Source organism: Bacillus sp. EB600 (genome assembly GCF_024494385.1).
In the GTDB taxonomy this organism is placed as follows: Bacteria; Bacillota; Bacilli; order Bacillales; family Cytobacillaceae; genus JAEVLT01.
On record NZ_JAEVLT010000011.1, the window covers coordinates 57,672 to 115,342 of the forward strand.

The 57,671-nt window shown below is 39.5% G+C and carries 51 protein-coding genes, 1 pseudogene and 3 riboswitches (2 of these 55 cut by a window edge); of the genes and pseudogenes, 31 read left to right on the plus strand and 21 right to left on the minus strand.

Features of this window, described 5'->3' with window-relative positions:
• Window positions 1–144, minus strand: partial view of a TetR/AcrR family transcriptional regulator gene (locus JN080_RS13560; protein ID WP_256236550.1) — the 5' portion only. 111 nt of this gene lie to the left of the window's left edge; the window shows 144 of its 255 coding nt (coding positions 1–144); the start codon lies at window positions 142–144; its stop codon lies off the left edge, out of view.
• Window positions 145–353: 209 nt separating this feature from the next.
• Between JN080_RS13560 and JN080_RS13565 the strand changes: the two genes are divergently transcribed.
• Window positions 354–2,351, plus strand: coding sequence for an oxidoreductase (locus JN080_RS13565; protein ID WP_256236551.1), 1,998 nt, complete (start codon window positions 354–356; stop codon window positions 2,349–2,351).
• Window positions 2,352–2,653: 302 nt separating this feature from the next.
• Here JN080_RS13565 and JN080_RS13570 read toward each other — a convergent pair whose 3' ends face one another.
• Entirely contained in the window at window positions 2,654–3,118 is a 465-nt protein-coding gene (locus JN080_RS13570) for a phage tail protein (protein ID WP_256236552.1), read from the minus strand.
• 22 nt (window positions 3,119–3,140) lie between these two features.
• The gene (locus tag JN080_RS13575; protein WP_256236553.1) at window positions 3,141–3,623 is read right to left on the minus strand and encodes a GyrI-like domain-containing protein; all 483 of its coding nucleotides are present in this window, start codon (window positions 3,621–3,623) and stop codon (window positions 3,141–3,143) included.
• Window positions 3,624–3,733: 110 nt separating this feature from the next.
• Here JN080_RS13575 and JN080_RS13580 point away from each other — a divergent pair, with 110 nt between their 5' ends.
• Both JN080_RS13580 and JN080_RS13585 read left to right on the plus strand, forming a co-directional pair.
• The gene (locus JN080_RS13580) at window positions 3,734–4,696 is read left to right on the plus strand and encodes a helix-turn-helix transcriptional regulator (protein WP_256236554.1); all 963 of its coding nucleotides are present in this window, start codon (window positions 3,734–3,736) and stop codon (window positions 4,694–4,696) included.
• Window positions 4,697–4,952: 256 nt separating this feature from the next.
• Window positions 4,953–7,040: a GAF domain-containing protein gene (locus JN080_RS13585; RefSeq protein ID WP_256236555.1), complete on the plus strand. Its 2,088-nt coding sequence runs from the start codon at window positions 4,953–4,955 to the stop codon at window positions 7,038–7,040.
• A gap of 80 nt (window positions 7,041–7,120) precedes the next feature.
• Here JN080_RS13585 and JN080_RS13590 read toward each other — a convergent pair whose 3' ends face one another.
• From JN080_RS13590 to JN080_RS13605, 4 genes are all read right to left on the minus strand, one after another.
• Window positions 7,121–7,279, minus strand: a complete 159-nt coding sequence (locus tag JN080_RS13590; protein ID WP_309144678.1) for a TetR-like C-terminal domain-containing protein — start codon at window positions 7,277–7,279, stop codon at window positions 7,121–7,123.
• Window positions 7,280–7,499: 220 nt separating this feature from the next.
• The gene (locus JN080_RS13595; protein ID WP_256236556.1) at window positions 7,500–8,297 is read right to left on the minus strand and encodes an AIM24 family protein; all 798 of its coding nucleotides are present in this window, start codon (window positions 8,295–8,297) and stop codon (window positions 7,500–7,502) included.
• Between the two features lie 165 nt (window positions 8,298–8,462).
• Entirely contained in the window at window positions 8,463–8,774 is a 312-nt protein-coding gene (locus JN080_RS13600; RefSeq protein ID WP_256236557.1) for a M20/M25/M40 family metallo-hydrolase, read from the minus strand.
• Entirely contained in the window at window positions 8,767–9,165 is a 399-nt protein-coding gene (locus JN080_RS13605) for an ATP-binding cassette domain-containing protein (RefSeq protein ID WP_256236558.1), read from the minus strand. The genes JN080_RS13600 and JN080_RS13605 overlap by 8 nt, the downstream gene beginning before the upstream one ends.
• A 326-nt stretch (window positions 9,166–9,491) precedes the next feature.
• Window positions 9,492–9,594, plus strand: a riboswitch (glycine riboswitch).
• A 4-nt stretch (window positions 9,595–9,598) separates the two neighbouring features.
• Window positions 9,599–9,679, plus strand: a riboswitch (glycine riboswitch).
• A gap of 123 nt (window positions 9,680–9,802) precedes the next feature.
• Between JN080_RS13605 and JN080_RS13610 the strand changes: the two genes are divergently transcribed.
• Window positions 9,803–11,203 carry an MFS transporter gene (locus tag JN080_RS13610; RefSeq protein WP_256236559.1) on the plus strand — a complete coding sequence of 467 codons (1,401 nt, stop codon included), beginning with the start codon at window positions 9,803–9,805 and terminating at the stop codon, window positions 11,201–11,203.
• 195 nt (window positions 11,204–11,398) lie between these two features.
• Here JN080_RS13610 and JN080_RS13615 read toward each other — a convergent pair whose 3' ends face one another.
• The gene (locus JN080_RS13615; protein ID WP_256236560.1) at window positions 11,399–12,406 is read right to left on the minus strand and encodes a DUF3231 family protein; all 1,008 of its coding nucleotides are present in this window, start codon (window positions 12,404–12,406) and stop codon (window positions 11,399–11,401) included.
• Window positions 12,407–12,640: 234 nt separating this feature from the next.
• Complete coding sequence (locus JN080_RS13620; protein ID WP_256236561.1) at window positions 12,641–14,095, minus strand: L,D-transpeptidase family protein; 1,455 nt, start codon at window positions 14,093–14,095, stop codon at window positions 12,641–12,643.
• Between the two features lie 345 nt (window positions 14,096–14,440).
• On the opposite strand from JN080_RS13620, the gene JN080_RS13625 reads away from it, so the two are divergent.
• Entirely contained in the window at window positions 14,441–15,640 is a 1,200-nt protein-coding gene (locus JN080_RS13625; protein ID WP_256236562.1) for a class I SAM-dependent rRNA methyltransferase, read from the plus strand.
• 191 nt (window positions 15,641–15,831) lie between these two features.
• Here JN080_RS13625 and JN080_RS13630 read toward each other — a convergent pair whose 3' ends face one another.
• Window positions 15,832–16,464: a TetR/AcrR family transcriptional regulator gene (locus tag JN080_RS13630; RefSeq protein WP_256236563.1), complete on the minus strand. Its 633-nt coding sequence runs from the start codon at window positions 16,462–16,464 to the stop codon at window positions 15,832–15,834.
• Window positions 16,465–16,572: 108 nt separating this feature from the next.
• Between JN080_RS13630 and JN080_RS13635 the strand changes: the two genes are divergently transcribed.
• The 6 genes from JN080_RS13635 to JN080_RS13660 all read left to right on the plus strand — a co-directional run bounded on the left by JN080_RS13635 (window position 16,573) and on the right by JN080_RS13660 (window position 22,684).
• The gene (locus JN080_RS13635; protein WP_256236564.1) at window positions 16,573–18,801 is read left to right on the plus strand and encodes an MMPL family transporter; all 2,229 of its coding nucleotides are present in this window, start codon (window positions 16,573–16,575) and stop codon (window positions 18,799–18,801) included.
• A gap of 180 nt (window positions 18,802–18,981) precedes the next feature.
• Complete coding sequence (locus JN080_RS13640) at window positions 18,982–19,434, plus strand: DUF2975 domain-containing protein (RefSeq protein WP_256236565.1); 453 nt, start codon at window positions 18,982–18,984, stop codon at window positions 19,432–19,434.
• 9 nt (window positions 19,435–19,443) lie between these two features.
• Window positions 19,444–19,653, plus strand: a complete 210-nt coding sequence (locus JN080_RS13645; RefSeq protein WP_256236566.1) for a helix-turn-helix domain-containing protein — start codon at window positions 19,444–19,446, stop codon at window positions 19,651–19,653.
• A gap of 30 nt (window positions 19,654–19,683) precedes the next feature.
• Entirely contained in the window at window positions 19,684–20,247 is a 564-nt protein-coding gene (locus tag JN080_RS13650; protein ID WP_256236567.1) for a hypothetical protein, read from the plus strand.
• Window positions 20,248–20,474: 227 nt separating this feature from the next.
• Window positions 20,475–21,023, plus strand: a complete 549-nt coding sequence (locus JN080_RS13655) for a CcdC protein domain-containing protein (RefSeq protein WP_256236568.1) — start codon at window positions 20,475–20,477, stop codon at window positions 21,021–21,023.
• A gap of 227 nt (window positions 21,024–21,250) precedes the next feature.
• Window positions 21,251–21,330: riboswitch (ZMP/ZTP riboswitch) on the plus strand.
• 154 nt (window positions 21,331–21,484) lie between these two features.
• Window positions 21,485–22,684, plus strand: coding sequence for a phosphoglycerate dehydrogenase (locus JN080_RS13660; RefSeq protein WP_256236569.1), 1,200 nt, complete (start codon window positions 21,485–21,487; stop codon window positions 22,682–22,684).
• Between the two features lie 147 nt (window positions 22,685–22,831).
• Here the strand turns inward: JN080_RS13660 and JN080_RS13665 are convergent, their stop codons facing one another.
• Window positions 22,832–23,431: an NADPH-dependent FMN reductase gene (locus tag JN080_RS13665; protein ID WP_256236570.1), complete on the minus strand. Its 600-nt coding sequence runs from the start codon at window positions 23,429–23,431 to the stop codon at window positions 22,832–22,834.
• Between the two features lie 284 nt (window positions 23,432–23,715).
• Between JN080_RS13665 and JN080_RS13670 the strand changes: the two genes are divergently transcribed.
• From JN080_RS13670 to JN080_RS13680, 3 genes are all read left to right on the plus strand, one after another.
• Window positions 23,716–23,946, plus strand: a complete 231-nt coding sequence (locus tag JN080_RS13670; protein WP_256236571.1) for a helix-turn-helix domain-containing protein — start codon at window positions 23,716–23,718, stop codon at window positions 23,944–23,946.
• A 920-nt stretch (window positions 23,947–24,866) separates the two neighbouring features.
• On the plus strand, window positions 24,867–26,054 hold the full coding sequence (locus JN080_RS13675; RefSeq protein ID WP_375141656.1) for an Alp7A family actin-like protein: 1,188 nt from the start codon (window positions 24,867–24,869) through the stop codon (window positions 26,052–26,054).
• A gap of 13 nt (window positions 26,055–26,067) precedes the next feature.
• A complete protein-coding gene (locus tag JN080_RS13680; protein ID WP_256236573.1) occupies window positions 26,068–26,670 on the plus strand; it encodes a hypothetical protein in 603 nt (200 codons plus the stop codon).
• 67 nt (window positions 26,671–26,737) lie between these two features.
• Here the strand turns inward: JN080_RS13680 and JN080_RS13685 are convergent, their stop codons facing one another.
• The 3 genes from JN080_RS13685 to pepT form a co-directional block, all read right to left on the minus strand.
• Window positions 26,738–27,238, minus strand: a complete 501-nt coding sequence (locus tag JN080_RS13685; RefSeq protein ID WP_256236574.1) for a hypothetical protein — start codon at window positions 27,236–27,238, stop codon at window positions 26,738–26,740.
• 119 nt (window positions 27,239–27,357) lie between these two features.
• The gene (locus JN080_RS13690; protein WP_256236575.1) at window positions 27,358–31,356 is read right to left on the minus strand and encodes a fibronectin type III domain-containing protein; all 3,999 of its coding nucleotides are present in this window, start codon (window positions 31,354–31,356) and stop codon (window positions 27,358–27,360) included.
• 444 nt (window positions 31,357–31,800) lie between these two features.
• Window positions 31,801–33,033: a peptidase T gene (gene pepT, locus JN080_RS13695; protein ID WP_256236576.1), complete on the minus strand. Its 1,233-nt coding sequence runs from the start codon at window positions 33,031–33,033 to the stop codon at window positions 31,801–31,803.
• 173 nt (window positions 33,034–33,206) lie between these two features.
• On the opposite strand from pepT, the gene JN080_RS13700 reads away from it, so the two are divergent.
• From JN080_RS13700 to JN080_RS13730, 7 genes are all read left to right on the plus strand, one after another.
• A complete protein-coding gene (locus JN080_RS13700) occupies window positions 33,207–34,091 on the plus strand; it encodes an ABC transporter ATP-binding protein (protein ID WP_256236577.1) in 885 nt (294 codons plus the stop codon).
• Between the two features lie 3 nt (window positions 34,092–34,094).
• Window positions 34,095–34,892 carry an ABC transporter permease subunit gene (locus JN080_RS13705; RefSeq protein ID WP_256236578.1) on the plus strand — a complete coding sequence of 266 codons (798 nt, stop codon included), beginning with the start codon at window positions 34,095–34,097 and terminating at the stop codon, window positions 34,890–34,892.
• 12 nt (window positions 34,893–34,904) lie between these two features.
• Complete coding sequence (locus JN080_RS13710) at window positions 34,905–35,702, plus strand: ABC transporter permease subunit (RefSeq protein WP_256236579.1); 798 nt, start codon at window positions 34,905–34,907, stop codon at window positions 35,700–35,702.
• 262 nt (window positions 35,703–35,964) lie between these two features.
• Entirely contained in the window at window positions 35,965–36,315 is a 351-nt protein-coding gene (locus JN080_RS13715; protein ID WP_256236580.1) for an ASCH domain-containing protein, read from the plus strand.
• A gap of 12 nt (window positions 36,316–36,327) precedes the next feature.
• Window positions 36,328–36,768 (plus strand): DUF2269 family protein, encoded by a 441-nt coding sequence (locus JN080_RS13720; protein WP_256236581.1) that lies wholly within the window; start codon window positions 36,328–36,330, stop codon window positions 36,766–36,768.
• Window positions 36,769–36,975: 207 nt separating this feature from the next.
• Window positions 36,976–38,703, plus strand: coding sequence for an ABC transporter ATP-binding protein (locus JN080_RS13725; RefSeq protein WP_256236582.1), 1,728 nt, complete (start codon window positions 36,976–36,978; stop codon window positions 38,701–38,703).
• 1 nt (window position 38,704) lies between these two features.
• Entirely contained in the window at window positions 38,705–40,588 is a 1,884-nt protein-coding gene (locus JN080_RS13730) for an ABC transporter ATP-binding protein (protein ID WP_256236583.1), read from the plus strand.
• A gap of 127 nt (window positions 40,589–40,715) precedes the next feature.
• Here JN080_RS13730 and JN080_RS13735 read toward each other — a convergent pair whose 3' ends face one another.
• The 3 genes from JN080_RS13735 to JN080_RS13745 all read right to left on the minus strand — a co-directional run bounded on the left by JN080_RS13735 (window position 40,716) and on the right by JN080_RS13745 (window position 44,656).
• Complete coding sequence (locus tag JN080_RS13735; protein ID WP_256236584.1) at window positions 40,716–42,500, minus strand: DUF4153 domain-containing protein; 1,785 nt, start codon at window positions 42,498–42,500, stop codon at window positions 40,716–40,718.
• A gap of 269 nt (window positions 42,501–42,769) precedes the next feature.
• On the minus strand, window positions 42,770–44,296 hold the full coding sequence (locus tag JN080_RS13740; protein WP_256236585.1) for a solute symporter family protein: 1,527 nt from the start codon (window positions 44,294–44,296) through the stop codon (window positions 42,770–42,772).
• A 3-nt stretch (window positions 44,297–44,299) separates the two neighbouring features.
• Complete coding sequence (locus JN080_RS13745) at window positions 44,300–44,656, minus strand: DUF485 domain-containing protein (protein ID WP_256236586.1); 357 nt, start codon at window positions 44,654–44,656, stop codon at window positions 44,300–44,302.
• A gap of 348 nt (window positions 44,657–45,004) precedes the next feature.
• Here JN080_RS13745 and JN080_RS13750 point away from each other — a divergent pair, with 348 nt between their 5' ends.
• From JN080_RS13750 to JN080_RS13780, 7 genes are all read left to right on the plus strand, one after another.
• The gene (locus JN080_RS13750; protein ID WP_256236622.1) at window positions 45,005–46,210 is read left to right on the plus strand and encodes an MFS transporter; all 1,206 of its coding nucleotides are present in this window, start codon (window positions 45,005–45,007) and stop codon (window positions 46,208–46,210) included.
• Window positions 46,211–46,494: 284 nt separating this feature from the next.
• A complete protein-coding gene (locus tag JN080_RS13755) occupies window positions 46,495–47,667 on the plus strand; it encodes an ABC transporter substrate-binding protein (RefSeq protein WP_256236587.1) in 1,173 nt (390 codons plus the stop codon).
• Window positions 47,668–47,773: 106 nt separating this feature from the next.
• Entirely contained in the window at window positions 47,774–48,652 is an 879-nt protein-coding gene (locus JN080_RS13760) for a branched-chain amino acid ABC transporter permease (protein ID WP_256236588.1), read from the plus strand.
• A gap of 14 nt (window positions 48,653–48,666) precedes the next feature.
• Window positions 48,667–49,617 (plus strand): branched-chain amino acid ABC transporter permease, encoded by a 951-nt coding sequence (locus JN080_RS13765; protein ID WP_256236589.1) that lies wholly within the window; start codon window positions 48,667–48,669, stop codon window positions 49,615–49,617.
• The gene (locus JN080_RS13770; RefSeq protein WP_256236590.1) at window positions 49,617–50,396 is read left to right on the plus strand and encodes an ABC transporter ATP-binding protein; all 780 of its coding nucleotides are present in this window, start codon (window positions 49,617–49,619) and stop codon (window positions 50,394–50,396) included. Before JN080_RS13765 ends, JN080_RS13770 begins: the two co-directional genes overlap by 1 nt.
• Window positions 50,397–51,101 (plus strand): ABC transporter ATP-binding protein, encoded by a 705-nt coding sequence (locus JN080_RS13775; protein WP_256236591.1) that lies wholly within the window; start codon window positions 50,397–50,399, stop codon window positions 51,099–51,101.
• A 7-nt stretch (window positions 51,102–51,108) separates the two neighbouring features.
• Complete coding sequence (locus tag JN080_RS13780; protein WP_256236592.1) at window positions 51,109–51,372, plus strand: hypothetical protein; 264 nt, start codon at window positions 51,109–51,111, stop codon at window positions 51,370–51,372.
• A 23-nt stretch (window positions 51,373–51,395) separates the two neighbouring features.
• Here the strand turns inward: JN080_RS13780 and JN080_RS13785 are convergent, their stop codons facing one another.
• Window positions 51,396–53,198 (minus strand): TIGR04190 family B12-binding domain/radical SAM domain protein, encoded by a 1,803-nt coding sequence (locus JN080_RS13785; protein ID WP_256236593.1) that lies wholly within the window; start codon window positions 53,196–53,198, stop codon window positions 51,396–51,398.
• 233 nt (window positions 53,199–53,431) lie between these two features.
• On the opposite strand from JN080_RS13785, the gene ybaK reads away from it, so the two are divergent.
• Window positions 53,432–53,914, plus strand: coding sequence for a Cys-tRNA(Pro) deacylase (ybaK, locus tag JN080_RS13790; protein WP_256236623.1), 483 nt, complete (start codon window positions 53,432–53,434; stop codon window positions 53,912–53,914).
• Window positions 53,915–54,001: 87 nt separating this feature from the next.
• The gene (locus tag JN080_RS13795) at window positions 54,002–55,108 is read left to right on the plus strand and encodes a PRK06851 family protein (protein WP_256236594.1); all 1,107 of its coding nucleotides are present in this window, start codon (window positions 54,002–54,004) and stop codon (window positions 55,106–55,108) included.
• 346 nt (window positions 55,109–55,454) lie between these two features.
• Here the strand turns inward: JN080_RS13795 and JN080_RS13800 are convergent, their stop codons facing one another.
• Window positions 55,455–55,610, minus strand: a complete 156-nt coding sequence (locus JN080_RS13800) for a hypothetical protein (protein ID WP_256236595.1) — start codon at window positions 55,608–55,610, stop codon at window positions 55,455–55,457.
• Window positions 55,611–55,689: 79 nt separating this feature from the next.
• Between JN080_RS13800 and JN080_RS13805 the strand changes: the two genes are divergently transcribed.
• Window positions 55,690–56,358 carry a DNA alkylation repair protein gene (locus JN080_RS13805; protein WP_256236596.1) on the plus strand — a complete coding sequence of 223 codons (669 nt, stop codon included), beginning with the start codon at window positions 55,690–55,692 and terminating at the stop codon, window positions 56,356–56,358.
• Between the two features lie 274 nt (window positions 56,359–56,632).
• Here JN080_RS13805 and JN080_RS13810 read toward each other — a convergent pair whose 3' ends face one another.
• Window positions 56,633–57,289, minus strand: coding sequence for a TetR/AcrR family transcriptional regulator (locus JN080_RS13810; protein WP_256236597.1), 657 nt, complete (start codon window positions 57,287–57,289; stop codon window positions 56,633–56,635).
• A 101-nt stretch (window positions 57,290–57,390) separates the two neighbouring features.
• Window positions 57,391–57,671, minus strand: a pseudogene (locus JN080_RS13815) (ABC transporter permease); it runs 828 nt beyond the window's last position.

Consider the following 57,671-nt stretch of genomic DNA (forward strand, 5'->3'; position numbering starts at 1 on the left):
AACTCCCGCATTTCCGCAAGTCTCCTCGATTGTAATATTCTGAAAGTCCTTTTCTTTTAACAATTCAATTGCTTTTTCGTATATTTCGCTTTTTTTATGAATGGCTTGCAATTGCCGTTTTGTTAACACTTTTTCCTTCGTCAAAGACTCTCCAGACTATTTGATAAATTTATTTAAATTATTAGGCAAAAAAATACCCATGTCAAATTAGCATAAAGAGTTCATAAAATGATTAAAGTTAGTGAAATAATTCACAAATTATCCACTGATTTTTAGTTTAGACGAGAATATAATGAACTCATTCACCGAATCCATTCAGTGAGATTTTTGATAAAAATTTGGAGGAATGGGTAATGAACGAAAAATACAAAGTTCTTTTTGAACCAATGAAAATAGGAAAATTAGAAATTAAAAATCGCTTTGTTATGGCGCCGATGGGGCCAGCAGGCTTTGTTCATGAAGACGGAACCTTTAATGAACGCGGAATAGAGTATTATGTTGAACGGGCTAAAGGCGGGACTGGACTTATAATGACTGGAGTTACCATGGTAGAAAATGAAATTGAAAAATGTGCTCTGCCTTCCATGCCTTGTCCGACATTAAATCCGTACCATTTTATTAGTACAGGAAAAATTATGACAGAACGAATTCATGCTTATGGGGCAAAAATTTTCTTGCAGCTATCTGCGGGGTTTGGCCGTGTCAGTATTCCATCAATCGTCGGAAAAACAGCGGTAGCTCCATCACCAATTCCCCATCGTTGGCTGCCGGATGTCATATGCCGTGAATTAACAGTTGAAGAAATTAAAACATACGTAAGGAAATTTGCAGAATCCGCAGCGATTGCCAAAAAGGCAGGCTTTGATGGTATTGAAATTCATGCCGTTCATGAAGGATATTTACTCGACCAATTTGCCATTTCATTTTTCAATCACCGGGCTGATGAATATGGCGGCAGCTTAAGAAATAGATTGCGATTTGCCTGTGAAATAGTTCAGGCTATAAAAGCCGAGTGTGGTGAGGATTATCCAGTATCCCTTCGCTACAGCATTAAGAGCTTCATCAAGGATTGGAAAGTCGGCGGGCTGCCTGGTGAAGAATTTGAGGAAAAAGGCCGTGACATTGAAGAAGGTATGGAAGCTGCTTTGATTTTGGAAGAAGCAGGCTACGATGCCTTTAATGGTGATGTTGGCTCCTATGATTCTTGGTATTGGGCACATCCGCCAATGTACCAAGAAAAAGGCTTGTATTTGCCATATAATAAAATTTTAAAAGGCATCTTAAAGGTTCCGGTTATTACGGCAGGAAGAATGGATGACCCAGACCGTGCCAGCGATGCCATCATTAACGGCCAAACGGATTTTGTTGCCTTGGGCAGACCATTACTGGCAGATGCGTTTATTCCAAACAAAATTCAAGCAAGCCAAATTGAAAAAATCCGTCCTTGTCTATCCTGTCAGGAAGGTTGTATGGGACGACTTCAGGACTTCGCTTCGGTTTCCTGTGCGGTTAACCCGGCAGCAGGGCGTGAATTGGATTATAGTCTAGCGCCATCCTCCGTTAAGAAAAAGATCTTTATTATTGGCGGCGGTGTTGCCGGTTGTGAGGCTGCAAGGGTTTCGGCGTTAAGAGGACACCATGTAATTCTCCATGAGAAAAAGGCTAGATTAGGAGGAAATGTTATTCCTGGCGGGACTCCGGACTTTAAAGAGGATGACCACCTATTGGCAAAATGGTATGAAACCGAGCTTGCAGATTTGAATATTGAACTTCATTTAAATAGTCAAGTGACCAAAGAAATGGTTATAGAATCTGGCGCCGATGTAGTGATTGTTGCTACTGGTTCGACACCGAAAGTATTTACGATTGCAGATGCTGATAATGTTTATACTGCTGAGGAAGTGCTTGAGGGTAAAAAGGATACAGGGGAATCTACCGTGATTATCGGCGGTGGACTGGTAGGATGTGAAACAGCCCTCTGGCTTGCAGATCAAGGTAAACACGTAACACTGGTAGAAATGCAAAGTGATATTCTAAAAGTCGGCGGTCCATTGTGCCATGCCAATACAGATATGCTGAAGGCTCTTGTTCCATTTAAAGGTATTGATCTTCGAATTAATACCGTTGTAACCGGAGCAGCCGAAGATGGCTTCATTTTGAAATCCGGCGACCGTGAAGAAATAGTTAAGTCTGATTCTGCTATCCTTGCAGTAGGCTATAACTCTCAAAAGGATTTATACGAAGAAATTAGATTTGATCTTCCAGAAGTACATCTTCTAGGCGATGCAAGACAAGTACAAAATATCATGTATGCTATTTGGGATGCATATGAGGTAGCAAGAAATATTTAATAGATAGATTTTATTAAAAATGAGGATGCCCGCAGCAAGAGGACATCCTCTTTCAATCTTTAAGTGAACCGTACCACAAGTAAATGAGATTTTTGCGAAAAAGGTAACAGCACCCTCTAATTTATGGAAAGGTGCTGTTTAGTTATTTGAATGCCTAGATGAACTTTTGTTGCATGAATGCTTGTTTTTGCTCTTGCATTAAATTTAATTTTTTTGTTCAATCAGGATTTTCATATCCAAATGAAAAAAATGACCAAATACAAAAAATGGCTGGATTCCTCCACTTGCGCTTTTGTCTTACTCTAATATTCTCCTTTAATGACAAAATACGAGCCCCGAATTGTTCCAGCTAGTTTAGACTTCTGTCTAGCAAACTTAAACTTCCCTTCTAACTCCTTTGGTACCTCCATCCCCTCAGAAAGCTTAAAACCAACGGCCCTCTTCTTAGTGTCATCAACCGTATACATGACGTTGACCGAAAGACCATCCTCATAAAAGACGTAGGCTATTTTGATATTTTCCACTTGAAAACGCGACGTTTCTAAAGGTTTGGCCGCAAACTCAATATCACGTTCTTCCTTCAAAATTCGGTTCACATAATCAAGGGTCTCACAGGACTCACTAGCCGGTACAACCGTAAACTCATGCTTGTATTTGTTCATAAAGTAACGGGCTTCATTCGCACGTAAACCAGCAAGCGCTTCTACTACAGGTGAAGACTCTAACCCAACCGTAGACACATTTTTAAAATCAACGATATAGGACATTTCCGTCCCTCCTTTTATCTCTTTATTTCTTAGCAACAGGAATCCACATTTCACCAAAAACTAAGCCGTTTCGCTGCCCCATCTCAACCGCTGCATTTGGTCCGCCAACATAGGAATAATTCTTTGCTTCCGGCAAGACTTGGCCAAAGGCAATGCCAGTAAGCTTATTATTTAATTCTTCAGCCGTATTCCCTTCCCCTTTAACAATCAGGTATTCCCCCTTAGGAAATTGGATCACTCTGGCTTCTTCTGGTGCCGCCGATTCCTCTGCCATGACACCAGCATAATGCATCATCTTGTTATTCACCGCTTCGTTCACGGCAAAAATATATTCATTTACGGCCATGGCTTTTAAAGTGTCAAGCCTTCCATCCTGGCTGACAGCCTGCCAAAAATCCGACTTTTCCTTGTTTAAGCCAGTAAAGTCTGTGTAATGGCTTTTAAGCTCAGTTCCCAAACCTATAACGATAAAGCTGTCTTTTTCTTCTAGTGTATACTCTGCCATATTCAAAACCATCCTCTTTTTTATAGTAATCAAATGACTTGTCTTCTTCACTTGATGGGTATATCATAGCCTTAAATCATGTCAAAAAATGATACTGTTTAGGAGTCCCGATGAAAAAAGTTGAGCGGATTAATATCATCATGCGGTATATCAACAACCGCGCCCACTTTACAATTTCTGAAATCATGCGAGAATTTAACATCTCTCGTTCGACGGCTATTAGAGATATCAGCGAAATTGAGGCCATGGGGATGCCTCTTGTCGCTGAAGTTGGAAGGGATGGGGGTTATTTTGTAATGCCCAACTCTGTCCTTCCCGTTGTTCGCTTTACCGATAATGAGGTCAAAGCTCTTTTTATTGCCTTTATGGCCACAAGAAATCAACAACTCCCCTATCTAAAGAGTCGTCAGTCTTTAGCTGAAAAATTACTAGGCCTCATCTCAGAGAACCAGCAGGATGACATTGTTCTTTTAAATCAAATCTTGCTTTTTGAAGGGACCAACCCCAAAAATCCCGACCTGCTTGATCTTTCAGACCTCCCCCATCCCATGTTAGAAAAACTCATCCAAATCCTTCTTTTGGATCGCTATTTATTGATTACCATCGAAGAAAAGAAGGTAATAAAGTCTTATCCAATTTATCTCTTGCACCTTTATCATGAAAAAAGCCTTTGGCTGATTGAAGGCTTTGACTTAAAGGAAGAAAGGAAGAGGATTCTTCCTGTTGACCATCTTATCAATGTCAAACCCTTCCCGACGAAAAAAAGAGTAAGTAGGAAAGAGATTTTAGAAAAACTAAATAAGCAGGAAGAAGTAATCAACCTTGTCCTTGAACTCGGTCCAAAAGCGATTGCCCAGTTCAAAAAATACCATCCTTTAAAAGTATCAATTTCCTATACGAATCCTTACCAAACCATAGCCATTCTAAAGACTTTTATCAATGTTAATAATCTCGAAGAATTGACCGAAATAACAAATTGGCTGCTTTTCTTAGGTGGGGATATCAAGGTCAGGGAAATGCCAGATGAAGTTTTAGAAGGTTTACAAGAGAGATTACGCTTATACTGCCCCTAAGTAGTGCAAGTTAAAACCCAAAAAAATTTTGAGCTTGCCCAAAAGGATAGAAGTTTTTGTTCAAGTAATTTAAGAAAATTATATTTTTAAAAGTCTGTATCTTCACAAAATTGTTTGTTCTTCATATTAAATTCAATGCAATCTGTGTAAAATAAGAAGTAGAAAAGAATACTTGAATGAAGTGAAAGTATGGAGTACTTGATTTTTAACTGACAACTATATCGATTTATTATGCATATGATTGGAGACCGTATGAATGTTTAGAGAACAGATAAGATATTCTCGGCTTGCGGATATAACAAAAATAATAAATACAAAGTTAGAACTGCGTGAATTATTGCAGCATGTAACAAGAGCAATCTCCGAAGAAATAGTTCAATGTGATGCTGTTGGTATTCTTTTACCCAATGAAGATGGAACTTTCAGAGGTTTTGCGGGGAAACCGGAAATTATGAGTGGTATGACGATCGAAACACAGGTAATTGATCCTAAAGAAGACATGCTGGCCAGGGAAGTTATTGCAACAAAAAAGACCATCTACATCCCCGATACCTCTAAGGATAATCGACCGTATCCGCAATCAGTTGAAGCCTTTAAAATTAAATCCATATTAGGACTGCCCATATCATTTGAGCAAGAGCTATTTGGTCTAGTTTTTTTATTTGATCATGGAACTCCAATGAACTTAACAGAGCCAGAAATTCAAAGTGTTGAAGCTTACGTAAATATGGCAGCAGTCGCAATCCAAAACGCAAATAATTTAAAAAACAAGGAAAACCTTATTGCCGAGAAGCAGTTGTTACTTGATGTTACACGTGAACTATCTCTGTGTTCCTCACTAGAGGAAAGTCTCGATAAATGTTTTCTCTACTTAGGAAAGGTCTTGGATAACAATAATATTGGCGTCCGCTTACTTGATCCTTTAAACGATAATAGATTTAAAAGCGCAAAGGTAAGTAAGGAAAGTGACTGGGCAGAAGAGGACTGGATGGAGACACATAAAAAGATAAAAATTGACCAAAGTAATGACGTCCTGATTCAAGAAGTTAGCAAAACAAAAAAAGCGATCCTTATCACAGATGTATTTGCAGACGAAAGACTAAACCATGATGTTTGTCGCAATTTTGGTATTAAAGGTCTATTTATGATTCCAATCGTTTCAATGGGCGAGGTTTTAGGAGTAATATCTGTTGTCAATTTGAAAGAAAAATTCCTTATAAACTCGGAATCGCAAATTCAGCTGGCACAATCTATAGTTGATGCCACGGCCTCTACGTTATCAACCTTGCTATATATGAACCAACTTGAAAAAATGGTGGCAGAGCGGACAAGGGAACTAGCTTCTGCTAATGATAAAGCTACTAGTGTTATTGAAAGTATTACGGATGGATTCTTTGCTTTAAACAAAGAATGGGAGTTTGATTACGTAAATCAACATCAATATTTACCTCAAAAGAAAACAGCAAAAGATGTGTTAGGCAAGAATATATGGGACATCTTCCCGAAAGCAGTTGATACAGCCATGTATAAAGAGTTTCATCGGTCGATGATAGAGCGAATTCCCGTCCATTTCGAAACCTACTCAGCCTATGGCGATTATTGGCACGAAGTAGTTGCTTACCCGTATGATGAGGGTATCTGTTGTCTTTTTAAGAATATATCAGAAAAAAAGAAATATGAGAAGGAATTGAATAGGTTATCAAGCCTAGATTTAATAGGGCAAATGGCTGCAGGTATCAGTCATGAAATAAGAAACCCATTGACAACAGTACGGGGATTTTTGCAATTATTAAACGAAAAGGATGAACTTGCGAAATACAGACATTACATAAATTTAATGGTCGAAGAACTTGACCGTGCGAATTCTATTATTACGGAATTTCTCTCAATGGGTAATACAAGGACATCCGATTTACAGATGTTAGATTTAAATTCAATTATTCGTGATATTACACCTTTAATTACGATTGATGCAACTAATCAAAATAAACTTATTCAAGTTGATACTAAGACGATCCCAAAATTACTTTTAAATCGTAATGAGATACGGCAATTGTTAATAAACCTATACCGTAACGGCTTAGAAGCGATGAACCAAGAGAAGGTCCTAACGATAAGAACCTACAAAGATGATGATTGTGTGGTTCTTGCAGTGCGTGATCAGGGAAAAGGGATTAAGCCTGAGGTATTAGAAAAATTAGGTACTCCATTCTTTACAACCAAAGATAATGGTACTGGCTTGGGATTAGGTGTATGTTATGCAATCGCTGCCCGTCATAATGCAAAAATTGAAATTCAAACAGGACCAAAAGGCACTACTTTTTTTGTTAAATTTAATTTTTAAAACAAGGAAGTGAGCAAATTTATTCATCTCTAAATAATTATCAGTTGAATAGTTTTTGTGTTACATTATTTTCCAACAAACTAAAGCGTGTATATATGGGTTCTCGTTAAATCAATTACTTCATGGATAAATTCCTCTTGAGATTCTTTGAGGTCATTTGTAATCCAATTCAGAAGTAGTCCGTAAAACTCATAGGCAGTATAACGTTTAAAATAATCCGTGTTGGCTTTGATTATTATTAATTCCTTTCAAGGAACTACTGGAGTTGAAAAAGTAAATATAGGAAAATATATCCTTAAAGGGTCGAGGGTCTATGTCAATATTGAAGACTTAGGGAATGAAATCCTTCTTACCTTCAAGAAGCTTGAAACATGTGCCTAGTCACTCCCCGTATTTTGTCAAATCCATCGACATTATTCGGGAGTGACAAAGGCACTGTTATTTTCAAGCTACATCAATTTATTTTGATGATTGTGCAGGATTAAAAGCAAGGCTCAACTTTTCATAAACTGGTAATGTCGGTGCAATAATAACTTTTCCTGTACCTCTAAATGTTTGAAGCAGGCCTTCGCCGGATGCAACAGAACCGAAAATGCTTTTTGTTGATTTTTCAACGGTAAAATCAATGTTACCAAGTCGGAAAAGAGTGAAATTCCCGTCTACTTGTACCATTTCATTTTGAAGCTCAAACTCCACAAGTTCATCCTCTGGAACGGGAATTTCAAATACGCAAAATCCGCTTCCGGATACTTTTGTTTGAAATAATCCTTCACCGCCAACAATGGCCGAGGAAACATTTTTCATTGCCTGTGCAGAAACAGAAACGCTGGATTCACAGCAATAAAATAGACCCTTATCTGCAATGATTTCTTCGTTGGTAAGTTCTACTATCATAAAGTGTTTAAAACTTGGTTCAAGGTAAATAATCCCACTGCCTTGGTATTGTGGTTTAATTGCGGATTCATTAGTTAAAACACTGGAGGCTAATCCTTTTAAAAAACCTTTTGCACCAGTTCCTCCTAAACCTTTTAGCGTAATACTCCCTTTCATAAACTGCAGTGCACCAGATTCGGCAGTAAGGGAGCCGTTTTTAAGTGTAATCCTAACTTGTCTCAATTTAATATTTGACTTTTGCGCGAAAAATAGCTTTTCAGCAACGGAAAAATTATCATTCCCGCCTAAATTTTGATATTCTAAAACCTCAATTTTGATATGTTGATTTTCAACGAAACTAACTACTTGATATGCCTCAGACATGGCAATTTCCCCTTTTTATTTTATTTTGAGTAATTTTAGCTGAGTTTTCAAGACAAAAAAGGCCGTTAGCTTCTTTTTGACTTTTCATGGACCTTTCAGTTCTCTTGGACAAAGTGTCTGCGTCATGTTACTGCAATAATTGAAAGGCAGATTGGACCATCCATTTTACACCGACCTTGATGGCTTCTTCGTCGACCATAAATTCTGGATGATGCCTTTTTCTTCATTTCTTGAACCTAGCCATACGTAGCATCCGGGTATTTCTTTTTGATAGTAGGAAAAATCCTCACCGCCCATGGTTGAATCAGTCAGAAGGGTATTTTCCTCCCCAACTACTGTTACAGCTACGGAGCGAACAATTTCTGTAACTCTCGCATCATTTACGACGGCTGGAATTAAAAATTGATAATCAATTTCAATTTCCCCGCCGAGTGCTGTTACCGTATTGGTAACAATCTTTTTAAATACTTTACTCATTTGCCTTTTCTTCAAGTCCTACTTTTTTAAGAAGCTCTGAACCTTTTTTCTTTGCCTGATCTTTGGTCATTTTTTTTAGTAAAACTGGTGCTTCGATAATATTTTCGATCACTGTCATATGAGGAAATAAATTGAATTGCTGAAAAACCATGCCGATTTCCTGACGAAGTTTATTTAATGAAGACTCTTTCGACTCTACTACTTTACCATTAATAGTGATTGTTTCGAAATCAGCCGCATCTAAATAATTCATGCAGCGAAGAAACGTACTTTTCCCTGAGCCGCTTGGTCCAATAATGACAACGACCTCACTGGGAGCAATGTCTAAATCTATGCCTTTTAAAACTTCTAGGTTATTAAATTTCTTTGTTATACTTATACATGAAATCATTCGTATACACCTACTTTTTTCTCAATTCTCCCTACAATATAAGACATAATGGTTGTTAAGAGTAAGTAGATATAACTTTAGTACTTTATTTATTTAGTATGATAAAGTATTCTGATAGAATTTATTTTATTGAAATAATTGGGAAAATGCAAGGTGATTTTATTATATTACTAGTTTCCTAACTATTGGAAAATATTATTCCTATATACATAGTTGAAATTAATTTACACTAGTGAGTATGAATAATAAATTTTGAAAGCGCTTAAATTTTTGATTGACAGGGATAACATTTGAGATTATTCTTAAAAATATAAAAATATATGTGAGTGAAGGTTGCAGGAGAGTGTTTATTTATAAGCCGCCGAAGGAGCAAACTCCAATAAGACCCTTGGAGCGAATCTCTCAGGTAGAAGAAACTGCAACTGGACACAACCTCTGGAGAGAGCGTATGAATACCTACGTCACCAAAGGGGAATGGCTCCATTGAGCTAAACTCTCAGGTAAAAGGACAGAGAAGGGCAGAGAAAAACACACTTTTTTCACTGTCTTTTTTGCTGTGCCTGCAATTCATGAGAGTATCATCTAAGAAAACACATAGTTAGTTTAATGGATCGTTAACCAAAAGGGGAGGTTTACCATGGAAACAAGCTATAAAGGTAATAACAGAATGATAACAGGGATTGTATTAGGGGTTCTTACTTATTGGCTATTCGCACAGTCACTAATAAATGTAATACCGGAAGTTCAAAAAGATATGGGAATTTCATTAGGGCTTTTGAATACAGCAATTAGTTTAACTGGTTTATTTTGTGGCATGTTTGTTGTAGCAGCTGGAGGAATATCTGATCGAATTGGGCGCAAAAAAATTACGAATATTGGTTTACTATTAAATATCATTGGTTCACTTTGTCTCATCTTTGCACATGATACGGCTCTCTTAATTATTGGGCGTGTGATTCAAGGCCTCTCGGCAGCATGTATTATGCCTGCGACGCTTGCTTTGGTGAAAACCTATTTTGACGGTGCTGATCGCCAAAGAGCCTTAAGCTTCTGGTCTTTTGGATCTTGGGGTGGCGGGGGGATTTGTTCGTTTGCCGGGGGTTTAATTGCTACATATTTGGGATGGCGTTGGATCTTCATTTTTTCCATCATTTTCACTTTGTTATCTTGGTTCTTGATTAAAGAAATACCAGAGAGCAAAGCAAAACAAATCAAGTCATCAAAATTTGATTATGCTGGCTTAGTTGTCTTTGCCCTTGTGATGCTTGCCTTAGAAACTGTTATTACACGTGGAGGGGACTTCGGTTGGACAAGTCCTATTTCGTTAACGTTAATGGCTGTTGCGGTCATTGGCGGTGGGGTATTTTTTAAAATTGTAACGGGAAAATCTAACGGATTTATCGATCTTTCTTTATTTAAAAATAATTATTTTACTGGCGCTGCTGTGTCAAACTTTTTACTAAATGCTGTAGCTGGAGCACTCATTGTTGCGAATACGTATGTCCAAGTAGCAAGAGGATTCAGTTCTTTTCAATCTGGGTTATTATCGCTTGGCTATTTAGTTTGCGTATTATCGATGATTCGTGTTGGTGAAAAATTATTACAAAGACATGGTCCAAGAAAGCCGATGATCATAGCTTGCATTTTGGTAATATCCGGGATTTCATTAATGACCTTAACATTCTTACCAAATCTAATGTATTCGATTGTTGTTGTTATTGGTTTTACAGTGTATGGAATTGGACTAGGTCTTTATGCGACACCATCTACAGATACAGCAATAGATAATGTTCCGGCAGCGAAGGCAGGAGAGGCAGCAGGTATTTATAAAATGACTAGTACACTTGGCGGCTCTTTTGGTTTGGCAATATCTGTTGCTGTTTATAGTGTAGTTGAAAAGATCGGAAGTATGGAAGTGGCTGCAAGTACTGGGTTGGTGGTAAATATTATTTTTGCCGGCCTGGCTTTACTGGCTATAGTAACGGCGATTCCAAAATCACGTGTCCCGGAATCGATAAACGAGAGGAAGGCAAGTTAATAACCTGCTCTGTGGCATTAAAATCAATAAAGCTTTAACTTAGTCAATCTAAAAAAGGTATAATACCTCATAAATTGAGGGAATTATACCTTTTTTTCTGTAAAATTGGAATGAATGGGGACGGTTCTTACGTCACTAAGGAAAAATGCAAGAGAAGAACCGTCCACTTGATCTTACCCTTAATCTCATCGCTAACTACACTTTTCTATCTACTGCTTGAGGAGGTTGTTCAAACCATTTTTCTTTTATTGCTAAAAGTAAACCTAATCCATAATACTTCTTCATATCGTCTGAAATATTACCTAATTTAAAAACGATATCGGTTCTTAAACTGGAAGTCATAGCCTGGCCTACCATGGCAAAACAGAATATTCCCAAACAGGTATTCACAAAAAACAACATTAACTTATCGGAAAACGGAGACATCTCTCCATCGGAAATTTGATAGTCCCCTGATGCTGAGATCGGAATATTTTCTTTCTCAAGAACTTCTTGAAGTGAATCTAATATTTTTTCGATCCCATCTCTACCTTTACCAAAATGTTGTTTTAGCTCTTTTGTTTGGGCCAATTTACTAAAAGTTACAAAAACCATTTTTGAAAACTGTGCCCTATGTATAATCCTTGATACATTAGCGATTTCAGGGGCATTTAAAGGTCTTGAACCACCAAAAAAGCCATTAAGATACATGAAGTTGTCAGCAAATTCGACCTCACTATCTATCGCTACTTGTGGAGGTTTCAAATATATTCCTTGTGATAACATTAAGTCTACAATTTCATTCTGAACTTTTACAGAAAATGCAATGTTTACTTGAAAATGATCTCGAACATCTTTTCTCGTGCAATCTGATAATGCAATTGGATATGTACTAAACGAAAGGTGTGTTAGATCAAAACAAAAATACAAAATAAACGTATCGGAAAATACTTTGGGTACGTCAGTCCTTACATCTTCATGGGTAAAACCAAGAGGAATTGTAAGATTTTCTTTGATAAAAATCTCCTTAAGTTCATTTATATTTTTTTGAGATTGAGTTAACATCGTTTCTATTACTTGTTTTATTGAGCTATCTTCTGTGCTTGCAAAAAAATATTCAAACAGTCTTTGTTCCATACTGCTCTTTAAATAGGAAGACCATAGGTTCGATACTTCATTTGCCGTTAATTCTACGAAAGGCATAGTGCCTTTTGTATGAGCCATTTTATCCACTCCTTCCTAATTATTGTCACTCGGAAATTGATATTTATTCAAATTGGTATAAGCAAATTAAGTATGAAGGTAAAGGGATTTCTCGTTTGGAAAATCAATAATGTTGTCCTCCTCTGGAGAAAAAAGCAGTAATCATTGACAGTTAAAATGAAGAAGCAGGAAATCGGATCGATTTCCTGCCTGTTTTTGGTACAAATAGAGTGACCAATAATAGAATGCTATTTCTTAATAAATGACAACCGGTTCGTATGTGCTGAGATTGTCATACACGGTTTTCATAACACTTGGCGGGGTGTTGACGCATCCGCCTGATCCTGCTGCAATATAGGCAGTATTTGCCCAGTTTGTTCGCCAGCTGGCATCGTGGAAGCCTTGACCATCGTTTGTAAATGGAGCCCAATAATTTACTGGAACTGCATATGCTCCTCCATGGCCAACTGAGGTTCCCCTTAGTATGGAAGGTGATTTTTTATAAAGGATATACCACACTCCTGGATGCGTATCCTCATTGGTGTTATGTCTGCCGGTAACGACATTCGTTGTGAGTGCTAATTGTCCATTTTTGTAAATCCAAATACGTTGTTCTGCAATGGATACTTCGGCATACGTGTCTCCAATGCCATTGTTTGCCGTAGTTTCATAGCCAATGCCTTCATTGCTCCAGCCATTTCCGTAAACTGCAGAAGCAGGGATCGATTTCTCCCCTTTTTCAAAAGCTTCCTGAATCCGTGCTGTTTCCTTTTCAACATTTAGTGCCCAGCCATAGCCTTCTCCTTTTACCGATATGACCGAACCTGAGTGGGTTTTAAATGTAAAATTTTTATTTAATGTTGATTGAGAGCCATTAATTTCAGCAATCTTGTTCTTAATATCGCCAGCATCAATTGTAACCTTCATTTCCTTTGATACAGATGCATTTTTAATTAAATCGCTGGCTTTTAAAGTATAAACTTTGTCCTGTACCGTATAATCAACGGTTTGCAGAAGAAGAGTTTGCAGCATCTTTTCTTCATTTTTTACAATCGAGCTATCCTCTTTTAAAGGTTGTATGAATTGGGGATTCAGGCGAATTTCGCTATTGTATTCCTGCTTTTGGAAATCCTTTAGTAAACTTGCGACATCATACTGCTCCCCACTAATGCTTTTGGAAACGATAATTTTCCCCTGTTCCAAGTGGGCCTCCGCATCTTGGGGGGCTTTTAAGCTCTTATTCATTAATGTGAGCTTTTCCTCTACTTGCTGTTTGATTGTTTGGCTGCGATCCTGGTTTCTTTTGCTAGGCATCAAAGAAAAAGTCTTTGTTTTTGGGGAAGGAAAAAATGTCCATTGTCTTTTTAATAATTTCTTGACACTAGGGAGATCTTCATTTGTAAATCCCATCTTTGTATCTTTACCATCCAGTATTCTTTCTTGTCCGAGATAGACCTCATTTTTTGATATAGAGGATTCTAATTTTTTCATTGCTTGATCAGCAGTCAGTCCACCGACATTTGTATCATTAATCGTGATATGCTTATTAAACCGAGTTGCTTGAAAATAGCTAATTCCTGCAAATAGAAGTCCAATAATAATGAGAATGAGGATTATCGTGAATTTCCTATTGCTAAACCGTTTTGGTGAGTCGTCCCGTTCCTTCTTAACTTCTTCAACTACTGCATTTACTGTACTTTTCATATACATTCCCTCCGCACCTAGTTACCCTGCCATCAATATCTGTCGAAGTTAAACCCAAATTTTGTTTCCAAACCTTTTCAATTTGTTTACCTTTTTCTTACATTATAATATCATTCTACTAATTGTACTGTGTGAAATTTGTCATAATTTGTATAGAAGGTTATCAAATTTTTTTAATTCTACATGAGACGCTAAAATTTAGGGGAAGTGCAGGGACGGTTCTTTTGTTCCCCGGGGGGAACAAAAGAACCGTCCCCTTTAGTTTGAAGGCAGCAAAGAGTTATTTTGAAATTTTATCTACATATGTAAAAATAGATAGGATAGATTATTTCTAAAAAAAGGATTGAGAAAATGGGATCAGAAGTGAAAGTAAAGGTAAACTCAACATTCGTTACTAAGTATAAGGGGGGTTATCCCCTAATACTGAAAGAAGTGATTAACAGCATAAATGCCTTAACTGAAGAGGGTGAGCTCATTAACCTTGTTGACCAAGATAATAAATTTATAGGAAAAGGTTATTATGGTAAGCAAAACAAAGGATATGGCTGGGTGCTCACACATAATGAAGATGAAGAAATCGACCAATTGTTTTTTGAAAGGAAGATTAAAGCTGCAATAGACAAAAGACAATCTTTTTTTAAAGATCAAGAAACTACAGCCTTTCGAATATTTAATGCGGAAGGTGATGGAATCGGTGGCTTAACAATTGATTACTTTGATGGCTATTACTTAATCAATTGGTACAGTAAAGGGATTTATAAGTATTACGACTATGTACTTGCTTCACTAAAGAATCTAGTTGATTATAAAGCAGTTTACCAGAAGAAGCGCTTTAGTGCAGAGGGAAAATATATTGAAGAAGATGGATTTGTTGATGGTGAAAGAGGACAGTTCCCGATTATAGTGAAAGAAAATGGGGTTAATTTCGCCGTATACTTAAATGAAGAGGCAATGGTTGGGGTTTTTCTCGATCAGCGCGATGTGAGGAGAACGATTCGTGATAAGTATGCCAAAGGAAAGACAGTATTAAATACGTTTTCTTATACCGGGGCATTTTCTATTTTTGCAGCGTTAGGCGGAGCTGTAAAAACAACGAGTGTTGACCTCGCTAATCGTAGTTTGCACAAGACGATTGAGCAGTTCAGTGTGAACGGAATTGATCATGAAGCGCATGATATTATTGTTGAAGATGTGTTTCACTATTTTAAATATGCAGGTAGGAAAAAGCTAACATTTGATATGGTCATTCTTGATCCTCCAAGTTTTGCAAGGTCAAAGAAGTATACCTTCAGTGCAGCGAAGGATTATAAAAACCTTCTGAAGGAAGCAATCGCGATTACTGAGAAGAATGGTGTAATAGTGGCGTCAACCAATTGCGCTACGTTTGATATGAAAAAGTTCAAAGGGTTCATTGATGCAGCATGTAAGGAAAGCAACAAGAAATATCGCATTGAAGAGGAATTTTCGTTACCACAAGACTTTAGAACAAGTAAGCAATATAAGGAAGGCAACTATCTTAAAGTTGTATTTATTAGGATGGTTAATAGCTAGGATAAATGTTTGAACTACTCGGTACTTAGTGACGAGTAGTTCAAAACGAGTCTATCGTAACAAACTCCATTTTAGAAGTTTCACGTGGAACTGTAAATGGATTTCAACATAAAACGATCGGACAGCACACAGGCTTGTCCCCACTGTTTATGTTTAGATGTTTTTTACAGAAATCTTCTTCCTTTCCTTCTTTAAAGTAAATCTCCAAAAAAGCCTCTCCAGAAAACAGTCAAGATATTATCCGCAGTTTCTTCAATGGTAGAAAAAAATGAGGCGCCATCCGTCTGTTTGTAATTTCCCACTTGGGCTAAGGCAATATAGGAATGAGCCGCAAATTTGGCATGGACTTTGGGGATTTCCCCATTTTCGATCGCTTCCAGGAATGCTTGTTCAATACTGACAAACATATTTTCCTCAGCTAGTTTCATTTCTCGGACCTGATCATTTGTAAGGACTGTTCGAGACTCCCGCATAAATCCTTCTAAATCCAGACTTGCTGTTGACTGTAAATGTGCGATTGCCACATCCAAAAGGCGTTCATATAAAGGTTTGTCTGAACTTAACAACAGGTTAATCTGCTCCTTTATCCGCCCCATTAACGCGACCATCGCTTCTTTAAAGAGTTCTGCCTTTGTTTCAAAGTAGTAATACACGGTTGCTTTTGTCATGCCAGCTTCTTTCGCGATTTCGTCTACTGAAACCTTTTGAAAGCCATTTTGTAAAAAGAGGAATGTAGCTGTATGTAAGATGACTTCTTTTGTAGGTTTGTCATCTTTTACTGCTTTTGGTCTGCCAGGGGACCGACTGCGATTTGAATTTTCCATTTTTGCCCTCCTGAAATAAATGTTTTGATAATTAACTAACCAGTATATATAATTAATTTTATAAAAAATGTTACAGAAATACAATTCCTTGGGAAATGAGGCATAGTGATGAAAAATTCTTTTATTCATTTGGTTGAGGCCGTCTCAAGTCGGAAAGGAAGATGGGTAACATTGGCCATATGGGTCATATTGGTTGGTGTTCTTTCTTCCGTTTTTCCAAACGTTAATAAAGTTTTGGATAATGGAGCTGCCAATTTACCAAAGAATGTCATGTCTGAACAAGCTGTCCAAGTGGCAAAAGAGCAGTACCCAAATAACACAGGAACACCATTGCTCCTTGTTTGGTACCGTGACGGCGGCCTGACGGATCAAGATTACCAATTGGCCACTGGGCTGTATAAGCATTTAGATACCAAGCCATTATCAGCGCAGAACTTTATTCCGCCAATTGGGAATGTGCCAGCCCAAGCTTTGAAAGCCTCCGCTTCAAAAGATGGTACAGCCATTGTAACACCTATTTTTATGAATAAAAATGCCAGTACCGATGAATTAACAGTCAATCTGGCTGGGTTAAAAAGCTATATGGAAAAACAGGAGTCAAAGGCTATCTTTGAAAAAAAGCTTAGTGACGCGGGCTTACATGTCCGCTTTACTGGTCCGGCTGCGATTGCAACAGATGCAACGGCCCTGTTTGGCAAAGCGGATGTCACATTATTAATTTCGACAGTCCTAATCGTGTTAATCTTGTTGATTCTTCTTTACCGATCACCCATTCTTGCGATTGTACCGCTGATTGGAGTAGGATTTGCAAACGGCCTGGCCGGGCCTATCCTCGGGCTGCTGGCTAAGGAAGGTATTATCATAGTCGATTCGCAGGCGACTTCGATTATGACCGTATTATTATTCGGAGCGGGAACCGACTATTGCCTATTTTTAGTATCAAAGTACAGGGAATGTTTACTCGAGGAATCTGATAAATTCAAGGCTCTTCAGATGGCAATCAGACATTCCGGCGGTGCAATCCTTGTCAGTGCCATTACTGTTGTTTTAAGCTTATGTACACTTCTATTGGCTCATTTTGGTTCTTTCCAGCGGTTTGCGGTTCCATTTGGTTTAGCTATTCTGATTATGGGTATCACGGCCTTAACATTACTTCCGGCATTGCTGGCCATTTTCGGCAGAGCTTCCTTTTTCCCGTTTATTCCGAGAACAGAAGAAATGATAGTTGCTTTGGAGGCGAAGAAAGGGAAGAAAGTTCGTAGACATGTTGCCCATGGCAAATTTAGTAAAAGGCTAGGAAACCTTGTTGTTGGAAAGCCATGGACAGTTATTGTATTGAGCATTGTGGTATTAGGCGGACTCGCACTGTTTTCTCCCAAGATTCACTATACGCAAAATTTACTTGATTCATTTCCAAAGGATATGCCTTCCCGAGAAGGTTTTCAATTGATGGCCGATCATTTTTCACCTGGTGACTTAGCTCCCGTTCAGGTAATTGTTAATACAGAGGGAAAAGATCTTCAGTTAAAAGAGCAGGTAAGCAGCCTTTCTTTCGTTGATCATGTCGAGGATCCAATAAAAGGAAAAAATGAAGACTATCTATCCTTTAATGTTATTTTAAAAGGTAATCCGTACGATTCAAAATTAGTAGATAATATTCCGGCGATAAATAAACAGGTGTCCGACTGTTTAACAGAATCAGGGATCAAGCCTGACAGCCATTATTGGATTGGCGGGGAAACATCAAAGCTCTATTATACAGAACAAACAACTGACCGCGATATGAAGGTGATTGTTCCAGTTGTCATTGCAATTATTGCGGCACTATTGCTGGTGTATTTACGTTCAATTGTTGCGATGGTCTATCTGATTATCACCGTTTTACTATCCTATGTAGCTGCATTAGGTGCAGGCTGGCTGCTGATTCATTATGGATTGGATATGCCGGCGATTTCAGGCTTAATACCGTTATATTCCTTTGTTTTCTTAGTCGCTCTTGGTGAGGATTACAATATATTCATGATCTCAAGTATATGGAAAAATAAACGGACTCAGCCGCACCGCCAGGCAATTGCGAATGGCGTTAGTGAAACGAGCAGTGTCATTACCTCTGCCGGCCTAATCTTAGCTGGTACATTTGCCGTATTAGCGACACTGCCGATTCAAGTGCTGTTACAGTTTGGAATCGTAACGGCCATTGGAGTCCTCCTCGACACCTTTGTGGTTCGTCCCTTATTGGTTCCTGCATTAACAACGGTACTTGGACGCTATGCCTTTTGGCCGGGAAAACTGTGGAAAAAGGATGAGGAAGGTTCAAAAGGTCAGGCTGGTTTATAGAATTTTTCGAGGGCGGTCCCTATTCCAGGGAACTGCCCTTTTTTCATTTAAGAAACACAGCGCAAAAGCCAACATTTTATAATAAAAGATAAGTATTTATCGTAAATCAATAAATACTTATTGAAAATAGGTAAAAGTGAATGTATGATGGTTTTGTACTAAATTTCAGGAGTTGATCAAATGGAAACCAATTTTTTGGCTAAGCTTTTGAACGTGCTGGTGACGATCTTTTTAGTGTTAGTGGTGATTACATTTTTTACGCTTCCGCTAGTAGTTGATAAATACATCGAGATAGCAGGAGTTCAAGGATCAAACACATTTTCGTTAAAAATATTCTTATATTTGACGGCAATTCCATTTTTCATTCTACTTGTTATGGTAAAAAAGTTATGCAAAAACGTCTTACAGAACGAGGTTTTTTCGGTAAGCAGTGCAAAATTGCTAAATGTCATTAGTATCTGTGCATTTTTTGATTTTCTTCTCTATACCATAGGAACCTTTATTCTTTTGAGGAATTTGTTTTCACTGACCTTGATGGTTGCCGCTTTTATGATTGGGCTAGTAAGCTTAATTTTATCTCAACTTATTAAGCTGGCTATCGCGATTAAAGAGGAAAATGATCTTACAATTTGAGGTGAAATGATGGCTATCGTAGTAAATGTTGATGTTATGCTGGCGAAGCGAAAAATGAGTGCCTCAAAGTTGGCTGAAAAGGTAGGGATTACGCTTCCGAATTTATCCATTTTGAAAACAAATAAAGCAAAGGCCATACGCTTTTCAACATTGGATGCAATATGCAGAGCACTGGAATGTCAACCTGGTGACATCTTAGAATATAAAGCTGATGAATAAATTAATTAATAGAAAGTAAGGGATAAACTTATGATAATTGCAAAGAAAATGTTTATGTATTGGATCATTATCATGTTTGTGATTACTTTTGCCTGTTCGCTTACGTATCTCGTAACACAACAAGCATTGCGGCTTGGGGCAAATGAGCAGCCTGCACAATTGGCAGTAGATACTGCATTGAAACTTCAAAATGGGAAAAACCCCGCCTCTATTGTTCAAGGTGACACAGTAGATTTATCAAAAAGCATGGATACCTTTGTGATGATCTATGACCATAACAAGAATCTGCAGGCTAGTTCTGGAATGATAAATGGCAGTAAGCCATCCTATCCTATAGGTGTATTAGCAAACACAGCTAGAAATGGTGAGGAAAGAGTAACATGGCAGCCGCAAAATGGGCTTCGTTTTGCCACAGTTGTTTTAAAATATGACAATGGTTATATTGTTGCTGGACGTTCCTTGCATGAAACGGAGAACCTAATCGATGCGATAGGAAAATTAGTTTTATTAGCATGGGCAGCCTGCCTGCTATTTTCAACCATTGCTCTCGTGATTGTTTACTCATTTGTAAAAAAATACTTAAAGCAGAGTTGAATCGAAATCCTTTTAACAACCACCTTCAACTAATTCGCGTGATATTTATTAAATTGTCATCTATCCATGGATAGAGACTTTTTTTTTATAATTCTATCCTAAGTTAGTCGATATATAAAAAGGAAAGAGGTAAATTATAAACATCAAGAATATGATTATTTAATACTATTTTATAGGGAACCGAATACCACAGTCGCTGATCAATATAAAAGGAGGAAGGAATATCCATGAATCAGAATTCTTATACAATGATCATTATCATCGCTCTTATTCTATTTAGTATTTATAGGCGTGTCCGTCGCAATATAGGCTGGCAGCAGTTGAATCAAGGAAATCTTCTGTTTAGAACCGTGTTATTCTTGATTGTTGGACTGATCTTTCTTGCTGGGGGAGTTTTCCACCCTATCAGCTTGATTTCAGATATTGTCGGAATACTAATTGGCATTACCCTTGCTTATTATGGTTCAAATACAACGAGCATCGAAAGCCGGGACGGGCGTTTTTATTACCGCCCGAACACTTTGATTGGCAGTATTGTTACCGTCATTTTCCTTGGCCGGTTTTTCTACCGCTTTTATGGAGTATTTACAGGGGGGACACTAGAAGGTTTACAGCAAGGACAAACAAGTGGTGTGCAAAATTTAAGTAACACTGTAGGTAATTCATGGACAGCAGGACTCATGCTGATTATGTTTGCTTATTATGCTGTGTACAATACGATCTTACTGCGAAAACAGAAACAATTTTTGCAGACAGAGAAAAAAACCACCGACTAATATTTTCAGCCTCACTGTAGGAAAAGTAATTAAACGCACTAACGTACCATATTTGTTATTTCAAAGGGGAACAGTACAACCAGGAGGTCGTACATTTAATAATGAGATATGTTGAAAGATAAGTAGTCTGAAAGAATCGAAATCGACATAACTCAACAAAATAGTTGGTAAAAAAGTATCTTCTAGTTGAATATTGATAGAAAATTTGGTAAAATGAAATAAATCAAAAGGCTGTATGTGACTGGCGAACGCGGATAACCGTGAGGGAGCATATAGTGTCGAATAGCCGTTCGCCTGGGCAGAGGTAGGGAAGCAGTCCTTACCTCTTTCTTTATAATAGGAGGGGATAGGTAAGAAACGAGGAGCTCGCTTGTTTTACCCCGGTTTAGAAGGTTTAGTCAATAGTAGGGTTCAGCACAGAATTTTAAAAAACTATAACTATATAAAAAGGAGAAACCAAAATGAGCACAGTAACTGCAGACAAAGTAAAAACAATAAAGACATTAAACAACATTGCAGAAACAGGCCTAAATGTATTTAATACCGATGATTATAAGATCGACAATAACAGTGAAAACCCTGATGCTATCATGGTTCGCAGCTTTAACATGAATACCTTGGAATTCGACAAAAATTTAAAGGCTATCGCACGTGCCGGTGCTGGTGTTAATAATATTCCAGTTAACAAATGCACAGAGCAAGGCATCGTTGTTTTCAATACGCCAGGAGCAAATGCGAACGCTGTTAAAGAACTTGTTCTAACTTGTTTAATGGCCTCTTCCCGTAACCTTTTTGAAGGTGTGTCTTGGGCAAAAGCGTTAGACGGTAAAGGAGAACAGATTCCAAAGCTTGTTGAAGCAGGAAAGAAACAATTCGTTGGAAAAGAAATTAAGGGAAAAACCTTGGGAGTTATTGGTTTGGGAGCAATCGGCGCACGTGTAGCAAATGACGCTCTTGAATTGGACATGGATGTTATCGGATTTGACCCATTTATCTCTGTTGATACGGCTTGGAATTTATCTCGTACAGTAAAGCGTGCGATGACAATTGAAGAGTTATTTGCTAACGCTGATTTTATTACTGTCCACGTTCCGTACATGGACAGCACAAAAGGGATGTTCAACGCAGAAGCTTTTGCAAACGTGAAAGACGGCGTTCATATTTTGAATTTCTCTCGCGGCGAACTTGTAAATGAACAGGATATGGAAGCTGCACTTGAAAGCGGAAAAGTTGGTAAGTACATTACAGACTTCCCGAATGAAAATGTATTGAAAATGAAAAATGTCGTTCCAATTCCTCATCTTGGTGCTTCTACAGAAGAATCAGAGGAAAACTGTGCGATTATGGCTGCTCGCCAATTGAAGGATTTTCTTGAAACAGGAAACATCAAAAACTCAGTGAACTTTCCAAATGCTTTCCTAGAATATACAGGAAGACGCCGTGTAGCAGCTTTCCATAAAAATGTTCCAAATATGGTTGGGCAGATCACTTCTGCGATATCTAGCTATAATTTGAACATTGCTGACATGGTTAACAGAAGCCGTGGAGAATTCGCTTATACAATGATTGACATTGAAGACAAAGTAAACGGCGAGGTTATTCCTGGCTTAGTGGAAAAAATCAATCAAATTGCAGACATTGTAACAGTTCGAGTTATTTAATAAGCAGTTTGAGAAAATTAAATATATGAGTAATAGGATGTCCCAAAATGAAAATCTTGGGACGTTTTTTTTTGAAGCTTGTGTGTTTTTAGGGCAGAAAAAAAAGGAAGACACGAGTATCTCCCTTTATTGTTTTCGCCAATAGTATTAACGCAATGTTTTTAATACGCCGCTCCAAGCGATCACTTGATCTAACATTGCATTTACATTCGTAAGATGTAATTCAGCTGGTTTGAAATCAGCTCCGTTTTCAAAATCTGTGAATAATGATAATGTTGGATGTACGCGAACGTCAGCAACTAGTAATTCTCCTAAGATTCCACGTAAGTGTTCAGCTGCACGAGCTCCACCTGTTGAACCATAGCTTACGATCCCTGCTGCTTTATTGTTCCATTGTGCTTGTGCTGAATCAAGAGCATTCTTTAATGCACCTGTAATGCTGTGATTGTATTCTTGAACAATAAATACAAATCCATCTAAAGAATTAATTTTTTCTCCCCAAGCTGCGATTCCTGGTTCTGAGCCATCAGTTGTAAATACAAATGGTAAATTGAAATCTGCAATATCAACGATTTCATAGTTTGCATCGCCGCGTTTGTCAGCGATTTCCTTTACCCATTTGCCTACCTGTGGGCTAACGCGTCCTTGACGTGTGCTTCCTAAGATAATACCAATATTTAATTTTTCGTTTGCCATTGTTTCTTCCTCCTTGTTTGAACTGCCAAATAACTTATCTATAAGACCCATTTCTTCTACCACCTATAGTTATTTTGAGATTGAACCCAACTAATTGTCTTGATATAAAATATTTTTAATTCAAACCAATTGTAATCTATTAAATTTATACTGTCAACAATTATTCATATTTCTTTTGATTAAATTTCAGAAAATGTGATACAGAGTTACAACCACTATTTTAATGTTTCATCTTTGAATAAGTAGGCTTTTTATTAAAACGTACTTTATAAGGAACGTGTAAGTACTGTATAATGAATAGTTAGAGGGTAGTTGTTTATGGAGGGAGGGCTTTTATGTTGGGTAAACGAATTAGGGAACAAAGGATAGAAAAAGGGATTTCATTAACCCAGTTTGCCAAACAGTCGGGAATATCTAAATCGTATTTGTCTAACCTAGAAAGGGGTCTTCAACAAAACCCTTCAATCGAAGTATTGAAAAAAATTTCTGAATACTTAAATGTAGATATAGAGATTTTAATTAATGAAATTGGTATTACTAAACAGAACAAAGAGGATTACCAATAAATAGCTATTGGTAATGGTGAGAATCGTCTCATCTACTTTTTTTATCTAAAGGGTAAATAAGAAAAGCACACTCGTCCTAAATGAGATGTGCTTTTCTTATTGTAAGAGTGTGTTAACGTGTTCGAAGTTAATTGAAGTATATATAACTAGCATGAAGCAGATGGATAACACGATCCTTCTGGCTTCTTGTTGTTTACAATTATGAAAACACGTTTACCTTATTGTTTACATTTGTGTACAAATTTGTTTACTTGTTTACGTTACAGTATACATGACTTTCTATAAGAATTTTGAAGTATCACTAATAAAAAAACAGTCCGGAACATGGTAAAGTTAAGGTTGCTTTAATTGTAGACTTAAATGTAAACTTGTTTACTATTTGATTTCATATGTTTACCGATATGTTTACTTATTTACACATATGTACACATCCATTTAATAAAAAGTGTATGAGTGACTTTCATTCATACAGGTTTATAATTTGAATACAGGAATTTATTTTTTATTTTTATGGAGGGTTATTGCGGGTTAGTTTTATTGACCGCTGATGTCCCCCAATAACTAGGACTTTATCAACCAAAGCTTTTGAATTTCCAAGTGAAAAAACATGGTTAAATTAAGTTTGTATTGCTTGTATACATAAATGTAAACATGTTTACTATTTGTTTGCGATCGTGTACGTATTTGTATACATGTTTACAATTGTGTACACGAGTTTGTAGCAAAGGAAGTATACAGATTTGTCATATAAGTAAACAAAATGTTTACAAACAGGAATAAGTTTACAAATTGTTTACAAGATTACACTTTGATTACTTTTCATGATGTTTCATTGAAGGTTATCTGAATCTCTTATAATCTTATGTTATACTTACAAGATACATAAACACATTAAAAATAATAGAAAAAGGATGATGGTAATGAGTAATAGAATCGCTGCAATTGATGTTGGAAATGACGCTGTTAAGGCCATTTTTGGGAATTTAGAATACGAACTGAATATCCCCAATATTGTTGCAAGGGATACAGAGGATCGGCCAATTATCGGAATAGAAGAATTAAACAGTAAAAACCCATTAGATGGAATTCATATAAAGGTCCACTCTCCTGCATTGAAAGAGAATAATGTCATCTATCGTGTAGGCAATTTAGCAACAAAAAGCAATAATGGTATGGAATTGGATCCAGGCAGCAGTAAATCAGAAGAAGATCAAACATTAGTTATGCTATTTACGACAATAGCTTTAGACGCTGTAAGAGAACAAAACGTAACTCTATTTAAACGGTCAGGAAATATCATTGATGCTCATTATACGCTAGGCACTGGCCTCCCCCTTCGTGAAGTAAAGGAAGGTAAAGATGCCGGCTACCGCTCAAAATTACTTGGTTCTGTTCATCAAGTTGAATTTCTGGTTACACCAAAGTACCAAGGCTTAAAGGTGAATATAAAATTTGATGAAGTAAAGGTATATCCGGAAGGGTTTGCAGCTTACATTAACCTAGTGATGGATCATAATTTAAACATTATTAACAAGGAACTAATCGATAAAAGAATCCTTATTCAAGATATTGGCGGATTATCGACGGATATCGCGGTTATTAAGAATCGCAATGTTGATGACGATAAGGCACAGGGATTCAATCTTGGGGTATCAGAAGCATTAGAGGCCATTAGGGAAGAAATTAGAATAAAGCATGGTGTGGAATTGGACAGCCGACGGGATGTAGTCGAAATCTTGACGAAAAAACATGACCGCAACCATATTATGGTTAAAGGGAGCAGGACAAGCGTTCACGATATTACAGATCGAATTCTATTAGATTTGGCAAAAAAACAATATCGTTTATTACGAAATGTTTGGCAGAAGAACTCTCAGACGGAAATTTGCTACTTTGTTGGAGGCGGAGCCAACGTATTGAAGGATTATCTTAAAACACTGAATAATAATTTAGAAGGTTATAATATTGACTTTTTTGAGGATGAAAAAGAAAGCATTTGGATGATGGCGAATGCTTATTATAAGCTAATCAAAGATTTTATTAGAAAAACAGACAAGCAAAAGGAGCAAAAAGTAGATCAAGATAAAAAGCCTGCTGTAAAAAACTAAATAAGGTGATTATATGAAAAAAATTGCCTCAAATGAGGTGAAAAGGGGTCAAGCTATTTCTTTCAGAGTTCCCTCGGATACACCTGATCATCTCTTAAAACAGCTGCAAAGATTAAAGGAAACAGAAAGAAGAAACTTTTCAAGTAAAATGGCTGAGTTTGTCATGGAGGGGCTAGGCAATTCTCATGACCGGGAGCGTGAGACCATTACGATTCCACTCCCGCAAAAGCTGACGAAAGCACAACGTGATTGGCTAAAGCATGAGCACTCAGAGGCATTATTGGGAAGTATTGTTTATCAACTTATTTCTGACCCAATTCGGTCTACATCAATCCTTGCAACTTTAAATAGTAACTCATTGGACATTGATGAGGCATTGTACCTCCAGGAAACGGGAGCAGGCAGTGAATTTACTAGTGAAGAAGTGGCAAAGATGGAATTAACTCTGCCGCAGGATGACGGGGAGCAGCATATCGAGGATGACCTAAGCGGCTTTGATTGGGAGAAGGCCCTTCAAACGGAGCGAAGCTTAAAAGAAGAAAACCTTGAGGGAAAAGAACCGGAAAACGAGGTAGAAGATCTGCTAGGTGGATTCCTAGCCAGCATGAACAAATAAATTGGCAACCTAAAAAAACCTCCAGCCCATATTAGCGGGTTGGAGGTTTCCTTTTTTGGAAAGGGTTTTAGTTACCCATATCCATTGCCATATGATCATTAACATCCATGGCCTTTTCCTGTATACCACTTTTCAGACGGTCTGCCCGACCTGCATTGATGGCGTCTGCGTGTTCCTGTGTAATAGTTCCTTCCTTTACAGCTGCATTTACCATTTTTGAATCGAAATCAGCCAATTTTTGGGCAAATTGCTGTTCGGATAAACCTTTTTCCTTAGCAATTTGCACTAATGTTTTCCCTTTTTTCATTTCGTCTATGATGGCAATCGGTAAAACATTAAGAATATTTGCAGCTTCGCCAACAATATTTTGTTGCTTAAGACGGCTTTTGCGAATAGGTTCCACTGTGCCTTTTTTGGTTGGTGCTGAGTATTTTGCCATGGCCTTTTTAGCATCGAAAGCAGCTGGTTCATTTTTGGCATGTACTGATTGACTTTGCAAAACTGCTGCAGCTGTCCCAAAAGTGAGGATGACAGCAAGTGCAGAAACTAGGAGAAATTTTTTTCTCATTCCTTTGCCTCCTTTTCTAAAAAATGGTTCTTGGAGAAACATCCATGTACAGAGGACCGATTCTAGTCGGTCTAGAAGGGTCCTCGTACATATTCATTGTCTTACTAACAAATTGATTATCATGGTGTTTTCACAGACTTAGAGTTTGACCAAGCAGACGTACCGTACTGGTTTACCGCCTGTACTCTAATGTAGTAGGTCGTACTCCTAGCTAGTCCCGATTTTGTATAAGTGGTAGTTCTGTAGTTCGTTATATTACTCGTTGCGACAATTTGCGTAAAGGCTGCATCGGTTGCAACCTGTACGTCATAACCTGTAAGCGTAGAAGGTCCACGATTCCAGAAGGATGAGAGTGAAGCTGCAGCTCCTACTCTATAGGCTCTCACCTGCAATCCCGTCGGAGTAGCTGGAAGCAGGGATGGAACAGTTACTTTAGCTGTTCTTGAGTAGCTGGATGACGTAACCCCGTCCATCGCTTTGACTCGATAGGTGTATGTGTTGCCAGGAGCTACAGTTGTATCAGTGTAGTTTGCTGATCTTCCTGTTCCACTTCTTGGACCAACGGTCGTAATTGCTGTGAAGTTAACGTCATCTGTTGAGCGTTCAAGCACAAATCCTGTTTCATTTGACGCATTATCCTGCCAGCTTAGGTAGACACTTGGTCCAGTCCTCAAGGATGCATTAAGTCCAGATGGTGCCCTTGGAGCAGGTGGTGCTGGTATATTGTTTGTAACTGTAACACTAGCTGTATTCGAATAAGCAGATGAACCAACTGCGTTTACAGCTTTCACCCGATACGTGTATGTTCCAGCTGTTAAGCCTGGATCAGTATAAGTAGTTGTGTTTGCACCAAGAGTTGGAAGTGCTGTAAAGTTTGTGCCGTCTGATGAACGCTCGACTACATACCCGGTCTCATCTGTTGCATTGTCCTGCCATGTCAGTTGTGCATCATTTGCATTTGTGACAGATAGGACGGCTGTTAAATTAGTTGGTGCTGCAGGGACTTGTGGAACTGCCCCGATAATAACCACATTCGATGGTGTTCCGCCATTGTACATTGATTGTGGATCAGTTGAATTTGCTTGTGTTGCCGCGTTAAACGCATCAACGCGATAAGCGTAGCTTAGATTTGGGTCAGCTGCAGGATCTTGGAAAGAAATATTGTTTGCTAAAACTGACGAAATCTTTTCAAATGTACCGATCACACCGTTAACAACCGGCGCCCGCATTACATTGTAGCCAACTTCATTTGCTTTATTACCAAGGGTAGCAATATTGGTAATATCAACCGGAGTAGGGTCCGTCCAATTCAGGTTGACCAGACTTCCATTTGCTCTTGCCCCGCTTAATGTAGAAGCACTCGGCGCTAACGGATTGAATTGGAAATTGTATGACCGCATCATGTCATTTTCTTCATGACCCAATAGGTGGCAGTGCCATACATATTCCCAGCCGAAATTCGTCATTTTGTTGGTAACCGTAACTGGGTTTCCAGTGGTTGGATCAACGTTCATAAACTGTCCAGTTGAGCCTTCTGGCATCGTTGGGTCTAATAGTCGAATACTATCAGGAAGTCCGAACGGTAATTTTGGTGCAACTGGTCTAAGTGCGACAATACAGTCCTCAAGCGGATTCATCCTGACTGTATCTTTCCATCCGCGTTCATTTTCATCAGGCATTCTCACGGATCCATCCCAACCGACTCGGTTGATAAGTTGAACATCAAATAAATGGAAGTGAATTGCATGGGTATCAACCCCGTTATGGGTGATCTTCCATATCTGTGTCCCATCACCCGTTTCACCAATTGGTGCAATCGAGTCTGTCATGTTTTCGGTTGTCGGATCCACATACCCGAGCATGATGGTCGTTTGGTTCTGGAAGTTCGTATTCGGCATTTCTGTTCCAAGGGTGGCATTCATCCGCCCATAATTTTGCTCAAATTCCTCGGCAATTGCTTTTGGCGTTATGTCCATCGTGATATTCTTCGAAGTTCCAGGAATATTAAAGGTGGTTTTGTTATCTTGAATATTGACCCATTTTCCATTAGGATCGTTGTTAGGATCTTTTTGGCCATAAACCTTATTATTATAAATAAGTGGATTCTGACCTTTATCAAATGCTGCTGGAATTTCAGCATTTAGTTTGTCCAAAGTAGCTTGTGTGGTATCGGCTGTTGTCGCAGGGTCACCCGCAACCTTGATTTGCATAATTGTCCGCGTATTTGGGCCATAACCGGGTTGGGTCGTTGGCGCACCGCCTGTTCGATCATCTGGATTTGCCGCATTCATAGATTGGTCAGGGTCACCAGTGTAATAATCGTAGCGTGGATCAAATGCTGGTACTGGTGCTGCCGAATCATTATAAAGGATGAGCGTCTGGCCGGCATATTTACTAAAGTCTACCACGACATCCGCTCTTTCAGCAGGTCCTAAAAGAAGCGTCTTGCTCGATACGTTAAGAACGGTGATGCTTCTGCGTCCATACTCATAATCGATCGGCTGATTAGGGAGTACCGCTGGTTTTGGTAAAAAGCCACTTTCATTGGCAATCTGAACCATTTCTGGTCCAGCAGCCGCAGGATCGGGAACGCCGCCAGCCCTGCCGTCAGTTGGCCACGAATCTGGAAAACCGGCTGTTTTAACAGCAGGAACCATTGGGACTTCACCGGCATCTGCATTATTTAATGTACCGTCTGAATTCCACATTTGCGCGCTTGACTTAGCTTTATAAAACTGCAAATTCCACATTCTATCATTGGCTCCATTCAAGATGCGGAATCGGTAAGCCTTCGGATCAATTGTTATTGAAGGGTACGCGGTACCATTAACAACCGGAGTATCCATAAAGGCCTCAGGTGTAGTAGATATATCTGGTGTACCAGGATTCATCGGTGCTTGTCCTGGTTGCCCCGCTAATGGGTTCGCCATAGCTCCATTTTTTATCCCTGTGTTTGGCGGCCAGAACCAAGGTCCATAGTCCCAGCGACCGATTGGGTTCGCGCCAGACATGTCATAAGGGTTTTGGTTCGGCATATAAACATGTGGGAACCATAGATTACCCATGCCGCCCCATTTAGTTTTATCCCAGGTAGGATCGGTTGCAGCTAATTGATTGTCAGAAGGAACGAAGGTCTTATCTTGTATAACTAACGGAATATCATGATCTTTATCCGGAATAATTCCCCTTTTAATAAGATCCTGCTCAACATCATCTGTAATCATATAACCCGAAGCTTCACCAGCATAAACATTTAATCGCGTAATCCCATATGAGTGATCATGATAAAACATTAATCTGGCACTCTGCTGATTCGAGTAATAGAATGTCTCCGAGCCATCGCCTGGATCTGGCATATCAGGTACATTCCGAACGCTGACCCCTTTTGGATATTTGGTGTTTTCTCCAGCTGGAGTAATCCATTGATGTGGAGTTCCGTCACTAATCCATGGGGTAATTCCGCCATGAAGGTGAAGTGTAGCCCGGTTTTGGGTGTACATACCGCCATCAGGACCCATTCCAGCACCCATCAAGGAAGTATCAACTGGTAAGAATAAGTCCCCGCCAGCCCCAGTTGGAAGTTTATTTGTAAACTTGATCCTTACAGGACGGTCCTTGTGAGCAATAATTGTCGGGCCAAAATAACTTGGTTTATCTTTAACAGTAGGATCAGTGGTGTTTGTTTGTTCATACCCGCGCAGCTTTGTTGCTGGCAGGTCAGAGTGCATTTTCTCTGTGTACTCGACAAGTGAAATTTCATAGTAGTCTGAACCTGGATACGTCGTTGTATCAGGAACAGCTATCGGAATGTATTGACCAAGATTGTTTTTATTTTTTTCACCTAGCCCAGGCAATGTGTCGACGAATTTTCTCATCCCTGTGCCTTGTTTAATAGTGCCATCTTCATTAATTTCAGGCAGCGGACTATTTGCATAGTTTGGCGTTGTCCAGTAATCCGGGGTGCCACCCGGCATACCTGCCATTGCAGCCTTTGCGTCAGTTATATCTGGGCCACCTGTAAAAGGAATCGAGGCAACAACGATCAACCCTGCAATGATGCCCATTTGAATTTTCTTACTAGCAACCTTTAAATTCTTTAAATGCGTAATCCTACCCATTTCTCATCAGCAGCTCTCCCCCAAATTTTGTACCAATATAAAGAACAATCAAACAAGCTTAAATATGTAGGGTAAATGGCCCGCTACACTGAAAGCTTTAATCTAGTATCTTTTTAGTAGATTGCCCCCCTTGACACTTACGAAATCATGACGCTACAGCTGAAAATCCTGTTAACCTCCTAATTGGCAAACACTTCCTTTCTTATAAAGCACATTATAGAGAACGTTTTATCCTTGGTAAAGAACGTATCTTGTCGAAAAAAATATTTTTGTAAAAAATAGTAAATTAGGTGATTTTCATGTCTATTTTACTAGCTAATTATCACTAGTAATGGCTATTTTTATCGAATAAAAAGGCTAACCACGGAGGTTAGCCTTTTTAGAAACTTGGTATTTATAAGTAATCCGATAACACCTATGACTTCAGTTGGAGGATGAAACGGCTTATGCTTTCTGCTCAAGTAACTTGGCGATTTCAATTATTACGTTTGTGGCCTTTACCATTGTTTCGACAGAAACAAATTCAAATCTTCCGTGAAAATTCTCCCCGCCGGCAAATAGATTCGGGGTAGGCAGCCCCATATAGGAGAGCTGAGAACCATCTGTACCCCCGCGAATCGGTTTAACGACCGGTTCGATGCCGACATTTTTCATTGCCTCATAAGCAATGTCGACAATTTCTTTTACAGGTTCAATTTTTTCTTTCATATTGTAGTATTGATCCTTTAAGTCAAGAATGATGTTGTTTTCACCGTACTTTTGCTTTAACTCATTAACAATTCCCTCAATTTTAGCTTTTCGGTTCATGAAATTATCTTTATCAAAATCACGAATAATGTAATGCAGGTTTGTTTGTTCAACATCACCATTGATCGACAGTAAATGATAGAAGCCTTCATGGCCGTCGGTCATTTCTGGTGATTCCTCATCTGGGAGCATGCTGTTGAACTCCATTGCGATTTTTGCCGAATTGACCATTTTCCCTTTTGCTGAGCCTGGATGAATGTTTCGGCCTTTAATGGTCACTTTTGCTGCAGCAGCATTAAAGCTTTCGTATTCCAGTTCACCGAGTGGTCCTCCGTCGACGGTATAGGCATACTTTGCGTTGAATGCACCAACGTCAAATTTATGCGGTCCCCTGCCGATCTCTTCATCAGGTGTAAAAGCCACCCGTATTTTTCCGTGTTTGATTTCTGGATGTTGAATCAGGTAAGCCATTGCGGTCATGATTTCCGCAACACCCGCTTTATCATCAGCACCAAGCAGGGTTGTGCCGTCTGTCGTAATCAGTGTATGTCCTTTATATTTGGTTAATTGCGGAAAGTCCTTCGTTGCCAAAACAATATGTAAGGATTCATTTAAGGTGATATCAGCTCCGTCATAATTCTCAACGATTTGCGGATTCACGTTTTTTCCTGTGAAATCGGTAGCGGTATCAACGTGGGATAAGAAGCCGATCGTTGGTACTTCTTTGCTTGAATTGGCAGGAAGTGTAGCCATTACATACCCGTTCTCGTCAATGGTTACTTCCTCCATCCCAATCGCTTTCATTTCCTCAACAAGCATATGGAGAAGCGTCAGCTGCCCAGGTGTGGATGGACAAGTATCACTACTTTCGTTTGATTGAGTATCCACTTTTACATAAGAAGTAAATCGTTTAATGATCTCATTCTTCAATTTTTTCAACTCCTTTTTATTTATCTTACCATAAGTAAATTTCCACATAATAACAAGATATATGTAACAGACTTTAACGCCAAGTGCTAAACTAGCATTAAAGAAAATCTCTAAAAATGCTTTAATGTAATTTGGAAGAATCTATTAAATATTTCTGTAAGGGGGCTGTAACCATGAATGTAATTGAGATCAAAAATCTTACCAAGACGTATGGCCAAGCAAGGGGAATCTCTGATATTAGCTTTAGCGTTGAAGAAGGAGAAATTTTTGGCTTTATTGGACCAAATGGTGCTGGTAAATCAACGACAATCCGCACCCTTTTATCACTTATTTACCCGACGAGCGGCAGTGCGGTGATTTTTGGAAAGGATTCTGTTAAATATGCCCCTGAGATTAAAAGAGAAATCGGTTATTTACCATCAGAAGTATTTTACTACGATAATATGAGGGTGAAGGATTTATTAAAGTATTCAGCCAGCTTTTACAAAAAGGATTGTACAAAACGAATCCATGAGTTAGCCGAAATTATGGATCTTGACCTTAATAAGAAAATAGACGATTTGTCCTTTGGCAATAAGAAGAAAGTAGGAATCGTGCAAGGGCTGCTGCATGAACCAAAGCTGATCATCCTTGATGAACCAACCAGCGGCTTAGACCCGCTCATGCAGCAGAAGTTCTTTGATTTATTAATTGAAGAAAATAAAAAGGGTACAACGATTCTGTTTTCTTCACATATTTTGAGTGAGGTCCAAAGGCTCTGCAACCGTGTCGCCATCATTAAAGAAGGCAGGCTGATCAAAGTTGAAAAAATCAGCACGTTAAGAGAAACCAATCATAAACGGTTTAAGCTCGAAACTAACCAGATCATTGAAAAAAGCTATTTTACTAGCTTGGGGGTCAGTAATCTGGAAATAAAGGACAACATGATCACTTTTTTGTTTAGCGGGAACATCAACAATATGATGAAAAAGCTTGCTGAAATCGAACTTACAAACCTGTGGATTGAAGAGCCCGATCTTGAAGAAATCTTCCTGCATTATTATGAAAAGGAGGACTAACGCATGAATATTTTCCTGCATGAAGTAAAGATTTACCGCAAATCGACGATCATTTGGACCGTGTCACTCATTTTAGTGGTTGGCTTCTTTATGTCGCTTTATCCCGCGATTGCCCATGATGCCGCTCAATTCAAAAAGCTGCTGGAAGGCTATCCGGAGGCAGTGCGAAAAGCAGTTGGGGTTTCAATTGATTCAATTACATCACTATTGGGGTTCTATAGTTATGTCTTTATGTACATTGTTCTATGCGGTTCAATTCAAGCGATGAATTTAGGCCTTTCGATCATTGCCAAGGAAGTACAGGAAAAAACAGCTGACTTTCTGTTTACAAAACCAGTTACAAGAACGGCCATCATGACAGCAAAGCTGCTGGCTGCCTTTTGCTCCTTACTCATTACCAATGTGATTTACAGTGTTGCAGCAAGTATCATTGCCACGAAGGTTTCGAAGGAAGCAGTTGATATGAAGGTGTTTCTGCTGATTACCGTTACGGCCTTTTTCGTGGAGCTTATGTTCATGGCACTTGGTGTGATTGTTGCAGTTATTGCCCGGAAAATTAAAGCAGTACTCCCGTTGTCATTAAGTATTGTTTTTGGTTTCTTTATTCTCAATATGTTTGGATCAATTATTGGAGAAAAGGCAATTCGCTATCTGACGCCATTTAAATATTATGATACGGCCTATATTATCAAGCATTCTTCCTATGAGTCTATCTTTATCATCATTGAAGTACTATTTATTATTACAGCGATTGCTGCGAGTTACCTCATTTATACCAAAAAAGATATTCATGCGGTTTAGGGGGTGGATTAGATGAATTTATTTTTAAGAGAAATGCGAGCAAACCGAAAGTCATTACTTATTTGGTGTATCGGGGTTATTTTTATGGTGACTGCGGGCATGAGTAAATATGGAGCCTTAAGCGGATCAAAACAATCATTGGGCGAATTAATGGCGCAAATGCCTAAATCCCTCCAAGCTATTATGGGGATTGGTAACTTAGATTTATCAACTGCGATTGGCTACTTCGGTATCCTTTTTCTATACCTTGTTTTAATGGCAGCGATTCACGCATTAATGCTCGGGGCCACGATCATTGCCAAAGAAGAACGGGATAAAACATCGGAATTCTTGCTTGTGAAGCCTATTTCCCGTAAGCAAATTGTGACCGCAAAGCTGGCAGCGGCACTCGTTAATGTTGTGGTCTTTAATTTGATAACGTTGTTTACATCACTCAAGATGGTTGCTTATTACAACAATGGGAACGGACAGACTAGTGATATTTTATTGCTAATGGTTGGAATGCTGCTTTTACAATTACTATTTTTGTTTCTTGGAACAGGCATCGCCGCGATGAGCAAACAACCAAAAAGAGCGGTCGCGATGGGTACAGTTATCTTATTGGTTACGTTTATCCTTTCTATTCTGGTTGATCTAAATCAAAATCTAGAGGGGCTGAAATATCTGACGCCATTTAAATATTTTGAGGCAAAGAATCTGCTAGCTGACAGGGCACTGGATCCAACTTTTGTAACACTATCCAGTGTACTTATTGCTATTCTCGCTTGTTCCACTTACATTTTCTTTACTAAAAGAGATATGAGTGTATAGCATTTCAAAGCGGTAGCAGTTCAGAGACACAAAGCCCATCCAGTGAAAAAGCTTGGAGTAATTTTCTAAATAATGCGCTTGAATCCGGATTTATCAATGAAAAGATTTTGAAGGAGATCATTCTATCAATGCATAAAAACATGTACATGCAGTCATATAAATACAAAATATACAAATACAAATCATAATGTGTTTTTATGTTTTTTTTATTTCCAACTTGTATATGGTAAAATATAGATGTTCAAATAAGGAGGAGTAAATAATGACAAATCAACAGCAAAATGCGGGTTTGCCGCCGAAAACATGTTCAATTGACCGTCTTGTTACAGTCAAGGAAGATGTTCAAAAAGTACTTGAAGGAAAGAAAACAGCCACCCGCAGGAATGGAAGATATGCGGATATTGGTGAGGTTATGACACTAGAGGGCAAGAATTTTGTCGTGGAGCGCGTCTATTCGCAATCGCTTGGGGAGTTGACAGATGAGCAAGCCCGTCAGGAAGGCTATGATAGCTTGGAGGACTATAAACAATCGATCCTTTCGATGCACCCCGGGATGCCCTGGCTTCCGCAAATGAGAGTTTGGGTTCATGAATTTCGCCCTGTTACGGATTAAGCACTAAGTTAAATGGACTTGCTATACCGTTTCCTCTTATATATTCATATCTTAAGTGTGATTATGTCGATTGGACCGTTTTTCATACTGTTTCCGATCATTAAAAAACTTCGGGAGGCGAAGGATGAGGTCCAAACGGTTTTACTGGATTCCTTTCGTGTTGCTGTAAGACTAACCAAGCATGCCGGACATTTACTCGTAGGGTCTGGTATCCTCCTAGTGATTTTTAGCGGTTGGACTTGGAAAACATCGTGGATTGTGATAACGATTTTGATCATGGTAAGTTCGTTGTTTTTCCTGGCACGAGCCTTTTCTCCGCTGCTTCGTAAATTCACTGATAGTAAGCAAGATAGGGAAATGCTAACGAAAAAGCTGATGCGGACAACTCTCGCCTATCTTTTTCTCCTGCTAATCATGCTTTGGTTCATGGTAGCAAAACCAGCACTTTGGTAAAAATAGTGAAAAGCAACCGTTGCTGGTGTAAACGGTTGCTTTTTTTATAAAACCCACCCTCCGAAAGAGTTTAAAATTTGTTTAATCCCCCAAAACATAATTATAATATAGAAGCCAACCTGTTGAAGGTGCCTTTCAGATGGCAGATGCCTTCCAGAAAAGGGAAAATAATTTACCGAGAAAAAGGCCGTAAAGGTGGAGTATACGATGCAGTTTTTGCGGAAGTATGTGAGAAAGTATTGGAAGCTATTTAGTACGGCGGTTTTATTTTTAGCATTGGAAGCACTTTGTGACCTTTTGCAGCCAACCATTATGTCAAAGATCATTGATGTTGGTGTTGCAGATAAGAATATGCAATATGTATTAAAAATGGGCGGTGTTATGCTGATGATAACCGCTTTTGGAGCGGTCGCCGCATCACTGCGAAGTACAATCGCAAGTATTGTTTCACAAAACTTTGGAGCAGAGCTGCGCTCCGATTTATTCCGGAAAATCCATTCACTTTCCTTTAAAAGCATTGATAAATTTGACCGGGCGTCACTTGTAACCAGGTTGACCAATGATGTTACGCAGGTTCAAAACTTTGTCAACGGTTTAATGAGAATGTTTGTAAAAGCCCCTTTATTGGGGCTGGGTGCTTTAATTATGGCGGTTCGCTTAAATCCTCATCTTTCTGTCGTCTTGATCGTGGTTGTTCCTGTTGTGGCTGTATTAATTATTGCCAATATGCGATTGGGATTTCCTCTTTTTATGAAGGTTCAAAAAGCACTCGATCATGTAAATGGAATTATGAGGGAGTATTTATCAGGTGTCCGCGTTGTCAAAGCGTTTAATCGTTTCAGTTTTGAAATAAATAAATTTGGTAAAGCAAATGAAGATTTTCAGGTAAAGTCTATATCTGCTATTCGAATCATGTCGATTTTCAGTCCGGCTATCTTGCTGACCGTTAACTTTGGAATTGTTGCCGTTTTATGGCTTGGCGGTATTGGGGTAAACAATGGTAGTATGCATGTCGGTCATATTATTGCTTTTATTAATTACATGACGCAAATATCCACCTCTCTTATGATGATTTCAATGGTTTTTAATATGTTTGTTAGAGCCAAAGCTTCAACGAGCAGGATTGGTGAAGTTTTTGTTATCGAAGATAAAGTCACTTGGAGTAATGAAAACAGCGGAGAAACGATTGAAAAAGGACGAATTGATTTTGAAGATGTTTCTTTTTCCTATGACGGGACAGGTGGAGAGCCTGTCCTAAAAAATATTAATCTGACGATTTTACCAGGTGAGACCGTCGGGATTATTGGTTCAACCGGTTCTGGGAAAAGTACGCTGATCAGCTTAATCCCTCGTTTTTATGATGTAACCTCAGGAACTATAAAAGTGGATGGTCAAAATATTCAAAATATGAATCCGCAAAGGCTGAGAGAGAAAATCGCGATGGTTCCACAGAAAAATATCCTATTTACCGGAAGCGTTGCGGACAATATTCGCTGGGGAAAGGAAAATGCGGGAATAAAGGAAATCGAAAAAGCAATAGCGATAGCTGAGGCGCAAGACTTTATTGCCGCCAATCCGGAAGGCTACGAAGTGGTGATTGGCCAGGGCGGCGTCAATTTTTCTGGAGGGCAAAAACAAAGGATTTCGATTGCTCGAGCCCTGGTTCGGAATCCGGAAATTCTTATCCTGGATGATAGTACAAGTGCCGTAGACGTAGCGACTGAAGCTAGAATTAAGGGTTCCTTGAAAAAATATGCAAACGGACTGACCTGCCTTCTTATTGCTCAGCGAATCACCTCGATTATGGATACAGATAAAATTATCGTTTTGGACCATGGTAGGATCGTTGGCATGGGCGCCCATGAGGAATTATTAAAGAATTGCGGAGTCTATCAGGAAATTTACCAATCGCAAATGGGCAAGGAGGTGTTGTAGGATGGCGGGCCAAGCGGAACAAGCGCATGATCATAAAGGAAACCAAGCAGGACCCGTATTGCCGGGACCGGGGCTCGGGCGTCCCGGTGGAGGACCAGCCCGCTTCAGAGGACCGGTAATTAAACCGAAGAATTTTAAAGGGACATTGAAACGGTTATGGCAGTATTTTGGTAGAGAAAGAAAAGTGTTATCAATCATTTTTGCGTTCATTGTTATTGATTCAGCAGTAACATTGTTAGCTCCTTACATGATTGGTAAAGCTGTTGACGCGATGAGTCTACATGGCAGTAAGGTCGACTTTGGAATACTGGAGTGGATGATCTTTATTCTTATTGGAGCTTATCTTGCTGATGCTCTGTTAACGTTCTTACAGGGTTGGTTGATGGCAGGAGTATCGCAGCGGATTGTTAAAAGTCTGCGCAACCACCTTTTTCAAAAACTTCAAAAACTGCCTGTCGCCTTTTTTGATACGAGGACGCACGGTGAGCTTATGAGCCGCCTTTCGAATGATATTGATAACGTCAGCAACACTATTTCCCAATCAACAACGCAGTTAATGTCAGGGGCAATTGTGATTGTAGGTGCTCTCATAATGATGCTTATTTTAAGCCCGATTCTAACACTGGCGAGTCTATGTACAGTTCCTCTTGTATTTTTACTAACTCGGACGATTGCACGAAAAACGAGTATTTTGTTTAAAAATCAACAAGTCCAACTCGGTAAATTAAATGGGCATATTGAAGAAACAATCTCGGGCCTGCAGGTTGTCAAAGCGTTTAATCATGAGGAAAAAGCGATTGAAGAGTTTGAAGAAGTGAATAAAGAGCTGCGCGAGGTCGGCCTTAAGGCGCAAATTTGGACCGGCTTCCTGATGCCGATAATGAACGTCATTAATAACCTCTGCTTTACGGTTGTTGCAGTGGTCGGAGGGATCCTAGCGGTCAAAAGCATAATCACGGTGGGGGTCATCGCCAGCTTTTTAACATACTCCCGCCAATTTGTCCGGCCGCTGAATGATTTGGCCAATATTTTTAATATTTTACAATCAGGCGTGGCTGGTGCGGAGCGTGTTTTTGAAATTGTCGATGAACAAGAAGAGCCTGCTGATGTGCCAGGGGCCGTACCATTAGAGGCTCCAAAGGGTCATGTTATATTTGACAATGTCAGCTTTGGTTACCGTCCGGATGTTCCAATTTTAAAAAATGTCAGCTTTGAAGCTAGCGATGGCACAAGTACAGCACTAGTGGGTCCTACTGGGGCAGGAAAAACAACGATTGTTAACCTGCTGACCCGATTTTATGATGTGACCGAAGGCCGGATCCTGATTGATGGCCGGGATATTCGTGAATATACAAGAGACAGCTTACGAAGAAGCTTTGGCTTTGTGCTTCAGGATACGTATTTATTTTCAGGAACAATCAAGGAAAATATCAAGTACGGAAATCCGGAGGCCAGTGATGCTGAGGTGATCGCCGCAGCGCGGATGGCAAACGCGGATGTCTTTATTAACAGGCTGCCAAAGCACTATGACACCCTGCTGTCGGAAAATGGCGGTAACCTGAGCCAGGGCCAGCGCCAGCTCCTGGCGATTGCTAGGGTAATTCTCGCTAAGCCGGCCTTGCTTATTTTAGACGAGGCGACGAGCAGTATCGATACCCGGACAGAGCTCCATATTCAGGATGCACTCTTGTCGATTATGAAAGACCACACGACATTTATTATCGCGCACCGCTTAAATACGATTCGTGATGCTGATACAATTATGGTCATTGACCATGGCGAAATTATTGAAAAAGGCAGCCATGATGCATTAATGGCCGAGCAAGGAAGATACTACAATATGTTTTTTAACCAGTTTAAAAATGTTGAAGGTGCATTGGATTAAGATGAGAAAGCCCGGTTCAGGAAGAATCGGGCTTTTTGAATGTGACGGTGTGGGCTAGGCTAATCATTCCACTTCAAGAGGTGGACCGAGCCAAAGTGGAACGAAAAGAAGCTAGCTTTTTTTAAATCTATTTTATTTTAATAAAAACATATAATAGTGCATTATTATTCTGCTCATTTTGCTTTTCAATCCCGACATTTTGGACAACAATGGCCATTTTAGCCCTATCACTTTCGACTTTAAAAGTTGCCTCTTTTACTGACATTTGGCCCTTCGCGGTACTGGTGGAGTTAGTAAACCGATCAAAGATTTTTTTCGTGTTAAAGCTAAGTAGCCTATGATCATTTTCTCCAATTAGGGAAATCTCCGTATGGTCATTTTTAAACTCTCTTAACAAGGTAAAACGTTTGCCTGCTTTTTCAAAAGTGACCTTTCCACCGCTATTTTTCTGGCCCATAAAAATATCAGTTTGAACAAAAGTATCATAGCCTGAAATCGTTATGGGTGCTGGCTGTTCCAAGCTAAGGTAAACCGAAGGATTGGGATTCTCCTGTTCTTGATAATATTCTTTAAAGCCAAAGGTTTGATAAAAATCATCGTATACATAGTTCTTCGGCAGCCAGTTTATCTTTTTGGTATATTCCATCATCGTTAAGTATTGAACGGCACTTGTTATCGTCTGCTTATCCTTATTGGAAATAGAGACATTAGGCTTAATTTTATTATTTACAAGCATATTGTTTTTCAAAAGAACATTTTTAAGTGTATTAGTCTGACTAGTGCGGCTTATTGTGAAGGCATCCACAGGGGGCACAATTGATATGACCGAAAATATAATTAACAAGGCAGCAATAACCCCATTTTTACGTACCGGTAAAAAGCTTAATAGAATACCAGCAATTGCAGCAAAAATGCCAAATAATATGACGTAATAACGAGTATGTGTGACACCTGTATCAGCTAAACTTAAGATTGAGGATGTAATCTGAAAGAGGACAATTGGCACGAGCACTTTTGGAATAATCCTTCTGAAAAAAAGCGCAAACTTGTTTTCGATTTCACTGGCAAGTATATATACCAAAATAACGGCGATCGCATAGGAAACGAGCATTGGCTCTAATAAGTTGTCCGTCCAAAATTTCCCGCCAATATTTTTTAAAATGTAGATTGCTAAGATTAACGTAAACACTGCAAGTAACGGAATAACAATATAGGAGATAAGAATTTCTAAAAACTTCGGACAATGTGCGGCCTTATCGATGGTTTCTGTTTGATGATTACTAGTTTCTTGAGTTTTATTTTTATCTTTCTCTCCCAGATAGACTGGAATAAGTGAAAGAAAGTACATTGGTGCAAAGATAACAAAAACAATATTTGAAGTATGCGGATAGGCTTTATAATCGACCGGAAAAATCAACTGACTAATGGCAGCAAGGATAATACTGATGCCTCCGAAAATAATGGCAGAGAAGAATAGGGAATTAAAGAAAGATTTAAAAGTAATCATAAAGCTTTTATTAAAGCTAATTTTGCTTTTTATGACAGGAACCCAAATGAAGGCAATCAGCAGGGTAAACAGGGCAACTGCTGTTCTAATTTCAATTTCCATGCTTAGCTCAGGAGCTGGCATAATAATGAGGTAGTACCCCGCCGTCAGCAAGACAACTACACCCATTAAAACGAAACGGGTGGACACCTTCGAAAAATGCCGTTCATAAGCAACTTGAAACACCGCACTAAGAAATGCACCAATGACAAACGTTAACAGAAGTTTTGAAACACTCTTTTCTGTACTAATATCATAAGCATTAATCATTGCAGCTGCCAAAAGGAATAAAGTCGTTAAGGGAAAACGGGCTATGGCATCGGTCAACCCAGTCAGCCTGTCAGTAAGCTTTGTCATCCATTTCATCTTTATCAAGCCTCCCTTTCTATTATTATTATTATTATTATTAGAATCGTTCCAATAGTTGTTTTTATAATTTTCAGTTAATTTATTTCCGTAATTCACTAAATAGAGCTGGTATCCTGCATTTTTTTGACTCTCTCTTTCTATTTAAAGCATACCATTTGTCCTATTTTATGTCGATTCAAACCAAACTAGATATGGAATTAATAAAATCTTTTCTTGGTAAAAAAGAAAAAAGACGTGTACGCTGGCACACGTCTCTTCTCCTCTTATCATAAGCCTGTATTGGCTTTGACAAGGATTTCATCAAACTTCGTCTCATCGACTTTTTTACTCGAAAGCACTGTCCCGAGATAGGCACCGATAAAGCCCAGCGGGATTGAAACGATACCTGGATTGCCAAGCGAGAAGAGCGGCTTTCCGACTAGAATGGCTTTGCCTGCTTCTGGTGACCAAATATTAGGACCGATCGCCACGAGGACGAGCGCACTGACAAGTCCGACAACCATTCCGGTGATGGCACCGGTTGTATTAAACCGCCTCCAGAAGATGGTGAATAGTATAATCGGCAGGTTGGCGCTGGCTGCAACGGCAAACGCTAAGGCAACTAAGAATGCGACATTCATTTTTTGAGCAAACAAAGCAAGGATAATCGATAAAATTGAAACTCCGATTGAAGCGAAGCGTGCCGCGATAACCTGTTGTTTTTCTGTTGCCTTGCCATGACGGAGGATTTGACTGTAAAAGTCATGAGCAAACGCAGAGGCAGCAGAGAGCACCAGCCCGGCTACCACCGCAAGAATTGTTGCAAATGCAACAGCGGATATCAAGGCAAACAATAAATCCCCGCCTAACGCTTGAGCTAATAACGGTGCGGCCATGTTACCGGCAGCATTGGCGGCAACAATTCTATCATAGCCAACAAAGGCTGCAGACCCAAAGCCTAAAAAGATCGTCATTACATAGAAAATTCCAATGATCCATGTAGCGTATACAACTGATTTGCGGGCCGTTACTGCATCCTTCACGGTAAAAAAGCGAGTAAGGATGTGAGGAAGACCCGCAGTTCCCAACACTAAGGCGAGGTTGAGCGAGATGGTATCCAATGGATCTTTAAACTTATTGCCAGGATTCAAAAACCCTGCTCCGAGCGGTGTAGCTGTTTTTAAATGTTCAAACATTTTCATTACACTAAAGTCAAACTTGGCAAATACCATAAAGGAGATGAGGATAGTACCAGCCATTAATAGCAAAGCTTTAATAATTTGCACCCAGCTGGTTGCCATCATCCCGCCGAAGACAACATAAACAGTCATTAAAACGCCGACAATTAATACGGAATAAATATAGTCCAGGCCGAGCAGCAGTTTGATCAGTGCGCCGGCCCCGACAAGCTGGGCAATCATATAAAAGATTGAAATCGTGATCGTATTTAAGGCGGCAACACCGCGGACATTTTTTTCCTTAAACCGGGCTGCAATCATATCAGCCACCGTAAATTTACCAAGGTTGCGAAGCGGCTCAGCAACGATGTATAAGATAACTAAATAGGCAACCAAAAAGCCGATGCTGTAAAAGAAACCATCGAAACCAGACAGGGCAATCATGCCGGCAATCCCGAGGAATGATGCTGCTGACATGTAATCACCGGCAATTGCCAACCCGTTCTGCCAGCCAGTTAGACTGCTGCCTGCTGTGTAAAAATCACTTGTAGTTTTCGTCCGTTTCGAAGCTAGATACGTAACAATGAGTGTTAGTCCAATGATAAGTAGGAATAGTGTAAAGGCCGTTTTGTTCAACGTTTATACCCCTCCCTTTGTTACCGATTGTTTAATTGTGTCAACTGTTTGATCAAACTTGGCAGCTCGCTTGGTATAAATGATACATAATGCCCATGTCATAATAAATTGAGCGGAGCCAAACACCCATGCCCAGCTAATTGAGCCAAATGCGATTTTATTCAATACAGATGAATAAGCCGTTAAGATTGGAAGTGCAAAGTAAAAGACTAGGAAGAAGATGGACCATGGAATGATAAAATTGCGTTTTTCACATAGAAGCTGTTGGAATGTAGAGGATTGGACAATTTTTGAATAGTCAATTGGTGCAGTTTCCTGAATAGGATCAGAGCCTTTCAGAGCGTTTTCATTAGTAGCCAATAAAAATACCCCCTTTTAGAATGGACTGCCACCTCCGTCTGTCCCCCTTTCTTTTTCGTACAAGAGTCATTATACAATTTTAAGAAAATTATGTAAATTGTGTAATTACCATTTTTTCTCTTTTTTTATCGACACCCTTACGTCATAATTTGTTAAATATTGTGGGATAATCATAATTAAATGAAAGATATATTGTTGTTAAAATCAAAATCGTGAATAGAAAATTACTGAGAGTTGTCTGAAGTCGTGACAAGTGTAAAGACATCCGGTAGAATAAAAGGGTAGTTTTTCATTTTATCTTTTAAAAAAGGAGACTTCATTGTGAGTGTTTACGAGCAAAGGGCACATATCACGAATAAGAAAGAAATCTCAACAAATAAGCTGCTTGGTATCGCAGGAACGGGCTGGATGTTTGATGCGCTTGATGTAGGAATTCTTTCTTTTGTCATTGCTGCTCTGAAGGTAGAGTGGAACCTATCGACACAACAGATGGGGTGGATTGGCAGTATTAATTCCATCGGAATGGCTGTAGGTGCATTGATTTTTGGTTTAATGGCAGATCGAGTCGGCCGTAAAAATGTTTTTATTCTTACATTATTATTATTCTCAGTTTGTAGCGGTTTATCAGCATTTACGACTTCACTAACGTTTTTTCTCGTCTTACGGTTCTTAATTGGGATGGGCTTAGGCGGTGAACTTCCAGTGGCCTCCACTCTCGTTTCAGAGAGTGTTCCAGCTGAAAAGCGCGGCAGAATTGTCGTCCTGCTAGAAAGCTTTTGGGCGGTAGGCTGGCTTGTATCTGCGGTCATTTCCTATTTTGTAATTCCAACATATGGCTGGCAGGCTGCAATGATTATCACTGCCATTCCCGCCTTATATACAGTTTATTTAAGGATGGGCTTGCCCGATTCGCCGAGATTTGCCACTCTACAGCCTAAGGAGAAAACCACCGTGCTAGAAAGCATTGCTAAGCTTTTCTCAAAAGACTATGCCCGCCAGACCATTGTTCTGTGGATTCTCTGGTTCTGTGTAGTTTTTTCCTATTACGGAATGTTTTTATGGCTGCCAAGCGTCATGATCATGAAAGGCTTTAGTTTGATAAAAAGCTTTGAATATGTCCTCATTATGACACTTGCCCAGCTTCCAGGCTACTTTACGGCTGCATGGTTTATTGAAAAATTCGGTCGGAAATTTGTCCTCGTAATTTACTTAATCGGTACGGCGATCAGCGCCTATTTATTCGGGACAGCAGTCTCCACAACCCTTTTACTGACATCTGGAATTCTGTTATCGTTCTTTAACTTGGGTGCATGGGGTGCCTTATACGCCTATACGCCTGAACAATATCCAACCAATATTCGTGGCAGCGGATCCGGGCTCGCTGCAGCTATCGGCCGTGTTGGTGGGGTGCTCGGACCATTATTAGTTGGCTATCTTGTCGCTCAAAAAACGTCAATTTCAATGATTTTTATGATTTTTTGTGTGTCAGTTTTAATTGGTGCCTTGACGGTTTTATTTGTTGGAAAAGAAACAAAGCGAAAAGAATTAATATAATTTCGAAGGGTTCCGGTTAGTGGGAACCCTTGTTACTTTTTTATTATGGAAATAGTTTCAAAAAGAAAGCCTTTTCAAAAATAAATTAAATAATCTGTCATCAAATATATTTACAAATATTTTAAATTATATTAAAATAACGAAAAGTAATACTAAATGAAAGTAAGTTTATTTTGAATAATGTTTTCAGAATATTAATTTTATTAGAAACACTCCAATAATTGGTAATGGAAAATCCAACCGGTTCCGACTGTTTCTTTTAAACAAAAAATGGGGGGTAAACAATGAAAAAGAAAAAAATTGCAGGAGCCATGATGTCGTTTATGTTAACGGCGGGCGTTATGGCTGGATGCAGCTCACAAGGTTCAAATAATAGTAGCGGTGATAGTAAAACGATCAAGATTGGTGTCAATCTTGAATTATCAGGAACTGTTGCTTCTTATGGACAGTCACTGAATGATGGATTTCTATTAGGCGTAAAGGAAATTAACAAAAAAGGAATTGACGGAAAGAAAATTGAACTGGTAAAGGTTGATAATAAATCTGATGCAGCTGAAGCAACAAACGCAGCCATTAAGCTGATCAGCCAGGATAAGGTTTCTGCCATTGTCGGTCCTGCTACAAGTACAGACACTATTGCTGAGGTTCAGGTGGCAACTGACAATAAAGTTCCAGTCATTACTCCATCTGGTACAAGCCCTGATATTACCGTTAAAAATGGTAAAGTAAATGATTTTATCTTCCGGACTTGTTTTATTGATCCATTCCAAGGAACCGTTGCAGCTAACTTTGCAGACAAGGATTTAAAACTTAAAAACGCGGCAATCCTAATTGATAGTTCCAGCGATTATTCAAAAGGACTTTCCGCATCATTTAAAGATACATTTAAGAAAAATGGCGGTAAGATTGTCTCTGAAGGAGCATATGTAGCAAAGGATACGGACTTCCATGCAACATTAACACGGATTAAAGCAGCCAACCCTGAATTCATCTACCTGCCAGGTTACTATGAAGAAGCAGGTTTAATTGTGAAGCAGGCCCGCGAGGTCGGTCTTAACGTTCCGATTATCGGCGGCGATGGCTGGGATTCTCCAAAGTTAGTTGAACTTGCTGGTGCTGCGGCACTTAATAATACGTATAGTACGAACCATTACTCTTCACAAGACAAGGATCCAAAGGTACAAGACTTTGTTAAAGCTTTTAAAGCAGAAAATGGAAAGTCACCTGATACCTTTAATGCCCTTGGTTATGATACTGCATACGTACTTGCTGATGCGATTAAGCGTGCAGGTAGTGCCGATCCGCAAAAAATTCAAAAGGCACTTACCGAAACAAAAGACTTATCACTAGTAACTGGTAACTTAACGCTAGATAAGAACCATAACCCAATTAAATCAGCCGTTATTCTTGAGTATAAAAACGGTCAATCTCAGTTCAAAACAAAAGTAAATCCTTAATATTATGTTGTGAAGCTGGACAAAAAAATAGTTCTATAAATCAATAGGGAGAATTGATTTCTCCCTATTCCCAATTTATCTAGTCCAGTTAAAGGAGTTGAAAGCAATGGAGATCATCCAGCAGTTGGTTAACGGCATTTCCCTTGGCAGTATTTATGCCTTGATTGCCCTTGGCTATACGATGGTATATGGAATCGTTAAATTAATCAATTTCGCCCATGGCGATGTATTTATGGTAGGAGCATTTATTGGATTTTATTCAATTACAGTATTTCATTTAAACTTTTTCCTCGCGTTAATTATTTCAATGGTGGCTTGTGCAATACTAGGAGTCGTTATCGAGCGAATTGCCTATAAACCACTAAGAAATGCAACAAGAATTGCCGCACTAATTACTGCTATTGGCGTATCATTATTGATTGAATATGGGACCATTTACATTCGCGGTGCCCAACCTGAGGCCTATCCGGGTAACGTACTGCCATCGGAGGCCATAAATCTTTTTGGTGTTGAAATCAACAGCCAGTCATTATTTATTCTTTTAGTTTCCGTTGTACTAATGGTCATTTTACAATTTATTGTTCATAAAACGAAAACAGGAAAAGCAATGCGTGCGGTTTCTGAGGATATGGATGCCGCAAGATTGATGGGAATCAACGTTGATAATACCATTTCCGCAACGTTTGCGATTGGCTCTGCGCTTGCTGGTGCAGCCGGGGTTATTTTCGGCGTGTATTATACAAAGATTGAACCGCTTATGGGTATTATCCCAGGACTGAAGGCGTTTGTTGCAGCTGTCCTAGGCGGAATTGGTAATATTCCCGGAGCGATGGTCGGCGGGTTATTGCTTGGTGTGATTGAATCACTTGTCAGTGCACTCGGCTATTCGTTATGGCGTGATGCCGTGGCATTTATTGTTTTGATCTTAATTTTGATTTTCCTTCCATCCGGGTTGTTTGGTAAAAATATTAGGGAAAAGGTATAAGGGGGACTAGAGCGATGAATACATTAAAGCATACGAAAGGCTTCTGGTCCTCAATCGTTTTGGCTGTGGTTTTTTCAGTTGTTGTCCAATTTTTAATTACTGGTGGCGGGCTGAACCCCTTTTATATTAATACCTTGTTTTTTATCGGCATTAATATCATTCTTGCGGTAAGCCTTCATCTTATTATTGGGATTACTGGTCAGTTTTCGATTGGACACGCTGGCTTCCTTGCAGTTGGGGCCTATGCCTCTGCGATCATCACCATGAAATTACAGCTTCCATTTGGGCTGGCCATATTGGTCGGTGGTTTGGCGGCAGCCGTAGCGGGACTGATTATCGGGATTCCATCATTACGATTGAAGGGTGATTATTTAGCCATTGCTACGCTTGGCTTCGGTGAAATTGTCCGCATTGTCCTTCTCAACATCGATTATGTCGGCGGGGCTAGCGGGATGCAGGTTTCTCATTTGACAACCTGGCCTTGGCTTGCTGGTTGTGTAATTGTCACGATTGTCGTTATCACTAATTTTACAAATTCGACCCATGGACGGGCATGTATCGCGATTCGTGAAAATGAGATTGCGGCCGATGCAATGGGGATCAGCACTACTTTTTATAAGGTAACAGCATTTGCAATTGGGGCCTTTTTTGCCGGGGTTGCCGGTGCATTGTTTGCCCACAACTTTTACATTATTCAGCCATCCAATTTTGGCTTTTTGAAATCATTTGATATCTTAATATTTGTTGTACTTGGTGGATTAGGAAGTATGTCCGGTGCAGTTATTTCCACCATCCTATTAACGATTATTTCCACCTTCCTGCAGGATTACCCTGGGACAAGGATGATTATCTACAGCTTGGTGCTAATCATCATGATGCTCTACCGTCCACAAGGCTTGCTGGGGACGAAAGAATTAACTTCATTCTTTAAAGGACGTAAATCCGCTAAAGGAGGAAACGTATAATGGAACCAAATACTCCACTTCTTAAGGTCGATAAGGTTGGAATCCGCTTCGGGGGCTTAAAGGCTGTGTCCGACTTAAATGTAGAATTAAAACAAGGTGAGCTTGTGGGCTTAATTGGTCCAAACGGTGCTGGGAAAACGACATTCTTCAACCTTTTAACCGGCGTTTATGTCCCTACAGAGGGAACGGTGTCATTAAGTGGTCAAAGGTTGAACGGCCTAGCACCCCATCGGATCACGAGAAAAGGAATTAGCCGGACATTCCAAAATATTCGGTTGTTTAATGAGCTGTCTGTCCTTGATAATGTGAAAGTTGCATATCATTCACTTGCCAAGCATTCGATGCTTAGTTCAATTCTTCGTCTCCCTTCCTACTTTTCTGGAGAAAAGGAAATGGAAGAGAAAGCAATTGAATTTTTGAAAATATTTAATCTTGAAGGGTTCATTCATGAAAAGGCAAAAAATTTACCGTACGGCCAGCAGCGCCGTCTTGAAATTGCCCGGGCCCTGGCGGCCAACCCGAAATTGCTGCTCCTTGATGAGCCTGCAGCCGGAATGAATCCACATGAAACTCATGAATTAATGGAGTTAATCGCCATGATCCGAGAAAGATTTTCATTAACGGTATTGCTGATCGAACATGATATGCAGCTTGTTATGGGTGTATGTGAACGGATCTATGTCCTTGATCATGGACAGTTAATTGCCGAAGGTACCCCGGAAGAAATTCGCAACAATCCAAAGGTTATCGAAGCATACCTCGGAGAGGAGGTTTCATAAATGTTGAAGATAAATGAAGTCGATGTTTTTTATGGAAATATTCATGCGTTAAAGAATGTTTCCCTGGAAATTAATGAAGGAGAAATCGTAACGTTAATTGGTGCCAATGGGGCTGGAAAGAGTACATTGCTAAAAACAATTTCCGGTTTACTGAAACCGAAGAATGGCGAGATTACCTTTGAAGACGGGTCAATTGCCGGAAAGGTAGCCCAAGCGATTGTAAAAAAAGGAATTTCCCATGTTCCGGAAGGACGCAGGATTTTTGCCGGTATGTCAGTTGAGGAAAACCTTGAATTAGGCGCGTATTTGCGTAAGGATAAGCAAGGAATTCGTGAGGACTTTGAAAAAATTTATAGGCTATTCCCACGTCTGCTCGAACGGAAGAAACAGCAGGCAGGAACATTATCCGGCGGTGAACAGCAAATGCTGGCAATGGGACGAGCATTAATGGCAAGGCCGCGTCTGCTTCTGCTAGATGAACCCTCGATGGGGCTGGCTCCGCTGTTGGTTAAAACCATTTTTGAGATCATTCGGGAAATTAACAAAACAGGGACAACCATTTTATTAGTAGAACAGAATGCAAATATGGCTTTATCAATTGCTGACCGGGCCTATGTAATAGAAACGGGAAAAATTGTCGCTGCAGGGACAGCCGAAGAGTTGAACCAAAGTGATCAAATCAGAAGCGCCTACCTTGGCGGTTAATAACGTGATGAGAAAACAGCGAGCATGGACCGCTGCTGGCCGCAGGCATAGCAAATATAAGAAAGGGGTACCGACACAAACAATCGGGACCCCTTTCTGTTTTAATAAGATAAGTATGACAACCTTAACGCTACTAAATGAACGCTACGCTTTTCTATTGTCGAGCTTCAGCGCCCAGCGGCTAGCGGACTTCGCCCACCTCCCTGCGATAAGTCAACATCAAATCGCTAACGCGCTTTGTGTTTCCTTTATCTCAGTCGGTGTGCTCTAGTCCATACGCCGCTAAACGGGCGCTTACGCTTTTCTTGCCTCTATTTCTAATTCCACTTGTTCACGTTTTTTCGGACTTAACCTTTGCCTGATTTTTATAGCATAATCTTCATAAAGCTGTTCCAAGCCGACCAAGGCAAGGGAAAAGAAGTTAGCATAATTGTTCTTAACCTCCCACTTTAATTCATTTTTTCCGCAGATACTATAGCGATTTAACTCTTCAATCTCCTTTTTTACTTTGACTAATTCCGCCTCGTATTCCTCTTTAGGGAGAGCTAAAAGTTGATCAATTCTCTCAATATAAGCCTTTGATTTTTCGATTTTTCTTTGAATATCTAGAAATGCTTCATTTTCAATTAGCGCGTACTTTAACTTAAATTCATTTAGCAGATTGGCTGCATCATAGGTGGCATCCACAATTTGGTCCCTTGTCATATCCGTTGTTTCATAGCTGAGCATATGCTTCCAGGAAGGCTGTGTGATCGCCGCGCGGTGGTCCTCAAGGGTATGACAAAATTTCTTGTACCCGAATTTTTCCGGATTTTCAAAAGCGGGACTGGCCGGATCAAGAAACGGTGCAAGCGGTGAGATAAAATAAAACAGCCTTGGGTCGTTGCCGCAGTGATTGTGGATCATTTCACAAAAGTTGATGTTTTCTAAGGCACTTTGATACGTTTGTCCAGGAACGCCAACCATGAAAAATAAGTCAATTTTTTTACAGCCATATTTTAAGGCAAAGTTTATTGTATCGATGACTTTTTCGTTTGTGCAATTAAACTTGCCGTTTAGCTTTCTTAATTTTTCGTCATGGGTTTCAAGCGTAACTTCCATGCTATATTTCGGAACAGCCTCATTTATTTTTTCGAAAAATTGTTCATCGGCGTACTGAAACAATTCAAAAACAAGTTCATTCTTTAGCTTCATATTTTTCAGCAGGGTTAGAAATTCATCGACATACTCTGGTCCACCCTGGCGGATATCATGCAGGATAAAAATAGGTGCGCGACTGAACCGCTGAATAAATTGGATGTCTTCAGCAAGCTTGACAGGAGACCTTAGTGCAAGTGACTTTCGATTACAGTTTTGTTCATATGCATCCTTCGAACCGCCGCAAATCAGACAGTTTTGCGTACAGCCCTTTGCGGTCAACAGTGCGGTGTTAGGATATTGAAGCCAACCATTATAAGGGAGCGGATCAAGAAAATTTTTATATTTGAAAACGGACCGAATCGTATAGCGGTAGCCTGGCATATCGAATTCATCCAAATCCTTGGGTACATATGTAAGTGGATTATAGCCGATCTCCTTGCCTTTTTTCCACGTCAGGTTTGGAATGTCACTGTAATAGGTGCTGCCGGATTCCAATTTATTCATAAGCAACAGCACCGGTTTTTCCGTAGAATCCCCGCGCATAACAAAATCAATAAAAGGATATTGGATTAATTCTTTATGATAGTATGTTGAAGATAACCCTCCAAATATAATTGGGGTCTCAGGGTGAAGCCGTTTGACGATTTTGGCTAATTCAATACTCCCGTGGGCATGTGGAAGCCAATGCAAGTCAATGCCAAATAGCTTTGTCCTGATTTTTTTTAATTTTGCTTCGACATCGAAGTTTTGGTCCATCAGCATCCGATTGGCAATGTTGATAATTTTTACCTTAAGACCAAACTGTTCTAAATAATCTGCAATGCTTGTTAAGCCCATCGGGTACATTTCAAACACAGGTGATGATGGGACAACATCACTAATTGGACCGGCGAGTAACGGGTTTTTGCGAAAATCGTAAACACTTGGTGCATGAAGAAGAACTAAATCGTATTTCATTCTAAGCACACCTCTTATTCAATTTGGAATGTTACTATTCTATATAGGACTATTATCACATTCAAAAAGTAATAAATTAGGATAATACTTCCATTTAAGTTTACAATAAGTCTTCCATTATAGAGTGACAAACGGGTGACAAATTCATGGTGATTTCGTGTATCACGAAAAGTGTACAAACTAGGAGAAAAATGATACAAAAAGTGATAGAAGCTAGATGGAAGGGTGAAGAAATGACAGCCGTTAAAACGAATGCAATGCGTATACTTGATGCGAAGAAAATTCCCTATGAGGTCCTGACCTACGATAACAAGGATGGAAAAATTGATGGTGTGTCAGTGGCGGCCAAGGTTGGAAAAGATCCTCGTGAAGTATATAAGACACTGGTAACGCAAGGGGCGAGTAAAAATATTTTTGTGTTTATCGTCCCGGTTGAGGCCGAATTGGATTTGAAAAAAGCAGCAAAGGCTGCCGGTGAAAAGAAGATCGAAATGATCCATGTAAAAGACATTCAGAAATGGACGGGCTATATCCGTGGCGGCTGCTCGCCGGTAGGGATGAAAAAGGAGTACCAGACCTATATAGATGAAAGCTGTCAGGCGCTGCCAGAGATTGTCGTCAGCGGTGGAAAAATTGGCGTGCAGATTGTGATTAACCCGCAGCTATTAAAGGAAGTGACCGGAGCAATATTTACAGACATTACCAAGGAAGCATAGGCATTCACCTAATTTGCCGGTATGCATACGATAAGTTGTGAAAGAAACAGCTTACAAAATGTATATCGTAAAAGGGAGTGCAAGCAAGTGACAGGGAAAATTAAAAATTACTTTGCTGGCGGAAATACAGCCCGAGGTTTTCATAGCCTGTATGAGTCAAATCTTCAAGGTCTTGAACGATTATTTATATTAAAGGGGGGACCAGGGACAGGGAAATCCTCTTTAATGAAAAAAATAGGGCATCAGTGGGTGGAACGAGGCTTTGATATTGAATTTCTTCATTGTTCATCAGATAACGAATCCATTGATGGTGTGTTAATTCCAGCCTTGAAGGTAGGCGTTGTGGATGGAACCGCACCGCATATTATTGAGCCAACTGCACCTGGTGCAGTGGAGGAATATATTAATCTTGGGTCAGCATGGGATAAGCAAACCTTAAAGCTGCAAAAAACCTTGATTCAAAGTCTAACAACTCAAATCAGCAGAGCGTTCCAAAATGCATACGCTACCTTTAAGGAAGCACTGGAAATCCACGATGATTGGGAAAAAATTTATATTAGCAATATGGATTTTAAGAAAGCTGATCAATTGACCACGAAGCTAATTGAAATGTTTTTTGGGAAAATGAGATTAAACAAACAGGCGGATATCCGCCATCGTTTCCTAGGAGCGGCGACTCCAAAAGGGGCGGTTGATTTTGTTCCAAACTTAACCGAAGAAGTCTCAAAGCGCTACTTTATTAAAGGACGCCCTGGCTCTGGGAAATCAACGCTGCTAAAAAAGCTTGCCGCTGCAGCAGAAGAACGAGGCATTGATGTCGAGGTCTATCACTGCGGCTTTGACCCCCATAGCCTGGATATGGTCATTTTCCGTGAACTGGGCATTGCGATCTTTGACAGTACCGCCCCGCATGAATATTTCCCAAGCAGGGATGGGGACGAGATTATTGATATGTATGAGCTGCTAATTACACCAGGAATCGATGAACTCTATGCGGATACAATTAAGAATATTGCTGCTAAATATAAAACCAAAATGGAACAAGCAATTTCCTACTTAGCTAAAGCAAAGCAGCTGCATGATAAACTTGAAACCATTTATGCTTCTGCTATGGACTTTTCTAAGGTTGAAGAAATCCAATTGCAAATTGAAGAAGAAATTAACACCTTAGCCGGTGTCCATCAATTCGGCTAAGGGTTGGTTAGTTTAGTCTGAAAAAAAGCGGAAGTGCCCGATTGACTTCAAACGGGAGCTTCCGCTTTTCTTAAAAGATATTATTTGACTTTGAGAATTGTCCAGCTCCAGAGCCCAGCGGCAAGAGCTCTTCGCCCATCTCCCTACGATAAGTCAACATCGAATCGCTGGCGCTCTTCGTGTTTCCTTTATCCCGTATTAACGGGCAGTAGATTCTAACTGCCCGTTAATACCAGATCGGCTCAACTAACAATCAGCGAGAAAAACATTCGCTGATTGAAGTTTCACTTTATCCCAGTCGATGTGCTCCTGGCCATACGCCGCTAAACGGGAGCTTGCGCTTTTCTTATTTATGTGGATTGGTTTTGCTTTGCTGGCTTTTATTGCGCTTATTTCCCTTGCTGTTATCACCGCTGACAAACTCAGTGGCAAACTCGGCCTCAGCATGCCCTGCCTGCGGTGAATTTTGATTATTGCTGCCACGGTTATATTTCTTAGTCATTTCATTGCTCCTTTCGATCAGCTAAAATTAGTATGGCAAGGTGGAAATGCTTTATACATATTCGAAACTGGGAGGTATTATGGAAAATAATATTGCTAGCTTAATACAATTATTTGAAGAAAACCGAAATGAAGTCCAAGTTGGACCAATGGAAAAATATATGAAGAATCAGTTTCCTTTTTTAGGAATTAAGAAACCACTAAGGAGTGAGCTTCAAAAGCAATTTTTTAAGAAGACAGGGGTTTTGAATGAACCATTTAACCATGAATTTGTTTTAGCATTGTGGCAGAAGGATGAAAGAGAGTATCAATATGCCGCTTTATCATACATAGAAAAATCATTAAAAAAACTGCAAAAGCAGGACCTGGCCTTAATGGAAACGTTGATTACGACCAAATCATGGTGGGATACCGTTGATACGTTGGCCGCAAAGCCGGTGGGAACAATTGCCCAGCAGTTTCCTGAGGTCATCGAGGAACACTTTGACAAATGGATAACAGCTGAGGACATATGGCTCCGCCGCACGGCGCTCCTTTTTCAATTAAAATACAAACAAAGCACAAATGAACACCTGTTATATGAATACATCCTGAAAAATGCTGAGCGAAAAGAATTCTTCATTCAAAAGGCAATTGGCTGGGTATTGCGGGAATATTCGAAAACAAACCCAGCATCGGTAAAGGAGTTTTTGCAAAATCATCAGGTTTCTCGCTTAAGCTATCGGGAAGGAAGCAAATATTTAACCTAAGCAAAAGAGAAATAGTATTCAAAAGCAATTTGGGAAGTACTAAAGGAGAGGTGGGGTAATCATAGACTTTTGTCTATGATTACAACTGTAAAAAGTACATTCGCGGAATAGTTGCTGTTTTTTACGGAATAATTATAAGTTTTGGAGGATTAATTTAAAATTTGGCGGAATTAATGGCAAGACTAGCGGAATCACGATCAAACTTGACCAAGTGAACATTTAGGGAACTTAAATAAGTAGAAAAAGGAGGAAGACGCTCCAGGTCTTCCTCTTTTCAGTTTCTCTTTCCAATTCCTTTTAAAATAACCTGCACGAGTTGGTCCACATCAAGGGAATCATCCCAGTTTAAAGTTGGAAATAAGGCAAAGCGGACCATAAAGTAGCCAAAGACCTGGGTCAGCACCGTCCGAATCAAGGTTGGATTGGGAAGATCAACTAATTCCCCGCGCTGCTTAAAGGTATCTAAAATAGCTGATATATGCTGGTACGGGGCCTGCTGGAAAAAGGAAATCAGCTGCTCCCGCAATTCATCGCGATGCAGGAGCTCGACGACAAGTATTTTAAAGATCTGTTTATTTTCGCTAACGAACTCCAAGCGGTTCTCAATCAATGTCGCTAAAAAGCTCTCAAAGCTGTGATAGGGCTTCGTCAGGACCTCATTAATAAATTCATCCGCGACGACAGGGACTGCATCAAGCAAAAAGGGCAGAATGACGGAGAGCAGCAGGTTCTCCTTTGAGCCAAAGTGGCGGAAAATGGTTCCCTCTGCTACACCGGCTGCTTTTGCAATTTCATTTGTTGAAGTCGAAGCATAGCCTTTTTCAGCAAACATTTGGATCGCCGTTTCTACAATTTTTTGCTGCTTTTCAGTCATCTTTTTGTTATTCTTTGCTTGAGCTAGAGCTAATTCCATCAAACTTTTAGCAGCCAATTTTGTCTCATCACCTTTTAAAAAAAATTACTTTCCTGCACTGAGGCATACTCGTGAAGGCGTTGCAGTCATGTACAGCTGCCCACGATATGCCTCTTCATTTATATTTTCCGATATTTCTTAAGAGCAAATACATTCAATACAATAAAGACAATCGCAAATCCTAGCAGAACAAGCAGGTCGCCGCGAATGTCACTCCAGCCTAAGCCTTTATACATTACAGCCTGAAGCGCATCGCCGCCATAGTACATCGGCATACATTTAGCAATAATCTGGAGCCAGTTGGCCATTCCTTCAACAGGCAGGATGCCGGCAAAAAAGATCTGTGGAATGATCACAACAGGGATAAATTGCATCATTTGGAATTCTGAATTGGCAAAGG

Excerpts from the sequence above, each read along its gene's own strand:
- JN080_RS13680 (WP_256236573.1), top strand. The coding sequence starts at position 26,068 with ATGAAAAAAATTGCCTCAAATGAGGTGAAAAGGGGTCAAGCTATTTCT.
- JN080_RS13725 (WP_256236582.1), top strand. The coding sequence starts at position 36,976 with ATGCAGTTTTTGCGGAAGTATGTGAGAAAGTATTGGAAGCTATTTAGT.
- JN080_RS13710 (WP_256236579.1), top strand. The coding sequence starts at position 34,905 with ATGAATTTATTTTTAAGAGAAATGCGAGCAAACCGAAAGTCATTACTT.
- JN080_RS13685 (WP_256236574.1), bottom strand. The coding sequence starts at position 27,238 with ATGAGAAAAAAATTTCTCCTAGTTTCTGCACTTGCTGTCATCCTCACT.
- JN080_RS13620 (WP_256236561.1), bottom strand. The coding sequence starts at position 14,095 with ATGTATATGAAAAGTACAGTAAATGCAGTAGTTGAAGAAGTTAAGAAG.
- ybaK (WP_256236623.1), top strand. The coding sequence starts at position 53,432 with ATGACAGCCGTTAAAACGAATGCAATGCGTATACTTGATGCGAAGAAA.
- JN080_RS13650 (WP_256236567.1), top strand. The coding sequence starts at position 19,684 with ATGATAATTGCAAAGAAAATGTTTATGTATTGGATCATTATCATGTTT.
- JN080_RS13800 (WP_256236595.1), bottom strand. The coding sequence starts at position 55,610 with ATGACTAAGAAATATAACCGTGGCAGCAATAATCAAAATTCACCGCAG.
- JN080_RS13600 (WP_256236557.1), bottom strand. The coding sequence starts at position 8,774 with ATGAGTAAAGTATTTAAAAAGATTGTTACCAATACGGTAACAGCACTC.
- JN080_RS13805 (WP_256236596.1), top strand. The coding sequence starts at position 55,690 with ATGGAAAATAATATTGCTAGCTTAATACAATTATTTGAAGAAAACCGA.
- JN080_RS13705 (WP_256236578.1), top strand. The coding sequence starts at position 34,095 with ATGAATATTTTCCTGCATGAAGTAAAGATTTACCGCAAATCGACGATC.
- JN080_RS13625 (WP_256236562.1), top strand. The coding sequence starts at position 14,441 with ATGGGATCAGAAGTGAAAGTAAAGGTAAACTCAACATTCGTTACTAAG.
- JN080_RS13765 (WP_256236589.1), top strand. The coding sequence starts at position 48,667 with ATGAATACATTAAAGCATACGAAAGGCTTCTGGTCCTCAATCGTTTTG.
- JN080_RS13760 (WP_256236588.1), top strand. The coding sequence starts at position 47,774 with ATGGAGATCATCCAGCAGTTGGTTAACGGCATTTCCCTTGGCAGTATT.
- JN080_RS13700 (WP_256236577.1), top strand. The coding sequence starts at position 33,207 with ATGAATGTAATTGAGATCAAAAATCTTACCAAGACGTATGGCCAAGCA.
- JN080_RS13775 (WP_256236591.1), top strand. The coding sequence starts at position 50,397 with ATGTTGAAGATAAATGAAGTCGATGTTTTTTATGGAAATATTCATGCG.
- JN080_RS13630 (WP_256236563.1), bottom strand. The coding sequence starts at position 16,464 with ATGGAAAATTCAAATCGCAGTCGGTCCCCTGGCAGACCAAAAGCAGTA.
- JN080_RS13575 (WP_256236553.1), bottom strand. The coding sequence starts at position 3,623 with ATGGCAGAGTATACACTAGAAGAAAAAGACAGCTTTATCGTTATAGGT.
- JN080_RS13565 (WP_256236551.1), top strand. The coding sequence starts at position 354 with ATGAACGAAAAATACAAAGTTCTTTTTGAACCAATGAAAATAGGAAAA.
- JN080_RS13610 (WP_256236559.1), top strand. The coding sequence starts at position 9,803 with ATGGAAACAAGCTATAAAGGTAATAACAGAATGATAACAGGGATTGTA.
- JN080_RS13640 (WP_256236565.1), top strand. The coding sequence starts at position 18,982 with ATGGAAACCAATTTTTTGGCTAAGCTTTTGAACGTGCTGGTGACGATC.
- JN080_RS13730 (WP_256236583.1), top strand. The coding sequence starts at position 38,705 with ATGGCGGGCCAAGCGGAACAAGCGCATGATCATAAAGGAAACCAAGCA.
- JN080_RS13605 (WP_256236558.1), bottom strand. The coding sequence starts at position 9,165 with ATGATTTCATGTATAAGTATAACAAAGAAATTTAATAACCTAGAAGTT.
- JN080_RS13660 (WP_256236569.1), top strand. The coding sequence starts at position 21,485 with ATGAGCACAGTAACTGCAGACAAAGTAAAAACAATAAAGACATTAAAC.
- JN080_RS13715 (WP_256236580.1), top strand. The coding sequence starts at position 35,965 with ATGACAAATCAACAGCAAAATGCGGGTTTGCCGCCGAAAACATGTTCA.
- JN080_RS13785 (WP_256236593.1), bottom strand. The coding sequence starts at position 53,198 with ATGAAATACGATTTAGTTCTTCTTCATGCACCAAGTGTTTACGATTTT.
- JN080_RS13770 (WP_256236590.1), top strand. The coding sequence starts at position 49,617 with ATGGAACCAAATACTCCACTTCTTAAGGTCGATAAGGTTGGAATCCGC.
- JN080_RS13615 (WP_256236560.1), bottom strand. The coding sequence starts at position 12,406 with ATGGCTCATACAAAAGGCACTATGCCTTTCGTAGAATTAACGGCAAAT.
- JN080_RS13570 (WP_256236552.1), bottom strand. The coding sequence starts at position 3,118 with ATGTCCTATATCGTTGATTTTAAAAATGTGTCTACGGTTGGGTTAGAG.
- JN080_RS13585 (WP_256236555.1), top strand. The coding sequence starts at position 4,953 with ATGTTTAGAGAACAGATAAGATATTCTCGGCTTGCGGATATAACAAAA.
- JN080_RS13665 (WP_256236570.1), bottom strand. The coding sequence starts at position 23,431 with ATGGGTCTTATAGATAAGTTATTTGGCAGTTCAAACAAGGAGGAAGAA.
- JN080_RS13675 (WP_375141656.1), top strand. The coding sequence starts at position 24,867 with ATGAGTAATAGAATCGCTGCAATTGATGTTGGAAATGACGCTGTTAAG.
- JN080_RS13580 (WP_256236554.1), top strand. The coding sequence starts at position 3,734 with ATGAAAAAAGTTGAGCGGATTAATATCATCATGCGGTATATCAACAAC.
- JN080_RS13635 (WP_256236564.1), top strand. The coding sequence starts at position 16,573 with ATGAAAAATTCTTTTATTCATTTGGTTGAGGCCGTCTCAAGTCGGAAA.
- JN080_RS13735 (WP_256236584.1), bottom strand. The coding sequence starts at position 42,500 with ATGAAATGGATGACAAAGCTTACTGACAGGCTGACTGGGTTGACCGAT.
- JN080_RS13720 (WP_256236581.1), top strand. The coding sequence starts at position 36,328 with ATGGACTTGCTATACCGTTTCCTCTTATATATTCATATCTTAAGTGTG.
- JN080_RS13595 (WP_256236556.1), bottom strand. The coding sequence starts at position 8,297 with ATGTCTGAGGCATATCAAGTAGTTAGTTTCGTTGAAAATCAACATATC.
- JN080_RS13670 (WP_256236571.1), top strand. The coding sequence starts at position 23,716 with ATGTTGGGTAAACGAATTAGGGAACAAAGGATAGAAAAAGGGATTTCA.
- JN080_RS13690 (WP_256236575.1), bottom strand. The coding sequence starts at position 31,356 with ATGGGTAGGATTACGCATTTAAAGAATTTAAAGGTTGCTAGTAAGAAA.
- JN080_RS13780 (WP_256236592.1), top strand. The coding sequence starts at position 51,109 with ATGAGAAAACAGCGAGCATGGACCGCTGCTGGCCGCAGGCATAGCAAA.
- JN080_RS13655 (WP_256236568.1), top strand. The coding sequence starts at position 20,475 with ATGAATCAGAATTCTTATACAATGATCATTATCATCGCTCTTATTCTA.
- JN080_RS13755 (WP_256236587.1), top strand. The coding sequence starts at position 46,495 with ATGAAAAAGAAAAAAATTGCAGGAGCCATGATGTCGTTTATGTTAACG.
- JN080_RS13645 (WP_256236566.1), top strand. The coding sequence starts at position 19,444 with ATGGCTATCGTAGTAAATGTTGATGTTATGCTGGCGAAGCGAAAAATG.